The 56,906-nt window shown below is 63.6% G+C and carries 49 protein-coding genes and 7 pseudogenes (1 of these 56 running past the window's edge); 18 read left to right on the forward strand and 38 right to left on the reverse strand.

The window, feature by feature from the left end; genetic code table 11:
* The coding region (locus tag BF95_RS06385) for a FadR/GntR family transcriptional regulator (RefSeq protein ID WP_152542591.1) at positions 1-374 on the reverse strand (374 nt) is incomplete at its 3' end.
* A gap of 130 nt (positions 375-504) precedes the next feature.
* Between BF95_RS06385 and BF95_RS06390 the strand changes: the two are divergent.
* Positions 505-1,253: pseudogene (locus BF95_RS06390) on the forward strand (electron transfer flavoprotein subunit beta/FixA family protein).
* Positions 1,250-2,178 (forward strand): annotated as a pseudogene (locus tag BF95_RS06395) (electron transfer flavoprotein subunit alpha/FixB family protein). The pseudogenes BF95_RS06390 and BF95_RS06395 overlap by 4 nt, the downstream one beginning before the upstream one ends.
* Before the next feature lie 85 nt (positions 2,179-2,263).
* Here the strand turns inward: BF95_RS06395 and cofC are convergent.
* The 4 genes from cofC to BF95_RS06415 form a co-directional block, all read right to left on the reverse strand.
* Positions 2,264-2,848: a 2-phospho-L-lactate guanylyltransferase gene (gene cofC / locus BF95_RS25510; protein ID WP_051519876.1), complete on the reverse strand. Its 585-nt coding sequence runs from the start codon at positions 2,846-2,848 to the stop codon at positions 2,264-2,266.
* Positions 2,848-3,774, reverse strand: a complete 927-nt coding sequence (gene cofD, locus BF95_RS06405) for a 2-phospho-L-lactate transferase (RefSeq protein WP_043150205.1) — start codon at positions 3,772-3,774, stop codon at positions 2,848-2,850. Before cofD ends, cofC begins: the two co-directional genes overlap by 1 nt.
* Positions 3,771-4,508: a coenzyme F420-0:L-glutamate ligase gene (cofE, locus tag BF95_RS06410; protein WP_043150207.1), complete on the reverse strand. Its 738-nt coding sequence runs from the start codon at positions 4,506-4,508 to the stop codon at positions 3,771-3,773. The genes cofD and cofE overlap by 4 nt, the downstream gene beginning before the upstream one ends.
* A gap of 93 nt (positions 4,509-4,601) precedes the next feature.
* On the reverse strand, positions 4,602-5,822 hold the full coding sequence (locus BF95_RS06415; protein WP_235209592.1) for a cytochrome P450: 1,221 nt from the start codon (positions 5,820-5,822) through the stop codon (positions 4,602-4,604).
* 119 nt (positions 5,823-5,941) lie between these two features.
* On the opposite strand from BF95_RS06415, the gene BF95_RS06420 reads away from it, so the two are divergent.
* Entirely contained in the window at positions 5,942-6,307 is a 366-nt protein-coding gene (locus BF95_RS06420; protein ID WP_043150299.1) for a nuclear transport factor 2 family protein, read from the forward strand.
* Positions 6,308-6,329: 22 nt separating this feature from the next.
* Here BF95_RS06420 and BF95_RS06425 read toward each other — a convergent pair whose 3' ends face one another.
* The 3 genes from BF95_RS06425 to BF95_RS06435 all read right to left on the reverse strand — a co-directional run bounded on the left by BF95_RS06425 (position 6,330) and on the right by BF95_RS06435 (position 10,538).
* Positions 6,330-7,130 (reverse strand): SDR family NAD(P)-dependent oxidoreductase, encoded by an 801-nt coding sequence (locus BF95_RS06425; RefSeq protein WP_043150209.1) that lies wholly within the window; start codon positions 7,128-7,130, stop codon positions 6,330-6,332.
* Positions 7,131-7,198: 68 nt separating this feature from the next.
* A complete protein-coding gene (locus BF95_RS06430; protein WP_043150212.1) occupies positions 7,199-9,589 on the reverse strand; it encodes a TonB-dependent receptor in 2,391 nt (796 codons plus the stop codon).
* A gap of 148 nt (positions 9,590-9,737) precedes the next feature.
* Positions 9,738-10,538, reverse strand: a complete 801-nt coding sequence (locus BF95_RS06435) for a helix-turn-helix domain-containing protein (RefSeq protein ID WP_235209593.1) — start codon at positions 10,536-10,538, stop codon at positions 9,738-9,740.
* Positions 10,539-10,844: 306 nt separating this feature from the next.
* Here BF95_RS06435 and BF95_RS06440 point away from each other — a divergent pair, with 306 nt between their 5' ends.
* Positions 10,845-12,092 (forward strand): MFS transporter, encoded by a 1,248-nt coding sequence (locus BF95_RS06440; protein ID WP_235209594.1) that lies wholly within the window; start codon positions 10,845-10,847, stop codon positions 12,090-12,092.
* Between the two features lie 116 nt (positions 12,093-12,208).
* Here the strand turns inward: BF95_RS06440 and BF95_RS06445 are convergent, their stop codons facing one another.
* From BF95_RS06445 to BF95_RS06455, 3 genes are all read right to left on the reverse strand, one after another.
* Positions 12,209-12,604, reverse strand: a complete 396-nt coding sequence (locus BF95_RS06445; protein WP_037479741.1) for a hypothetical protein — start codon at positions 12,602-12,604, stop codon at positions 12,209-12,211.
* Positions 12,601-13,458: an NAD(P)-dependent oxidoreductase gene (locus BF95_RS06450; RefSeq protein WP_268747149.1), complete on the reverse strand. Its 858-nt coding sequence runs from the start codon at positions 13,456-13,458 to the stop codon at positions 12,601-12,603. The genes BF95_RS06445 and BF95_RS06450 overlap by 4 nt, the downstream gene beginning before the upstream one ends.
* A 118-nt stretch (positions 13,459-13,576) precedes the next feature.
* The gene (locus BF95_RS06455; RefSeq protein WP_043150216.1) at positions 13,577-14,902 is read right to left on the reverse strand and encodes a spinster family MFS transporter; all 1,326 of its coding nucleotides are present in this window, start codon (positions 14,900-14,902) and stop codon (positions 13,577-13,579) included.
* A gap of 149 nt (positions 14,903-15,051) precedes the next feature.
* Here BF95_RS06455 and BF95_RS06460 point away from each other — a divergent pair, with 149 nt between their 5' ends.
* Positions 15,052-15,324 carry a hypothetical protein gene (locus BF95_RS06460; RefSeq protein ID WP_043150217.1) on the forward strand — a complete coding sequence of 91 codons (273 nt, stop codon included), beginning with the start codon at positions 15,052-15,054 and terminating at the stop codon, positions 15,322-15,324.
* Between the two features lie 81 nt (positions 15,325-15,405).
* On the opposite strand, the gene BF95_RS06465 is transcribed toward BF95_RS06460, so the two are convergent.
* The 9 genes from BF95_RS06465 to BF95_RS06500 form a co-directional block, all read right to left on the reverse strand.
* Positions 15,406-16,536 (reverse strand): phosphotransferase family protein, encoded by a 1,131-nt coding sequence (locus BF95_RS06465; RefSeq protein ID WP_043150219.1) that lies wholly within the window; start codon positions 16,534-16,536, stop codon positions 15,406-15,408.
* Positions 16,537-16,539: 3 nt separating this feature from the next.
* Positions 16,540-17,283: a TIGR03857 family LLM class F420-dependent oxidoreductase gene (locus tag BF95_RS06470; protein WP_268747150.1), complete on the reverse strand. Its 744-nt coding sequence runs from the start codon at positions 17,281-17,283 to the stop codon at positions 16,540-16,542.
* A complete protein-coding gene (locus tag BF95_RS30300) occupies positions 17,280-17,621 on the reverse strand; it encodes an LLM class flavin-dependent oxidoreductase (protein ID WP_268747151.1) in 342 nt (113 codons plus the stop codon). The genes BF95_RS06470 and BF95_RS30300 overlap by 4 nt, the downstream gene beginning before the upstream one ends.
* Positions 17,622-17,681: 60 nt before the next feature.
* Positions 17,682-18,137, reverse strand: coding sequence for a nuclear transport factor 2 family protein (locus BF95_RS06475; protein WP_043150221.1), 456 nt, complete (start codon positions 18,135-18,137; stop codon positions 17,682-17,684).
* An 11-nt stretch (positions 18,138-18,148) separates the two neighbouring features.
* Positions 18,149-19,342 (reverse strand): DUF1214 domain-containing protein, encoded by a 1,194-nt coding sequence (locus BF95_RS06480; RefSeq protein WP_051519877.1) that lies wholly within the window; start codon positions 19,340-19,342, stop codon positions 18,149-18,151.
* 1 nt (position 19,343) lies between these two features.
* Complete coding sequence (locus BF95_RS06485) at positions 19,344-20,114, reverse strand: tyrosine-protein phosphatase (RefSeq protein WP_043150223.1); 771 nt, start codon at positions 20,112-20,114, stop codon at positions 19,344-19,346.
* A complete protein-coding gene (locus tag BF95_RS06490) occupies positions 20,111-20,629 on the reverse strand; it encodes a VOC family protein (protein ID WP_043150305.1) in 519 nt (172 codons plus the stop codon). The genes BF95_RS06485 and BF95_RS06490 overlap by 4 nt, the downstream gene beginning before the upstream one ends.
* A gap of 64 nt (positions 20,630-20,693) precedes the next feature.
* Complete coding sequence (locus tag BF95_RS06495; protein WP_043150225.1) at positions 20,694-21,479, reverse strand: SDR family NAD(P)-dependent oxidoreductase; 786 nt, start codon at positions 21,477-21,479, stop codon at positions 20,694-20,696.
* Positions 21,480-21,606: 127 nt separating this feature from the next.
* Complete coding sequence (locus BF95_RS06500; protein ID WP_043150228.1) at positions 21,607-22,470, reverse strand: helix-turn-helix transcriptional regulator; 864 nt, start codon at positions 22,468-22,470, stop codon at positions 21,607-21,609.
* 134 nt (positions 22,471-22,604) lie between these two features.
* Between BF95_RS06500 and BF95_RS06505 the strand changes: the two genes are divergently transcribed.
* Together BF95_RS06505 and BF95_RS06510 are read left to right on the forward strand one after the other, a co-directional pair.
* The gene (locus BF95_RS06505) at positions 22,605-23,894 is read left to right on the forward strand and encodes a sulfotransferase family protein (RefSeq protein WP_043150230.1); all 1,290 of its coding nucleotides are present in this window, start codon (positions 22,605-22,607) and stop codon (positions 23,892-23,894) included.
* Between the two features lie 90 nt (positions 23,895-23,984).
* A complete protein-coding gene (locus BF95_RS06510; protein ID WP_037479717.1) occupies positions 23,985-24,302 on the forward strand; it encodes a 2Fe-2S iron-sulfur cluster-binding protein in 318 nt (105 codons plus the stop codon).
* Positions 24,303-24,314: 12 nt separating this feature from the next.
* Here BF95_RS06510 and BF95_RS06515 read toward each other — a convergent pair whose 3' ends face one another.
* Complete coding sequence (locus BF95_RS06515; RefSeq protein WP_235209595.1) at positions 24,315-24,968, reverse strand: TetR/AcrR family transcriptional regulator; 654 nt, start codon at positions 24,966-24,968, stop codon at positions 24,315-24,317.
* Positions 24,969-25,046: 78 nt separating this feature from the next.
* On the opposite strand from BF95_RS06515, the gene BF95_RS06520 reads away from it, so the two are divergent.
* The 3 genes from BF95_RS06520 to BF95_RS06530 are packed head-to-tail and all read left to right on the forward strand — an operon-like array spanning position 25,047 to position 28,207.
* Entirely contained in the window at positions 25,047-25,985 is a 939-nt protein-coding gene (locus tag BF95_RS06520; RefSeq protein WP_037479713.1) for a Rieske 2Fe-2S domain-containing protein, read from the forward strand.
* A gap of 14 nt (positions 25,986-25,999) precedes the next feature.
* The gene (locus tag BF95_RS06525) at positions 26,000-27,073 is read left to right on the forward strand and encodes an aromatic ring-hydroxylating dioxygenase subunit alpha (protein WP_037479711.1); all 1,074 of its coding nucleotides are present in this window, start codon (positions 26,000-26,002) and stop codon (positions 27,071-27,073) included.
* Between the two features lie 60 nt (positions 27,074-27,133).
* Complete coding sequence (locus BF95_RS06530; protein WP_037480504.1) at positions 27,134-28,207, forward strand: LLM class flavin-dependent oxidoreductase; 1,074 nt, start codon at positions 27,134-27,136, stop codon at positions 28,205-28,207.
* Between the two features lie 4 nt (positions 28,208-28,211).
* On the opposite strand, the pseudogene BF95_RS06535 reads toward BF95_RS06530, so the two are convergent.
* From BF95_RS06535 to BF95_RS30615, 11 genes and pseudogenes are all read right to left on the reverse strand, one after another.
* Positions 28,212-29,866, reverse strand: a pseudogene (locus tag BF95_RS06535) (FAD-dependent oxidoreductase).
* Positions 29,867-29,901: 35 nt separating this feature from the next.
* Complete coding sequence (locus tag BF95_RS30610; RefSeq protein ID WP_327195418.1) at positions 29,902-30,081, reverse strand: hypothetical protein; 180 nt, start codon at positions 30,079-30,081, stop codon at positions 29,902-29,904.
* Between the two features lie 23 nt (positions 30,082-30,104).
* On the reverse strand, positions 30,105-30,821 hold the full coding sequence (locus tag BF95_RS06540; RefSeq protein WP_327195420.1) for a TIGR03619 family F420-dependent LLM class oxidoreductase: 717 nt from the start codon (positions 30,819-30,821) through the stop codon (positions 30,105-30,107).
* Positions 30,822-30,905: 84 nt separating this feature from the next.
* A pseudogene (gene npdG / locus BF95_RS06545) lies at positions 30,906-31,561 on the reverse strand (NADPH-dependent F420 reductase).
* A complete protein-coding gene (locus BF95_RS06550; RefSeq protein ID WP_037479703.1) occupies positions 31,558-32,388 on the reverse strand; it encodes an SDR family NAD(P)-dependent oxidoreductase in 831 nt (276 codons plus the stop codon). The pseudogene npdG and the gene BF95_RS06550 overlap by 4 nt, the downstream one beginning before the upstream one ends.
* Positions 32,385-34,722 (reverse strand): annotated as a pseudogene (gene cofH / locus BF95_RS06555) (5-amino-6-(D-ribitylamino)uracil--L-tyrosine 4-hydroxyphenyl transferase CofH). Before cofH ends, BF95_RS06550 begins: the two are co-directional and overlap by 4 nt.
* Before the next feature lie 71 nt (positions 34,723-34,793).
* Positions 34,794-37,175: a TonB-dependent receptor gene (locus BF95_RS06560; RefSeq protein ID WP_043150233.1), complete on the reverse strand. Its 2,382-nt coding sequence runs from the start codon at positions 37,173-37,175 to the stop codon at positions 34,794-34,796.
* Between the two features lie 177 nt (positions 37,176-37,352).
* A complete protein-coding gene (locus tag BF95_RS06565) occupies positions 37,353-38,447 on the reverse strand; it encodes a CaiB/BaiF CoA transferase family protein (RefSeq protein WP_043150235.1) in 1,095 nt (364 codons plus the stop codon).
* Positions 38,447-39,376, reverse strand: coding sequence for a 3-keto-5-aminohexanoate cleavage protein (locus BF95_RS06570; RefSeq protein ID WP_043150237.1), 930 nt, complete (start codon positions 39,374-39,376; stop codon positions 38,447-38,449). The genes BF95_RS06565 and BF95_RS06570 overlap by 1 nt, the downstream gene beginning before the upstream one ends.
* 81 nt (positions 39,377-39,457) lie before the next feature.
* Positions 39,458-40,315: a LuxR C-terminal-related transcriptional regulator gene (locus tag BF95_RS28810; RefSeq protein ID WP_235209596.1), complete on the reverse strand. Its 858-nt coding sequence runs from the start codon at positions 40,313-40,315 to the stop codon at positions 39,458-39,460.
* Between the two features lie 1,457 nt (positions 40,316-41,772).
* Positions 41,773-42,138: pseudogene (locus BF95_RS30615) on the reverse strand (AAA family ATPase); the annotation flags it as partial.
* A 223-nt stretch (positions 42,139-42,361) separates the two neighbouring features.
* Between BF95_RS30615 and BF95_RS06580 the strand changes: the two are divergent.
* From BF95_RS06580 to BF95_RS06590, 3 genes are read left to right on the forward strand one after another with little or no spacing between them, the layout of a single operon-like run.
* Positions 42,362-43,363, forward strand: coding sequence for a quinone oxidoreductase family protein (locus BF95_RS06580; RefSeq protein WP_043150308.1), 1,002 nt, complete (start codon positions 42,362-42,364; stop codon positions 43,361-43,363).
* Positions 43,360-44,136 carry an SDR family oxidoreductase gene (locus BF95_RS06585; protein WP_043150239.1) on the forward strand — a complete coding sequence of 259 codons (777 nt, stop codon included), beginning with the start codon at positions 43,360-43,362 and terminating at the stop codon, positions 44,134-44,136. The genes BF95_RS06580 and BF95_RS06585 overlap by 4 nt, the downstream gene beginning before the upstream one ends.
* Before the next feature lie 4 nt (positions 44,137-44,140).
* On the forward strand, positions 44,141-44,647 hold the full coding sequence (locus tag BF95_RS06590; protein ID WP_043150310.1) for a nuclear transport factor 2 family protein: 507 nt from the start codon (positions 44,141-44,143) through the stop codon (positions 44,645-44,647).
* Between the two features lie 33 nt (positions 44,648-44,680).
* On the opposite strand, the gene BF95_RS06595 is transcribed toward BF95_RS06590, so the two are convergent.
* Genes BF95_RS06595 through BF95_RS06615 form a run of 5 tightly spaced genes read right to left on the reverse strand, consistent with a single transcriptional unit; the run spans position 44,681 to position 50,961 of the window.
* On the reverse strand, positions 44,681-45,487 hold the full coding sequence (locus tag BF95_RS06595; protein ID WP_235209597.1) for an SDR family NAD(P)-dependent oxidoreductase: 807 nt from the start codon (positions 45,485-45,487) through the stop codon (positions 44,681-44,683).
* A 38-nt stretch (positions 45,488-45,525) separates the two neighbouring features.
* On the reverse strand, positions 45,526-46,380 hold the full coding sequence (locus tag BF95_RS06600; RefSeq protein WP_043150241.1) for a MaoC/PaaZ C-terminal domain-containing protein: 855 nt from the start codon (positions 46,378-46,380) through the stop codon (positions 45,526-45,528).
* A 21-nt stretch (positions 46,381-46,401) separates the two neighbouring features.
* A complete protein-coding gene (locus BF95_RS06605; protein ID WP_043150243.1) occupies positions 46,402-47,559 on the reverse strand; it encodes an acyl-CoA dehydrogenase family protein in 1,158 nt (385 codons plus the stop codon).
* Positions 47,556-49,724, reverse strand: a complete 2,169-nt coding sequence (locus BF95_RS06610) for a 3-hydroxyacyl-CoA dehydrogenase NAD-binding domain-containing protein (protein ID WP_200866890.1) — start codon at positions 49,722-49,724, stop codon at positions 47,556-47,558. Before BF95_RS06610 ends, BF95_RS06605 begins: the two co-directional genes overlap by 4 nt.
* Before the next feature lie 34 nt (positions 49,725-49,758).
* Positions 49,759-50,961 carry an acetyl-CoA C-acetyltransferase gene (locus BF95_RS06615; RefSeq protein ID WP_043150244.1) on the reverse strand — a complete coding sequence of 401 codons (1,203 nt, stop codon included), beginning with the start codon at positions 50,959-50,961 and terminating at the stop codon, positions 49,759-49,761.
* A 152-nt stretch (positions 50,962-51,113) separates the two neighbouring features.
* On the opposite strand from BF95_RS06615, the gene BF95_RS06620 reads away from it, so the two are divergent.
* Both BF95_RS06620 and BF95_RS06625 read left to right on the forward strand, forming a co-directional pair.
* The gene (locus tag BF95_RS06620; RefSeq protein WP_152542593.1) at positions 51,114-52,784 is read left to right on the forward strand and encodes a class I adenylate-forming enzyme family protein; all 1,671 of its coding nucleotides are present in this window, start codon (positions 51,114-51,116) and stop codon (positions 52,782-52,784) included.
* Between the two features lie 26 nt (positions 52,785-52,810).
* Positions 52,811-53,592 (forward strand): annotated as a pseudogene (locus BF95_RS06625) (SDR family NAD(P)-dependent oxidoreductase).
* Positions 53,593-53,599: 7 nt separating this feature from the next.
* On the opposite strand, the gene BF95_RS06630 reads toward BF95_RS06625, so the two are convergent.
* A complete protein-coding gene (locus BF95_RS06630) occupies positions 53,600-54,304 on the reverse strand; it encodes a GntR family transcriptional regulator (RefSeq protein ID WP_193378856.1) in 705 nt (234 codons plus the stop codon).
* 129 nt (positions 54,305-54,433) lie between these two features.
* Here BF95_RS06630 and BF95_RS06635 point away from each other — a divergent pair, with 129 nt between their 5' ends.
* The 3 genes in view from BF95_RS06635 to BF95_RS06645 are tightly spaced (at most 53 nt apart) and all read left to right on the forward strand, a layout consistent with a single transcriptional unit that may run on beyond the window.
* Positions 54,434-55,285, forward strand: a complete 852-nt coding sequence (locus BF95_RS06635) for a fumarylacetoacetate hydrolase family protein (RefSeq protein ID WP_043150246.1) — start codon at positions 54,434-54,436, stop codon at positions 55,283-55,285.
* A gap of 53 nt (positions 55,286-55,338) precedes the next feature.
* Positions 55,339-56,304: a VOC family protein gene (locus BF95_RS06640; RefSeq protein ID WP_043150248.1), complete on the forward strand. Its 966-nt coding sequence runs from the start codon at positions 55,339-55,341 to the stop codon at positions 56,302-56,304.
* Positions 56,301-56,906 carry the 5' portion of an alpha/beta fold hydrolase gene (locus BF95_RS06645; protein ID WP_081764057.1) on the forward strand. 135 nt of this gene lie beyond the right edge of the window, so only the first 606 of its 741 coding nucleotides appear in the window; it begins with the start codon at positions 56,301-56,303; its stop codon lies off the right edge, out of view. The genes BF95_RS06640 and BF95_RS06645 overlap by 4 nt, the downstream gene beginning before the upstream one ends.

Here is a 56,906-nt window from a genome sequence, read left to right on the forward strand (position 1 = left end):
CGGACGATGATATCCTGCAACGCCAGCCGCGCCTCGGTCAGTTCGCCCAGCGAAATATCGCCCAGATGGACATAATCCTGCATCGCCTGCACGATCCGGTCCGGCTCGGCGGTCTGCACGAACGCCCCGCCCTTCGCGCCCTTCACATTGCGGATGATCCCCGCAACCTCCAGACTGCGCAGCGCCTCCCGCAACGCGCTGCGACTGACCTGAAATTCGACCGCCAATTCCCGTTCGGCAGGCAGCTTGTCCCCAGCCTTGAGCGTACCCGACGCCAGCTGCTCACGGATCTGTTCACAGATCACTTCGAATGCGCGCCGCGTCTTGATAGGGGGCGAAAACTGGGGTTTTGGGGGGACGGGGGACGATGCCATAGGGTGCGCTCCGATAGGAATGCGCAAATGTATAGCCGACGCCCAGAAAGGCGCAATGGCCGGACCGAACAGGATTGACAGACGTCTACCATCCTTTAATGGTCCGACCATTATAAAGATGGAGCAAGTCATGAAGATCCTTGTGCCCGTGAAGCGGGTCATTGATTATAATGTGAAGCCGCGGGTGAAAGCGGACGGCACGGGCGTCGATCTGGCGAACGTCAAGATGAGCATGAACCCGTTTGACGAAATCGCCGTCGAAGAAGCTCATCGCTRGAAAGGAAAGGGCGTGGCGACTGAGTGATCGCGGTGTCCATTGGTGTGGCCAAAGCGCAGGAAACGCTGCGGACGTCGCTGGCGATGGGCTGCGATCGGGCGATCCTGATCCAGACCGACGATGAAGTCGAGCCGCTGGGCGTGGCGAAATTGCTCGCCAAGGTGCAGGAAGAAGAAGGCGCTGGCCTGATCATCCTGGGCAAGCAGGCGATCGACGATGACAGCAACCAGACCGGCCAGATGCTGGCGGCGCTGCTGAACCTGCCCCAAGGCACGTTTGCGTCGAAGGTCGAGGTCGAAGGCGACAGCGTGTCGGTGACGCGCGAAGTCGATGGCGGGCTGGARACGGTRAAGCTGTCGACCCCGGCRATCATCACCACCGACCTGCGCYTGAACGAGCCGCGCTAYGCRTCGCTGCCCAACATCATGAAGGCCAAGTCCAAGCCGCTCGCGCAGAAGACGCCAGCCGATTATGGCGTGGATATTGGCGCACGGCTGGAGACGTTGAAGGTGGTTGAACCGCCCAAGCGCACCGCTGGCGTCAAAGTCGCCGATGTCGATGAACTGGTTGCCAAGCTCAAGGCCATGGGAGTTGCCGCATGAAGACGCTTGTATGGGTTGAACATGAGGTCGGCGCGGTCAAGGACGCGACGCTTTCGGCCATCACCGCCGCTGCGAAGCTGGGCGAAGTGCATCTGCTGGTTGCTGGCGAAGGCGTCGATGGCGTTGCCGCCGAAGCGCCAAGATCTCCGGCGTGGGCAAGGTGCATGTCGCTGACGATGCCGCCTATGGCCATGCGCTCGCCGAGAATATCGCGCCGCTGGTTGTCGAACTGATGGGGCATCATGACGCCTTCATCGCGCCCGCCACAAGCAACGGCAAGAATATCGCGCCGCGCGTCGCGGCCCTGCTCGACGTGATGCAGATCAGCGATATCCTGTCGGTTGAAAGTGAAGACACGTTCACGCGGCCAATCTATGCGGGCAATGCGATTGCCACGGTCAAGAGCAAGGACGCCAAGAAGGTCATCACCGTCCGCGGTACGGCGTTCGAGAAGGCGGCTCGCGAAGGTGGTTCGGGGACGGTGGAAGCGGTGGCTTCGACCGGGGACAAGGCGCTGTCGTCCTTTGTCGGTGCCGAGATCGTCAAGCTGGGGCGGCCGGAACTGACCAGTGCGAAGATCATCGTGTCGGGTGGCCGGGCGCTCAAGGATGGGCCGACGTTCGAGGAAGTCATCTATCCGCTCGCCGACAAGCTGGGCGCTGCGGTCGGGGCCAGCCGGGCGGCGGTCGATGCGGGCTATGTCCCCAACGACTATCAGGTCGGGCAGACTGGCAAGATCGTTGCACCGGAAGTCTATGTCGCCGTGGGTATTTCCGGGGCGATCCAGCATTTGGCGGGGATGAAGGACAGCAAGACCATTATCGCCATCAACAAGGATGAGGATGCGCCGATCTTCCAGGTGGCGGATATCGGCCTGGTGGGCGATCTGTTCAAGATCGTGCCGGAGCTGACAGCCAAGCTCTAAGGACTGGGCAAGACACAAAAAAGGGCGCGAACCATGTGGTTCGCGCCATAATATGGCGACCATACTCCCTCTGGCCGTCATATGCCTATTGAAGGGCCAAAACCTGTTCGCAAGCCGAGTTTTGAGCCATCGCCTCTTGTAGGTCGGTCGGCAAGTCAATGTCGAACCCGAGACCTCTGTTTTCGACCACAACAGCACCGATCCGCTGCCCCCGATGCCGGATAAAACTATCCTGTCCGAACACAAACTCGAACGGGTCACTGTCCGCTAACGCCAGCGCGTTGGTTCCGCGACCATGGCGATCAGGCGCAAAAGCCGCGCCCGCTTTTTCTGCAGCTGCCAAGAGACATTCGACATCCCCTTTGGCAAGCATGGGCAGATCGGCATGGACTATGACGAAACGTTGCATCCCCAGCCGATGACGCGCTGTGGCGATGCCGTGGTTCAGTCCGCGTCTATCGTCCCGCAGCCATTGACAGGGCCAACCGGCAGCGGCTGTGGGTGCCAGAAGATATACCGATCCTATGGCATCGACTTCTGCCAAGCGATGGATGACATGCCGGGCCATCGCTGCTGCCAGTGCCATGCGTTGCGTCAGGTCCAGCACCCCCCGCAATCGCGACTTGGTATCGGGGCCTTGCTTCCATGGCACGATGGCTGTCCATTTCATCACGACCGCATCCTCGCCGCCAGATCAAGTGCCGCCTGGGCGACGCGCCGCTTATCCGCCAGTGTCGTCATTAGTGTCGGGCATTTGATAACGACGATGTCGGGCATGTCGCACTGGTCATCACTGTCGATGACCATGCCGTCGATCAATCCAGCATAATGGCGCGCGATGCTTTCATTGCTGACCACCATGCCAAGGTCGGTCATCAGCCGCACGGTTGGTCCTTTGACCGCCTTACCGCCGATCAACGGCGAAACCGCCACGATGGGCGCGCTCGTCTGCGTCAGAGCCGACCGCAGGCCAGGTATGGCCAGCAGTGGATCAATGCTGAGAAAGGGATTTGACGGGGCAAGGATCACTGCGTCAGCAGAAAGGATCGCATCGGTGACGCCCGGCGCAGGCACCGCTGCTTCCGCACCGTCGAACAGGATGGATTGTACCCTTGGGTCGCATCGCCGCTCGACAAAATATCGCTGAAATTCGAGCCGACCGCTATCCGTGTCCAAAAGAGTGGCGACAGGATCATCGCTCATGGGCAGGATGCGGGTTGCAATATCCCATCGGGCAGCGACATTAGCTGTCACCTGGCTTAGGGTTTCTCCCCGTGTCAGGCTGTAGCTCCGCAAGACGTGCAGCGCCAGGTCACCATCGCCAAGCGCAAACCAGTTCGCTCCGCCCAATTCCCGCAGCGCAGCCATAAAGGCCCAGCTTTCTCCTTCCCGTCCCCATCCCTGCGCGGCGTTGGCCTTGCCCGCCAGCGTATAGAGCAACGTATCGATGTCCGGCGAGATATGCAGGCCCAAATGGCGAAAATCGTCCCCCGTATTTACGATCGCTGTTAATGCCTCCTCGGGCAGTATCCTGGCTAGGCCAAGGACCAGCTTGGCACCGCCCACCCCGCCGGTCAGGACTACGATATTCTTCATGCAAAAAGATCTTCGTGGGCTGGTCGGACCAAATTGGCAGCGGGCCGGGCCACACCCGTCTGGGCATAGCCGCGTATTACAGCAGCAGGTATGCCCTCTGCTCCTTCCCCTGTCGCCAGGCATGCCGCTGTTGCAATGATATCGCCAAGAGCGATCTGCGTGACTTCCAACGTGCGCCCATCGCGATCTACCTCGCCTCTGCGGTCATCGAGCGCGGGCAATCCCGCCACGCCGATGGCAACGGCGACCACACCCATGCGCCATGGTCGGCCAAAACTGTCTGATATCACCACCGGCATATCCAGTTGCCGCTGCAACAAGGCGGCCGTGCCATCCGGGTCGACCGGCAGAAGCAACGCGCGATCACCTGCGCCGGCGCCGATATTGGACCGGTCGATGCCCGCATTGGCCATGACGTGGCCCAGCCGGTGCCGGGCGATCAGGACATGGGGTACCGCGCGCAGGATGGCGCTCGATTCGTCGAGCACCAGTTGCACCAGCCGGGCATCCTTGCGGGTGATACCCGCCAGCCTGATCGCTTCATCGCACGGCGCGACATCGTCCAAGGCGACGAAGCGCCCCTGCGCCTTCGACACGATCTTTTGCGTCACGACCAATATGTCGTCGGGGCGGGGTTCGATGCCGCACCGATGCAGCGCCGCACGGAGAATGTCCGCCAGCTCGTCGCCCGGCTGGACCTCCCCGATCCCCGTCAGGGGCACGATTTCTATCATTGCGTTACGTCTTCTCCCGGCGGTATCCTCCTCCTGCGATGCCGCCGCCCCTCGCGTCAACCCTGCCGTTCTGGACGGACGCTTTGGCCGCGCTCAGCCCCATTGCAGGTGCAGGTCGGGGACGTGGAGGATGTTGCCGACGAAATAGGGGATCTGGAACCCGTCCTTGACCCGAAATTCGGGCAAGGTTGTGACAAATTCCTCCACCGCGATCTGCAATTCCAGCCGCGCCAGATGCATCCCCAGGCATTTGTGGATACCACTGCCCAGCGACATATGGGGCGCCTTGCGGTCGAAACGGATCGCTTGTGGGTCTTCGTAGAAGGCAGGGTCACGGCCGATGACGGGCGTGCTGAACGCAACATAGTCACCCGGCATGATCGTCTGCCCTTGAATCTCGATCACCTTGGTCGCGATGCGGAAGGCGGTGACGGGGGCGAAGGCGCGCAGAAATTCCTCCACCGCCAGCACGATCAGCGAAGGATTAGCGCGGAGTTCATTCTGCTTGTCGGGGTGGGTGGCGAGATAGGCGAAGATGTTGCCCAGCAGCGACGTCACCGTATCCAGCCCGCCTATATAGAGGTTGAAACAATGGCCGAGCACTTCGTCGTCATTCCACAGGCGACCATCGACCTCGAACGTCAGAATCTTGCTGATATAATCGTCGCGCGACGCAACCCGGCGGGCCTCGATCTCCTCCAGCAGATAGTTTTTGACGCAGCGCACGGCATTGCCGCGCACCTCCCAGTCATTGCTGTGGAGCAGTTCCTTTTCCCATTTCAGAAATTCGGCCATTCGCTCCTGCGGCAGGCCCAGCAGGTCGAGCACGATGAAGATCGGGAATTTTTCGGAGAAGTCGGCGATGAAATCGCACGCGCCTTGTCCTTGAACTGGTCGATCAGGGTGCGGGCGCGCTCGCGCACCTGGTCCTTCATCGCGAACATTTTTTTGCGGGGCGAAATGGCTGTTGAGCGCCTTGCGGTAGGCGGTGTGGACCGGCGGATCGGCCTCTGTCGGGATCACCAGCCAGTTTTCACCGATATTCTGGGCCCATTTGCCCATGCCGTTTTTCGTGAAATTGTCGGCGTCGCGCAGCATCGCCTGCACGTCTTCGGCATTTTTGAGCAGCCAGCCGGGCTGGTCGCCGGGAAAGATGTTGGTGACATAGGTGACCGCCGGCAGGTCCGCGTGCATTTGCGGGATCAGCACTTCGTGCGGATTGTCATAGGTCACCTTGCGCGCGAACAGCGGCAGGGCCATCGCCAGTTCGGCAGGGACATGAGCTGGCAGGGGCTTTTGAGCGAGTGCGGTCATGGAAATCTCCGAGGGGTGAAAGGGCAAGGGTTCCCCTTGCCAAAGACAGGTGCGGCCGTGGCCGCCCGCCACATGATGGCGGCGACGCGGATCAACCGCGAGACAAGGAGGCGATGGATATGAACGAGGCAGCTACGCTGGATCTGGAACAGGCGATCCGCGACAATTACCGGTTGTGGAACGAGGGCAAGCGCGAGGAGCTGGACCGGCTGTTCGCAGCGATGGGGCCGGACGGCTTCACCATCGAATATGTGGGCGCACCGTCGATCGACGGTCCGACCGCGATGGCCGACATGTGGACGAAGTATGGCGGCCAGTGCATCACCGAACCGGTCGAGGTGATCGTCAACGGCAGCGAAGGCGCGGCCTATGTCGCCAATCGGCTCCAGACCCCTGATGGCGTCGTTACGCTGCCAAGCCTGGAAACCTACAAAGTCGAGGACGGACGGCTTACCATCCGCTATTTTCACCGGACTGCGGATTAAGGATCGGCAGGCGGCGGGCATGTCAGTTCGCTGCCTGCATGAAGGCCAGGAGGTCGGCATAATGGGGCTGGTGGATCAGCCCGCCGCCAGAGATGGAGATATTCTCGCCGGTGATGTAGCGCGATTCGTCGGACGCGAGGAAGGCGACCAGCGCAGCGATATCGTCGGGCGTCCCAAACTCAGGCGTCAATATGTGACGCTGGATGATTTCCTTCAAGCCTGGCACCGTCTTTTCCAGCGCCTCGGTCAGCACCACGCCGGGCGCGATGCTGTTGCAGCGGATATTCTGCCGCCCATGCTGGGTGGCGACATATTTGGTGAGGCCGATGATCGCGGCCTTCGACGATCCATAGGCGATGCGGGCCAGGTCGCCCGCACTGCCCGAATTGGACGCAGTGTTGATGATCGACCCGCCACCGCCCGCGACCATGTGGGGAATCGCATATTTGCACCCCAGCAAATAGCCGGTCAGGTTGACGTCCAATATCTCGCGCCAGATGGCGATGGGGATGTCGACGGCGGTGGTGTCCTGCGGGCTTTTGGTCGGGTCGGTCATGGCTGCATTGTTGTGCAAGATGTGCAGGCCGCCGAAATGATCGACGCAGCGGTCCACCAGCGCCTTGACCGAGGCGGGATCGGCCGCGTCGAACTGGACCGCCAGCGCCTTGTCGCCCCAGGGCTGCGCCGCGCGGACGGCCGCATCCTCGAACAGGTCGGCGATCACAACGCACGCGCCTTCGGCCACGAAGCGCTGGGCGACGGCGGACCCGATGCCCCCCCCGCCGCCGGTGATGATCGCAACCCTGTTTTCCAACCGCATCATGCCAGTCTATTCTCCATGTTCAGCTTTGGGGAGAAAGCAGGTCGGCCCTCCCCCCATGTCCCGTTCGGTCAGAATTTGAACGTCGTTTCCACGCCATAGGTGGCGGGCTGACCGACATAAGCCACCGCGATCCCCAGCGTCCGGTAGAGGTCGGGGAAGCGGCGCAGCAGGTATTTCTTGTTGGTGATGTTGCGGCCGTACAGCGCGATTTCGATGTTGGGATTGTCGAGTTTGAAGGCGATGCGGCCGTTGAAGATGCCGTAGCCGGGTACCTTGCCCAGCGCGTTTTCGACATCATAGGCGGCCTTGGTCGCCGCCGAAGCCTGATCCGCCGCCTTGACCGCGTCGAAATGCTGCGACCCGACATAGGCATAGGCGCCTGTAACGGCCAGCGTGCCGCCACCCACATCCAGCTTCTGCGTGGCGCTGATGTTGAGCTGCCTCTTGGGCAATTGCAGCAGCGGGAGGCCGCTTAAATCGACGACGCAGCCATTGACGACGCCGGCGGGGTTGGTGCAGCCGCTGCCCGCGACAACCTGCGTCTCGCTGAAGCTGCCCTTGACATATTTGCCGTTCTGCAAGCTGCCATTGGCGCTGAACGTCATCCCTTCCCACGGGATTACGGTGATTTCATTTTCGATGCCCCAGATGCGGACCTTGCCGTTATTCTGGATATATTGGGTGACGCCGATGCCGGGGACGAAGCTGTTGACGATCGCCTGATTATCATCCTTCCAGGTGTGGAAGATCGCGGTGTTGAAGCGCACGCGCCGGTCGAACAGGTCGACCTTCAGGCCCGCCTCAACATCCTTGACCTTTTCCGGCGAGAAGGCGGGAAGACCGCCGGCGCGCAGGTTCCAGCCGCCAGCCTTGGCGGCGCCGCGGGTGGCGAGATAGAGGAAGATATTGTCGGCCGCCTGCCAGTCGATGCCCAGGTTCCAGGCGGGATAATTGAACTTGGCGTTCTGGACCTGGTTGCAGGTCGTGGGGGTCACCGGTTCCGACGGGGTGACCGTGCAGTTGATGCCGGTGGGCGTGCCAGCGACGGCGACATCATAGGGGCGGCCCAGAACCTGCGCATTGTGCAGCACGCTGTTGCGCGTGTCCCAGGTGTAGCGGAAGCCACCGACCGCGCGGATCGTAGGCGTGATCTCATAATAGGCCTGGGCGAACAGGCCGAACGTCTTGTTGGTGACATCCGCGTTGGAGTCGCGGATCAGCCCGCCAAAAATCTGCGAACGGCTAAATTCATAGCCGCTTTCCTTGCCCGCATAAGCGCCGGTAATGAAGCTCAAACTATCGGTGATGTCGCCTGATAGCTGGAGTTCCTGCGAGACATAATAGGAGCCAGACCCGGCGAAAGTGCCCAGCAGCGGGACGGCGGTGCCGTCCGTATCGCTGAGGCCATAGTTCATCGAGTGGCGATAGCCGGTAATCGATTTGAGGTTCAGGCCGCCCAGTTCGACATTGAGCGTGCCGGAAAAGCCATAGACTTCGAGCGTGTTGAACGGCTGCACGCCGTACAGCGCCTGCGCTTCGGGCGTCAGCGTACCGATGCCCGCCGCGAGCGACGTGCCGGTGGCTGTATTATCCCACCAGTCGGCCTTCCTGAGCAGCCCCGCGGTCAGGCCGGGCTGGAAGGGGGCGGGAACGATGGCGGGGTTGAAGGCCCAGAGTGCGGTCTGCTGGCCATGATTGGACTGGCGGTTCCAGTCGCCCGACAGGGTGAAATCCCAGCCTTCGCCATCATATTTCAGCTTGCCGCGCAGGAATTTCGACCTGTTGTCGGCGAAATCGCGATTGTTGAGCGGGTTGGTGCCATAGCCTTCACGTTCGTTGATCGCGCCGCTGACCCGTATGGCCAGACCCTGCGCCAGCGGCACGTTGACGCTCGCCGACACGCCCAGATTGTCGTAATTGCCATATTCGGCCCTGAACGTGCCGCTCAACTGATCGTCGGGATCGCTGGTGATGATGTTGATCGCCCCGCCGGTGGTGTTGCGGCCGAACAGCGTGCCTTGCGGCCCGCGCAGCACTTCCAGGCGCTGAATGTCCTGCAGATCGGTCATGCCGGTGGAGGGACGGGGAATATAGATGCCGTCGATATAGGTGGCGACGGCGGGATCATTGGCCAGGATCGGCTGGAGATTGCCCTGGCCGCGAATGGCGACGAAGACGATGCCGTCGCCGCCGGCCGAGCCGCGGCCGATGACCAGGCCCGGTGCGGTGCGTTGCAGATCGACGACATTTTCGACCTTGGCCGTGGTCAGCGCTTCCGGGCTGAGCGCGGTGACGGCGATCGGCGTCGTCTGAAGGCTTTCTTCAGTACGGCGGGCGGTGACGACGATGTCCTGAATGCCTTCCGCGCCGGACTGCGGCTGTTGAGCATAAGCAGGCTGGGCTATGGCGGCGATGAACGCGCCTGTGGCGATGGTTCCCAGAGTGACGGCCTTGGTCATAAATCCTCCCTGTTTATTTTTATGTTGGTGCCTAGTCGGGCACGTCATTGCGGGATGATGCTAACGGAGCGGCGGTGGACCCTAAAGGGAGCGCGCCCTGATTGACTGTATCCCGACAGGTTTTGGCCGCTGTCCGACAGTTTGCGCGTCAATGCAGCTGGATCGGCAGGCAGCGATATTCCCTGGGCGTCTGGCCGGTTGCCGCGCGAAAGGCGGCAGAAAAGGCGGATGTGCTGCTGAAACCGCAGCGCCAGCTGACTTCCTTGATCCGGGCGGTGTCGCCGCGTAGTAATTCCTTGGCCAAAGCGATGCGGCTGGTCGCGACAAATTCGCCCAGGCTGACGCCGGTGCCATCTTTGAACACGCGCGCGACATGCCGCACGCTCATATTGCAGCCGCGGGCGATGTCCGCGACGCCCAGTGGGCCCGACAGATTGTCCATCACATAATCGACGATATGGCGCATCTGCCGCCCGCAGCGCGACATCCCCCCGCTCAGATCCTGCGGCCCCAGATGGCGAACGAGTTCGACCGCCAGGCCCATCAGCATGGACTGGATCAGCGTCTGGCTGGCGAAACCGGGGTTACGCAGTTCGGCCGCGAGCCCTTCAAACATGCGGCGCATAGCGATATTCTGGACGTCGGCGCACGGCTCCATCCCCTGGAGCGGGCGTTCGCCATCGAACAATTCGTCCAGAAAGCTGTCGCCCAACACGACGCAGACCAGATGGCGTTCCTGCAAAGCGGGTTCGCCGACATATTGGCGGTGCGGCGGCATGTAGAGGATGTCGCCTGCCGCTGCACGCCGGTTCGGCCCGCCCATGCTGACGATGCTGCGGCGTGGCTGGCTGTCCAGCGAATAGTCGAGATAATGTTTTTCCGGGCTGAAGACGCCGCTGCAAGGCAAGACCCAGTCGAAGTGGCGTACATCGACCCGTGCATCGCACATGGTCGCATGCGCCTCTATATAGAAGTTTTTAACTCCGAACCTTTCCTGGCCGGTCCAATCGCTCTCCGGTCGAAACATCCTGTCCTCCGCCCGTTTCTATTCTGTCTTTGCGCCTGCATAGCCGGACTCGTGCCGCCTGGCACTATCTTCGGGTAGGTATTCGTGTGGCTCTATTGCGACAGGTTCTGGCCGAGTGGCGGCATAGCCCGACGATGGTGCGCGCGCGCCCGACGGCTAGGCTGCGCCATCCTGATAATCGGAGAGGCCCAGCATGTATCATCCCCAAGCGCCAAGAAGGCCCGCCCCATGAGAGCGCCCGGCGATGCTCGCCCCGACGCCCGCCCAGATATGGGTCGCTACCCCTGGTATGTGCTGGGGATATTGACGCTGGCGCAGACCTGCCACGGCATCGATCGCGCCGTCATCGGCCTGGTGCTGGCGCCGGTCGGGCGGGAATTCGCGTTGTCGGACGGGCAGCTGGGGGTATTGGCAGGCTTTGCCTATGGCATCTTCTTCGCGCTGGCCGCCCTGCCCTTCGGCATTGCGGTCGATAGCTGGAACCGGCGCAACCTGATGGCCGCCGCGCTGACGTTGTGGAGCGGGGCGACCGCTCTATGCGGGCTGGCCACCGGCTTCTGGACGCTGGTGATCGGCCGCGCGGCGGTGGGCACGGCGGAAGCGGGTGGTTCCCCCACCGGCATGTCGCTGCTGAGCGATTATTTCGGCGAGGATCGGCGTGCGACCGCGATCGGCATCTGGTATCTAAGTTCGGGCATTGGCCTGGCCATCGCCTTCCTGGTGGGCGGCGCGATCGTTCAGAGCGCGGGCTGGCGCTGGGCATTCGTCGCGGCAGGCGTGCCGGGGCTCCTGCTGGCGCCGATCCTGCTGCTGACGGTGCGCGAGCCGCGGCGCGGCGGGCTGGACGGCCCCGCCAAGCCCCAGCATAGCGAGCGCGGGGGCCTGATCCAGCGTATCGGCCTGCTCGCGGCGCGACCGGGGCTGCTTTACTGCATCGGTGCGATCGTGCTGATCGCGGCGGGGATTTACGGGATGAGCACTTGGCTCACCACCTTCCTGATCCGCGTCCATGTCATGCCGATCGGGCGGGCGGGCATGATTATCGCCATCGCCTATGGCGGACTGGGGTCGCTGGGCGGTTTCCTGGCGGGCTGGGTGATCGATGCGATCAATCGGCGACGCGGCGGGTTCGATCCGGCCCGGACCGCCTTGTTCGGGGCGATCATCCCACTGCTGACCGCCATCACCGGGATCGGCACGATGTTGGTCCACGACCTGCAACCGATGCTGGTGCTGCTGATGGCGTGCGGTTTTCTGAGCGCATCCTATAACGGGCCGATCTATGCTGTGATCGTCACGATCGCGGGGCCGCGCCTGCGCGGTCTGGCTGTATCGATGGTGCAACTGGGCGCGAACCTGATCGGCGTTGGGGCGGGCACCTATCTGATCGGCGCGGTCAGCGATTATGTGGGTGGGAATGAGGCATCGCCTGGGGCATCGGCATCGCGATGCTGTTCACCTTTGCCGGTGGGTTGATGTTGCTGATGGCGTCGAGCGCGATCCGGCGGGCGGCGGTGCAGGACGTGGCATGAAAAAAGGGGCGGGCCGGTCGATTATGACCGGGCCGCCCCTTTTGCTTCAGGATCGTTCGTTCATTCCGCAGCGGCGGCGCGTTCCTTGCGGCGGGCCTTGGCCGCTTCTATCCCACGGAACACGGCCGTCGTATTGCCAGCACCGGCGTAGAAGAGGAGGAACAGGGGCAGGAAATCCAGTTCCTCATCCGTGAATTCATCGTTGGTCAGGGCGCCGTTCATCTGGATTTCGACCAGGTCGGGCCGCCCCAGCATTGCCGTGGCTCCCAACACCAGCAGGCGCTTTTCGCGCATCGAGAAGATGTCGCTACCCCACAGATTAGCAAATTGATTGCCGACGATTTCCTGGTTGAAGGACGAGTCGCGGAACGGCAGCGTCATCGCAGACGTGCCCGGCCCATAGACCTTGTCGAAAACTTCCAGACCCTTTTGCCACTGGGCTTCGTCGATGCTCATGCTTTCTCTCCCATCACATCAGCTAGGCCAACGACGGCCTGGTCCGTCCGGCGCGCCAATTCGACCAGCGGCAGCGTAATGCCGTAGCTGCGCGCCAGATCGATCGCGGCGTCCAGATCCTTTATCATCAGCGCGCGGGTATATTCGCGGATCGCCGCCTCCTGATCGCTCGATGCCGGATCGTCGCGTATGGCCAGCATCAACGGGCCGCCCACGCTGTCGGAGCTGGCCTCGATCACGTCGCTCAGCTGGCGGACGTCGACACCGGCGTTGCGGCAAAGGATCGCCGCCTCATAGCCTGCGCGCAGGCCGCCGAAGACGATGACGTTGCGCGCGATCTTCGCCGCCATGCCAGCGCCGGGACCGCCCATATGCGCGACCAGCTTGGCAAAGCCTTCCAGCACCGGGCGCACCCTTGCGACACCCTCGTCCGAGCCGCCGACCAAGCAGACCAAGCCGTTTTCGCGCGACTTGGGACCGCCGGTCACGCCGCTGTCGATCAGGTCGACGCCGGCCGCGTCGGTCAGCGCCCGGATTTCGTTCAGATCCTCGATCGATACGGTGGCGACCAGCACGATGCTCATGCCCGGTCGCGCCTGCGACAGCACGCCGTCCGGGCCGGACAGGACGTCGATCGTCTGCCTGGCATTCACCACCGCGATGATGACCACATCGGCCTGCCGCGCCAGTTCGGCCGGGCTGGCGACCACTGGCGGCACGCCGTCCAGCGTATCGGCCGCGTCCGCGCGAACGTCATAGACCGCCGCCAACTGGCTGCTGCGCGCCAGGCAGATGGCCACCCCCGCCCCGATCTGCCCCAGTCCAATTACGCCTGCGTTTCCCATCCTCAACATCCTTTCCGCCGCCTGTTCGCGGTCCTGTGGTCACAATGGCGGCAGCGTGGCATAGCCATGGCCCCCACGTCATCCCGATCATCGCGGCGTGGCCGAACATCGACAGCTTTGCGGCCCGTCACGACGCATTTGCCTCCCCCGGCAGGTCTTTGGTGGCGAGCATATAGTGGATCACCGCCAGCACCAGGACGGAGGCGGCGACCTGCATACTCAGTTGCAGGCCGTCCGCCGAGGCGGCAAGACAGGCGGGTGTGGGCCGCGCGGAGGCCGAGGCCAGGCAGTCGGCGGCATAATCGCCTGCATAGAGGAAAGCGGCGAGTCGGTCGCTGAGATAGCCCAGCACCACCGACCCCAGGCCTAGACCCGCGACCGTCTGGCCAAAGCTGTGCAGCGCGGCGGCCGAGGCGCGCATCCGCGGTTCGACCAGCGACTGGGTGATGGTCATGATCGCGGGAATGAAGGCGTAGAGCAATGTGGTGGCCAGGAACAGGAAGCCCACTAGCCAGCGCCAGTCGCTCTGGTGGATGGCCAGCAGATAGAGCGGCAGCGCAAGGCCCACTGCGATGGCGGGAGCCCAGCCGCCCCAGCGCATGTCGCGCCGGATCAGGCCGCCGATCAGATAACCTCCGCTGACCTGCCCTACCATCGTAGCCAGGCTGAAGGAAAGCGCGAAGACCATGCCCGCCTGCGCCAGGGGCAGGTCGTAGCGGCGCACCAGCAGGGGAATGAGGAACAGGTTGGTGCCGAACCCGACCATGCCGACAAAGCCGCTGCCGAAGGTCAGGTGCAGGAAGGCGGGGGAGCGCCCCAGCCGCCGCAGCACCGCGCCGAAAGGGGGAGTATCCGCCCGGTCGCCCGCATCGGTGCGGACGGGTTCGGGGATAGTCAGGAACAGCAAGAGCGCCAGCAGCAACCCCGGCGCGCCGACCGCCAGCAAGGCCAGCCGCCAGCCGAAATGCTGGGCAATGGCGCCGCCGCCGATCGCGGCGATGGCGCCGCCCAAGGGCACGCCAAGCGCGATCAGGGAAAAGACGACAGCGCGGCGCGCCGGATCGAAACGGTCGGAGATCATCGACACTAGCGCGGGGGTGAAGCCGGCCTCTCCCACGCCCACACCCATGCGGCAGAGCAGCAGCTGAAGATAGCTGCCCGCCGCGCCCGACAGCGCGGTCATGAAGGACCAGAGCACGGTCACGGCGGCGATGATGCGCACCCGGCTATAGCGTTCGGCCAGCCGCGCTAGCGGGATGCCGAGCGCGGCGTAGAAGAGCGAGAAGGCGAGGCCGCCGAGCATCCCCAATTGCAGGTCGCTGAGTTGCAGGTCGTGGCGAATCGCTTCGCCCACCACCGCGATGATCGTGCGATCGATGAAGTTGAACATGTAGATCGCGCCCAGCAGCAGCAGGAACCAGCGGTCGCGCGCGCCAAAACCGGTCTTCCCCATCCGCAGCCCCTTTTAGCCTCTTCTTCGGCTTTGCACCGGTAGCACGATACAGATAGAACAGATTCTTTTCTATGTGTATCAGTTTGCTCTTGAAACTAACCCGTCGCTGCGGCAACAGATCGGCATTATCGACAGAAGGATTTTTGCATATGAAGACGATCATCATCGCGATCGCGGCGCTGGGTTTGGCGACGCCTGCACTGGCCCAGGCCCCCGCGATCGACCGTAACGAAGCAATCTTTTCCGCCGAGGGCACCAAGATAGGCAAGGTCGAAAAAGTGGTGACAGGCGATGACGGCGCGGTAGCCGCCGTGCGCATCATCTATCGCGGCAAGTTCATCACTATTCCCGCCGCCACGCTGACCGCGACCGACAAGGGCGTCACCACCAGCCTTTCGAACGCCGACCTCAAGAAGCTCTGAACCTTTGTGGCGGGGGGGGGGCAGGCCATGGCCCCCGTCCCCCCGCTTATGGGCAGGCATGGGGGCCCCACGGAACCCGCGTCAGGCCGCCTTGTCTTCGAGCGGGACGAGATTTTGCATGAACGCGGCGAAGTCCGGGCCAAGCTCTGGAATGGGCAGGCCCAGCTTTTCGGCCAGATAGAGCGTCATGAAATTATCCTGCAGCGACCGGTTGGTGACAGGAATATTGCCGATGCCGACTTGCCGGTCGAACGCGCCGACCGCGACCAGCGCCATGCGCAGCGCGGCGACGATGTCGTAATAATCGAGATGCTGGGCCTTTTGCCCGGACGCGGCTTCCCAGATGGCGATCGTCTCGTCGCGGCTCGGCAGCCCCTCTAACCGGGTGACGCCGAAGCGGCGGCCGAACAGGTCGTCGAAATAGAGCCACCAAGCCAGATCCAGCTCCGCCGGTCCCAAAGCGGCGAGTTCCCAGTCGATCAGCGCGTTGACGCTGCCGTCGGACGCGAACATGACGTTGGACGGCGTTGGGTCGCCCCACAGCACATTGACGCCCGCGTCCGCAGGCATGTTCGCGCGGACATAGGCCATGGCGGCGTCGACGATCGGCATCGGCCGGCCGCGACCCGCCGCCCGGTGCCAGGCTTCGAGCGCTCCGACATATTGGTCGAGGCCGGGCGCGCCATTTTCGGGCTGGGCGAGAAATTCAAAGCCATCGCGCCAGTCGATCGTCGCCAGGGTGGCAAAGGCGGCGATGGCGTTGGTGAAGCTGGCGCGGCGCTGGTCGGGGGTCATGTCGACCAGCCAGCCGTCAAGATTATAATTGGGTTTCTGCTTTGCGCATTCGCCCTCCACCTTGCCCATGACCAGGAAGGGCAAGCCCAATATGTCGGGATCGAGATGCATACCGATCCATGGCGGCACGGGCACGTCGCCGCGCGCGTAGAGCGCCGCCATCATCTTGCCCTGTAGCGCCAGGCTGCTGCCGAACACGACTTCCAGGTCCATCGGCTGGCGACGCACCACCAAAGTCTGGTTCTGAGGCCCCGCCGGATCGACATAATCGACATCGACGAAGAAGATGTCGGCCGAAAAGCCCGCGCCCAGCGTCACGTCGAGCGGGCGGACGACGATGTCGCGCCAGTCGGGCTTTTCGCTGGCCAGCCAAAGTTGCAACTGGGTGGTGATGCGGTCGGGCGTCAGATAGTCCATCGCTTACAGCCCCTTTGCCGCCAGCGCGCGTTTCAGTTCGGTGGTGAGCGGCCCCATATCCTTGGGCGAGGCACCGTGGAGCAGGATTTCGTCCGCCCCTGCATCCAGAAAGTCCATCAACTGATCGGCGCATTGCGCCGCGGTGCCGACGGCGGCGCCCTCGTCCAGCCAATGTTGCGGGATCAGCTTGCTGACATCGACCAGTTCCTGGCGGGTATAGGCCTGGTCGGCGGGCTTGCCGTTCAGGCTGGCGATCTTGGGATGGGCGCGGATCTGGTCCAGCACGCCCTTGTCCCAGCCGTTGATATCGACGATCAGGTCGCCGAAACCGGGCAGTTCGAAATAGGTGATGGCGCGGCCGCCGACGACGGCCTCCTCCTCATCCTTGGGCAGGTCGGGAGCGACGATGATATTGTGATAGATGCGCACCGCCATGGGATCACGCCCCGCCTTTTCGGCGGCATCGCGCACGATCTTCGTGCTGTTCTTCACCCCCTGCGCCGACACGAAGGGATGCAGCAGCACGCCGTCGCAATGTTCGCCGGCAAATTCCAGGCTCTTGGGACCGATGGCGGTGAAGATGATCGGCGGCGGGGTGCCGCCATGGCGATCGGTCAGGCTGATCGCGGGGAATTTGCCCAGCACGCCTTCATAATCGACCTTCTCCCCTGCCCACAGGCGGCGGCAGATGGAAATGAGGTCGGCCAGCCGTTCCATCGTGATCGGCGGCGATCCCAGCATCTTCATATAGGCCGGGACGCGCGCGCAAACATCAGGCGGAACCGGTCGCCGCTCAACGCCTGCATCAGGTCGGCGACGCTGGCGGTGACGAGCGGGTGCCGCATCGTCGCGTACATGGTGCCGGTAATGCGGATCTTCGACGTCGCCTGCGACACCGCACCCGCAAGGACGGCGGGTTCCTTGAGCGCATAGCGTTCGGAAATCCACACGCAGCCCAGGCCGATACGTTCGGCCTCCTGCGCTTCCTCGATACCCCGGCGCGGATCGCTGACCCGTCCAGGCAGGATATAGGTGCCGAACTTGTCGAACAGCGCCTGCGCGCCGGGTTCCATTGCTGCCGTCATATCCTGTCCTCTCAAATCTATAGGGAGAGGATTGCCCGGCGGTCGACGCTGCGCAACCTGTCAAAGGACAGGCGCGGGATGCACTTCGACAGTGAGGCGGGTGAGTTTGAGGAAGGCGATCTTCCATGCGCCGTCCACCCGCACATAGCGTTCGGTATAATGGCCAAAGCCGGTGATCGACTGCCCGCCGGGGATCGGGCACTTGCCCGGCGCCCAGACCACCCGGTCCTGCATGGCGGTGACGACATCGGCGCTGTCGCCTTGCAGGGTGATTTCGGACGAATGGACCTGATGCGCGGTTTGCGCGTCGATGACGGCGGATCGGACCTGCTCAAGGATCGCGGCATGGCTAGTGATTGACGGGTTTCCGGTATCTTCATGCACGTCCATCACCGCGTCGGGCGTGAACAGGGCGATGAAGCCGTCCCAATCCTTGGTATCGAGCAGGCGGCAATAGCGCGCCTTCACCTGGCGGATTGCCTCATAGTCCAGCAACATGGCCAGTGCGTCGCTCATGATCGTTCCCCCTACCAGATGACGCGCATATGGGCGCGCAATGTGCGTTCGCGGATGGCGGCGTCGCGTGCTTCCGGCGTCACCAGCAGCGTGTCGGCGGGCAGATGGCTGCGCACCTCGGCCAGCTTGACCTTGCGCATCGTCGGCGTGGGTCGGGCGTCGCTGTTGAACCAGCGGCCCTGGATCGCGCCGCTGGCATAGCCGGCCGTATCGAGCCAGTTGTGGACGCCGGGATCGCGCGCGGCAATGACCGCGCGGAACACGCCGTCGCCATCGACCACCGCCTGGGCGTCGTTCAGGCTGGACTGGTTATGATACCAGTCGGTCGTTTCATAGAGGTCATTGGTCAGGATCAGCGACCAATAGGCGACATCGGCCGGGATCGGCACTTCGGTAATCAGCGCTTCATCTTCGGCCAGATCATAGGCGCCCTCATAATAGGATTGGCGGGCCAAGCCGGTCATCTGCGAGAAGTCCACGACTTTCAGCGTGTTGATGAGGCCTTCGTCGCGCAGCTTCTGCACCTTGTCGGGGAAGGCCAGCGCGCAGACCGCCGCCGTTTTCGGTATCTCGGCAAAGCGATGCGCCAGTTGCGCCAGCTTCGGGCGGCCCTTGGCCGCTTTGTCCGCGTCCAGCCGGACGATGCCCAGGCGCGGTTCGCGCTCAACGCCCCAGTCGCAACCTACGATGCGGATCATCAGCTTTTCGGTGTCGGGTCTCAGTTCCCACCAGTCGCCACTGTGCCCGGCGGGGCAGGTCGGCGCGAGGATGACGTCGAACGCGCCGTCCGGGCCGATCGTCAGATCGTCGAAATCATTGGCGTCCTGCGCGGGGTGATGCTGGCCGGTGCGGAGCGTGTCGGGGCCAAGTTGCGCCAGGATCAGCATCCGCACGGTGCCGCGATCGCCCCGGATGCGGTAGGTGCCGCCCTTCTCGATCAACGCCGCCTTGTAGATGGTGTCGGCATTGGGCTGAAAGATATTCTGGCAGATGTTGAGTTCGGGCACGAAGATCGGATGGCTGCGATCGTGCAGGATCGCGTCGTTGGTGGTGCGCAAAACGCCCGACAGCAGCAGGCGCATCGCTTCCTGCATCACCTGCGGGTCATCATGCAGCCGCGCCGGGATGCGATTGCGCATCTGCTGGCCCAGCGGGCGCAGCTGGTCGAGCAACTGTTCCCATTCATAAATGGCTCTGTCCGTCATCTCATTCTCCGCCAGTAACGAGAGTCTGCCGTAGCGCGTCGCGTCGGGCGGCATCGACGCCTGCCGCGTGAAAATAGCCTTCGATGTCGCCCCATTGCGACGCCACGACGTCCAGCGCGCGGCTCAGGAAATCGGCGTGGACGCCGATCAGCACCGCGACCATGTCGTCAGGAGGCACGAAGCCGAACGTCTTTTCCAGATCGCCCTTCAAATGGCCTGACATCACCAGATTCTGGCCGAAGACGTCGGACTTACGATAGTCCGCCGCGATCACGTCGCGCGGGACGCCGAGCAGATCAAGGATCAGGGCGATGACGACGCCCGTGCGGTCCTTGCCCGCGGTGCAATGAACCAGCATCGGCGTTTCGCCGGCTAGCAACGCGTCGACCATCGGCGCGACGTGGGGCAGGAACGCCTGGGGCATCAGGCCGTAATTGTGGGTCATCACCGCGATGGCGCGCGCCTCCGTTGGGTCGCGCGCCAACGTCATCCACATATCCTCCCCCTGCGCGCGCAGGTCGGTGTTCATGTCGAGATCAAGGATGCGGCAATCGGCCCCGCACCAGTCATGGGGCGCCTTTTCGCGTTCCATGTCGGAGCGCAGGTCGGCGACGGTGCGAATGCCCAGGTCGGCCAGTTCGGCATGATGGTCGGTAAGGAAACTGGCCGGGCCTTCGGACCGGTACAAGATGCCGGATCGCACCTGCCCGCCATCGCGGGTCGGCAGTCCGCCGATGTCGCGGAAGTTGAGGCGGGACAGGGCAAGGGTCATGACGGGCTTTCCAATGGAGGGTAGGCGGGAACGATGCCGCGCATCTGGGCCAGCAGGTCCGGCGACATCCAGACATGTTCGACATAATGGCCCAGCGTCGCGCGCTCGTCAGTATAGATGTAGCGCAGCATGTCGCCGATCGCGCCTTCGAACATGACGGGATGCGCCGCCAGGTCGAGCGAGGCGACATGCGCGTCCCAGTTGGCGATCGGCCCATCAATCCGGCTGGCGATATGGTGGAAGCGGATGGCCAGATCGTCGCCGCCGGGCAGGACGTCGCTGAACAGCGGCGCGGTGTCGCCGACCGGTTCGATCAACTCCACCTCCACGCCGCCGACCAGCGCCAGCGCGATCTTTAGCACCGGCTTGCCCGCCGGGTCTTCGCCCGGCTGGATGTTGGACATTTCGAAAAAGCCCGGCGTGCCATATTCGGCGGTCAGCCGCGCCATGGCGGCGGCCAGATCGTTGGTCACATAGGCGATCTGGCTATGATGGCTGTTGGGCCGGGCAAACATGCGCTTCTCCTGTAGGATGTGCCCGATCAGCCGCATTGCGGCCGGCCCGGCACCTGCCGGACGATCAGTTGGCGAACAGCTTGCCGCCGTCGATGACCAGCGTGTCGCCGGTGTGATAAGCGGCCATGTCGCTGGCGAGATAGACGACGGCGCCCTCCAGATCGGCGGGCTTGCCGGCGCGGCCGAGTGGTGCTTTGGCGGCTACCATATCCGAGAGCATTTGGCCGATAGCCGGGTCAGCGAACGTCATTTCGGTTTCGATGAAGCCCGGCGCGATGACGTTGCAGCGCACTCCGATCGGACCCAGTTCGGCGGCCAGCGCCTTCGCCAGAGAATTAAGGGCGCCCTTGGCGATACCGTAGTGGGCCATGGTAGGTACGCCCTGAAAGATAGACCCGCTGCCGCAGATGATGAGTGACCCGCCCGGATCACCGGCCTCCGCCCTTACCTTCATATGCCGAGCGGTTTCCCGCAGCGCAAAGACTGCACCATCGAGATTGACGTCGATCAGTTTGCGATATGTTCCTACGTCCATGTCCGTGAAGGCAATCTGGGTGGCGATACCCGCATTGGCGACCAATGTATCGACCCGGCCCATTGCGTCGAGGGCGCGAGCAAAACCAGCCACGATTGCTGGTTCGCTGGCCACATCGACGCTGTCGGCAAACACTCGGACGCCATATTGACGCAGCGCATGCGTTGCTTCTTCATTTCGATCCGCGCGACGACCCCACAGGATTATGTCGCTACCTGCACGGGCCAGCCCCCTGGCATAGCCGAACCCTAGTCCCGAATTGGCACCAGTGATCAGTGCCACTTTGCCGCTCAGGTCGAACAGATTTTCCGGCATGGCGTGTCTCCTGATAGCCGCCCGTCATGAGGCAGCGCTTTAGCGTAACAGTGTTGTGGAAATCACTCGGCGACAAGCATGCGGACTTTCGCAGTCACGCCAAAGGCATCGTGAAAACGCCTTGCTCTCAATATAGCATCGCTTTCCGAAACTGCCGGGGGGTGATCCCGGTAGCTCTACGAAAAGCAGACGAAAAAGCTGCTGCGCTATCGAATCCACACTCCCAGGCAACAACCTTAATTGCTGGCCCCACTTGGCGCAGCAACTGTCTGGCCCGATTGATCTTGCGATCGGTGACATAATGGGTGAGTGTCTGACCGGTGGCGGCGCGGAACTGGCGGAAGAAATGGCGGTTGGACAGGCCGCAGTCGGCCGCCAGTTCCGCCACCGACGGGGGCTTGCCCGGCTGTTCGATGCGATCGGCGATCCGCCGCAGTTGCACGCGGGACAGGCCGGTGCGCGAGCCGTCTTCCTTCACTGACAGGCGCAGATAGCGTTGCAGATCGACCCAGGCCTGCACCCATATCGCCTGCGCCAGCATGTCGCTGCAAAAGCCGGGAGCCGCGATTTCGCACGCGATCCGTTGCAGCGCGTGGCGCACCAGCGGACTGCGTACGTCGAGCGACGCCTGCAACGCCGCGTCCGACAAGGGGAGGTCGTCGCCGTCGAATGCTGCGCCGTCGAAGCCGCAGCAGATCGACGTCTGTTCCCCCGCCCCCCAGGCGGTGTGCAGCGGGGTGCCCGCCGGGATGTAGAGGATGTCGCCCAGGGCGCTGCTGGGCGCTTCATAGCCGCCGCAGGGCTGGCCGGGACGCGGCGACAACGCCAGATCGAGAAAGCTGCGGGGCGAGGAGAAGACGCCCGCCTGCGCCCCGCGAAAGCGGTAATGATGCAGTTCCAGGACGACGCCAGGCAAGGCGATCCGTCCGTTGACCGTGCAATCCATGGCCGACGTGACGGGCAGGTCATAGACTTGGGAAGCAGCGTCCATCCATCATCTCCACTTGAGCCTGGCCCGACCCTTTGGCGCGATGGCGTAGCAATTGGCGCAGCGGCGATAGCCCCGCACCTTGCCGACGACAGGGTCGGCACGATTAGATGCGCCAACAAAGACAGGAGAGCGACATGGGCAGTCCCGCGCACGAAGTGGCCGCGCGCCGCAACATCATCGACATCACCGACCTGCATCATCCGGTCCTGACCGACATACAGAAGCAGGTGGTGGCGGGTGCCGAGGCGGCGGCGGACCAGATCGTCTTCCAGCCCGCGTTCATATTGGGCGCGGCGCAGGCGCAGACCGGGCTGGCGGATTTCGGCGCGGCGGATTTTCGCGAAAGGCTGGCGGTGTGGTGCCAGGCGATCGACGAGGATGCCAACGCGTCCGCCGTCACCCGCGCCAACCTGTTCCAGATGATGATCCGCTACGCCGCGACGCGGTTGCGGATCGAGGATATCGTCAAGCTGCACCCGGAGATAATGGACATCCCGATCGAGCGGCCGATCATCGTCGCGGGCCTGCCGCGATCGGGCACGACGCACCTGCTGGGGCTGTTGTCGGCCGATCGTCGCTTGCGATCACTGCCCTGGTGGGAGGCGATTGCACCGGTGCCTGCGCCTGAAGAGATGCCTACGACTGACGACGCCAATCCGCGTTGGACCAAGGCGGAACAGGGATGGCGCATGATGGAGAGCATATTGCCGCACATGGCGATCATGCATGAATTTTCGCCCGACCATATCAGCGAGGATATCGAGCTGCAGGCGCCTAATTTCTCCTCCTACCTGATCGAATGGCTGGCGATGGTGCCGCGCTGGCGCGACTATTATTTGAGCCATGACCAGTCGGGCACCTATGCCTATCTGAAGAAGGCGTTGCAGGTGCTGACATTCCTGAACGGCCCCAATCGCTGGGTCATCAAATGCCCGCAGCATATGGAGCAATTGCCCACGCTGTATAAGACCTTCCCTGACGCGACCTTCGTGATCACCCATCGCGATCCGGTGGGGTCGATCCGGTCGCAACTGACCATGTACAGCTATGCCGCGCGGATATTTCGCAAGTCCGTGGATATACAGGAGCCGCTCGGCTATTGGCCCGATCGTTATGAAAAGCTGCTGCGCGCCTGCGTGCGGGACCGCGACATATTGCCGCCGGAGCAGACGATCGACGTCTATTTCCACGATTGGATAAAAAATCCCGATCCGATCCTGAAGGAAATTTACCGCATCGCCGACATCCCCCTGACCGATGAGGCGCTGGCCGACCTGCATCTCTATCTGGTCGAGCATGGCGAGCAGACGAGGGGCAAGATCGTCTATGACCTGGAACGCGATTTCCATGTCACCGCCGAAGAGTTGCGGCGGCCCTTCACCTTCTATTTCGATCGGTTTCCGGTTGCGATCGAAGTGAAATAGAGCGCGTCCCGCCCTGTCTTCCGGCAGGCAGGGCGGCGTGTCCGTGTGCATAAAGCTGGTCGACCATTCCGATTCCAGACGAGGAATATCATGCCCGAACTGAACGTCATCACCCGCGACGGCACCTGCAAGACGATCGATGCGCCCGCCGACATTTCTGTGATGGAAGCCATCCGCGATGCCGGCTTCGACGAATTGCTGGCGCTGTGTGGCGGCTGCTGTTCGTGCGCGACCTGCCATGTCTATGTCGACCCCGCGGTCGCCGCGAGCCTGCCGCCGGTCACGGACGATGAAAGCGACCTGCTCGACGGATCGTCGCATCGCAACGACCTTTCGCGCCTGTCGTGCCAGATCATGTTGACGCAGGCCCTGTCGGGCATGACCGTCACGATCGCGCCCGAAGATTGACGGCAGCGCGGGTCAGGCGACGGGCGGCAGCAGCGCGGCGAGCAGGAAACCGGCCAGCCGGTCGGCCTGCGCGGCGGCATGGGCGTCATCGACTTCGCCCCCTGCCCCCAGCCGCTGTTGCATCGGCACGGCGGAGAAGTAGAAGCCCACCCCCTGTACCAGCAATGCCATCAGCGCGGGGGTGGACAGATCGTGCACCGGCCGTTGCCGCCGCACCGCGTCCAGCAGATCGTCCAGTCGCCGCTGGAACGGCAGCACGAAATGTTCGACGATATGGTCGAGCCGCCAGGTCGAGCGGCATCCTTCGACATTGGTGAGCGAGACGATGTCGCCATTGCGGGTCGCCCAGAGGCAGAAGCGCTGGATCAGGTGGCGCAGGCGGACTTCGGCGTCTGCGGGTTCGTCGAACGCGGCTTCGACGAAGGGCGATGCCTGCGCCATGCGCCAATCGACTGCGCGGACCCACAAATCCTCCTTCCGCCCGAAGCGGACGTTGAGCAGATTATGGCTGACGCCCAGCCGCTTGGACAGGTCGCGCAGCGTCGTCCCTTCATAGCCGCGTTCGGCGAAGGTCGCGAAGGCAAGCCCAAGCAACTGGTCCTCATCCAAGGCCTGGACGGCATTGAGGGCGGGGCGGCCACGGGCGCGCTGGGGTCGATCGAGCATCTGCTGATCCATAGTGAAAAGACGTTGACATATAAATTGTCATACGTCAATTTAATCGCAGGAGTAAGGATAACCGCTATGAGTCTCGATACCGATCTTTGGTGGGCCGTCGCCCGGTCTGAGGAAGTCACGTCCAAAAAGCCGCTGTCGGTGGACATTGGCGACCAGCCGGTGGTGCTGTGGCGCGACCATCAGGGCATTGCCCGCGCGCTGGAGGATCGCTGTCCCCACCGCCGCGCGCCGCTGTCGCTGGGCTGTATCCGCGACAACGGGCTGATCCAGTGCGGCTATCATGGCTGGAGCTATGATGGCGAGACGGGGCGGCTGAAAGAGATCCCAAACATGAAGGATCAACAGAAATTTCCGCCGCTTTACAAGGCCAATGCCTTCGGCGTCAGCGAACAGGCCGGCTTCGTGCGCGTCTGCCTGAACCCCAAGGCAGAGGCGCCACTGAGCGCTGACCCTAAATATGGCTATATCGGCACGGTCAACGTCAGTTGCGGCCATCAGGAATATCTCGATGCCCTGTATGACGATCCCGCGCTGATCCTGGCGATCCGGGGCGTGCGGTTCAGCCCCTATATCATGTCCGAACTGCATGAAGAGGGCGAAATGCTGGTGATGGAGCGCAGTTGCCAATGGCACCCGCTGCATTGGCCATCGCATTTCGTCGCCGAATTTCCGCTGACGCTGCTGACCCGCACCCATCCGCTGACCGGCGAGACGCGTCTGACGCTGCGCGACGACGCCTTCAACGACCTGCTCCATGCCGTGCTGTCCCCCGTCCCTGCAGCGCGCGGCGTGACCGCCGTGCGCTGGCGCGCGGAACTGGGCGTGCGTCGGCCGGGGCTGCGTGGCGCGATGCTGCGCGGGATCAATCCGCTGACCGTCCTGTCGTCCATCGACGGATCGAAGCTGCGGACCACCAAGCCGACCGTATCGCTGCATGGCGAGGATTTGCGCAACGCCCTGCTCGACGCGCCGCAGGACACCCACGACCAGACCGTAGCGGCCTGAAGGAGGATTTGACCATGTTAGACATCGCCGATCACCCCGCATCCCATGACGACAATAGCGCGCCGCCATCCGGTGGCAGCCCGATCGCCATGAATGTCGTCAACCGCTGGGTTCCGCACAATATCGTGATGCGCGACAGCTGGTTCCCGGTCGCCCACGACTATTCGGTGACGGGCAAGCCGGTGCGCCGTGCCGTCTATTCCAACCCGATTTTCCTGTGGCGCGACAATGGCGTGGTCGTGGCCAGCGAGTTCCACCCCAATGAGCGCGTGGTGCGTGACAAGAGCGACTATACCGACGCACGTGGCCACTATCCGGTGATGGAACATTATGGGGTGGTCTGGATCTGGCTGGGCAATCCGCTGGCGGCCGATCCGCGCCATTTGCCCAGCCTGCCCTTCCTGCCGCCCAAGGGTGGCCTGCCCCGGCACATGACGGCGACGGTGCGCTTCGAAAGCGCCGCGCCGATCAGCCTCGAGAATCTGATCGACCTGACCCATGCCGATTTCCTGCACGCCGACGTCGTGGGCGACGAACGGTCGGACAGCGAGACGATCGAGACCTATTATGACAGCGAGACCGTCACCATGGTCCGCACCTGCGTCAATAAATCGGTCGCGCCCGTGATGAAATTCTTCAGCGGCATCAAGCAGCCGACCCAGAATGTGCGGCAGGTGATCCGCATCTATCTGCGGTCGCATTGCGCGATCGCCTATGGCCGGTTCAGCCCCGGCGACGACGTGCCGCTGTTCCACCCCTGCACCCCTGAAACGCGGGATCGTACGCGGATGGAAATGGTCATGAACACCAGCAATGCCGGGCGCATGTTCAGCTATGTCATGCCCAAGGCGGGCTACAAGGTGTCGCGGCAGGACAGCTATATGACCTCCCCGCAAAGCCCGCGTTACATGCGCCATACCGACCGCAAGGATTTGCACAGCAAGTTCGACCAGGCCGGGCAGCGTTATCGCATGGCGATGATGGAACTGGCCGATCGCCAGGCAAAGGGCGACTTCGCCTATCGCGATAATGTGAGCGCCGATTGCAGCGACATCATCGGCCTGCGCAAGGAACTGTTCCAGTTCTGATCTCCCCCTCCCCCTGAAGGGCGGACCACTATGGTCCGCCCGGTTTTTTCGGGATGCTTCATGCCAAAGCTCGTCAACGCCGTCGGCGGCGAACGCCGCTGGTGGGGGGTCATGCCGACCCTGCCCGCCCCCATGATGGGCGGGATCGGCCAGAAGATGGAGCAGGTCGGCTTCGAGGGTTGCTTTTCGCTCCAGATTTACGGCCCGCCCTTCGTGCCGATGGCGGCGACGGCTGCGCTGACCAGCAGCCTGAAGGTGGGCACCGGCGTCGCGATCGCGGGCACGCGCAGCCCGGTCGAAACCGCCTATGCGGCGATGGACGTGGACCGGATTTCGGGCGGGCGCTTCGTGCTGGGGCTGGGGTCCAGCATCAAGAGTTGTGTCACCGGCATGTATGGCGAACCGGAACGCAAATTGCTGACCCATTTGCGCGAGAGCGTGAAGGTGATCCGCTATGTCATTGCCAACGCGCATACCGGGCTGGACCCGATCGAGGGCGAGTACTTCACCGCCGATTTTGGCGAGATGATGCTGACGGCGCCGCCAGTTCGTGTGGAAATCCCGATCTGGATCGCTGCGTTGCAGGACAAGATGACCGCGCTGGCGCTGGAGGTTGGCGACGGGCTGATGGTCCATGCGCTCTGGTCGGCGGCCTATGCGCGCAGCAAGCTGCCCTTCATCGAAGCGACGCTGGCCAAATATGGCCGCGCGCGCAGCGACATAGAGATTAACGCCTGGCCTTGGATCGCGGTCAACGACGACAAGCAGAAGGCGATCGACGACAGCCGCGCGACGGTGGCCGCCTATTCGGGCTATAAGGAATATGAGCCGTTCTTCGAAGCGATCGGCTTTGGCGACCAGGCGCGGGCCTGCCAACTGAGCCTGGGCGAACATGGCGACATCGCCAAGGTGATCGGCAATGTGTCCGATGATATGGTAGAGGCGTTCGTGACCTGCGGCCCGGTGGACGAGGTGCTGGAGAAGATCGAGCCCTTCTGGGACGTGGTGGATTCGCTCTGCCCGATGACGCCCTATCGCCACCTGACGATGGCGCAGATGACCGACTATAATGCGGGTCTGTACGCACTGGTCGCCACCGCGAAGGCGCGGGCCGGGGTCAGCGAACCCGCCTGAACGGTCAGACGGGCACCAGCGCTTCCGCCATCGCCTGCCCCGCAATATAGCCCGTCACCATCGCCGGACCAACATTGCAGCCATGGGCGGGCGACTTGCCGCGCCAGATGGAATTGGCGTCCAGCCCCGCGGCATAGAGGCCCGCGACCGGCGCACCACCGGTGCCGATGACCCGACAATGCGCGTCGATCTTCAAGCCCACCGTGGTCGATCCGTCGCCCGGATGGATCTTGATCGCGTAGAAAGGCGCCTTTTCGACGCGGCCGAGGCAGGGGTTGGGTTTGTGCTTCGGGTCGCCGATCTCGATGTCGATCTGGGTATCGCCCTTGCCGAAATCGGGGTCTCTGCCGGTTTCGGCGTAACGATTCATCTTGGCCACGGTCGCGAGCAGGCCGTCGCCATCGACGCCGATCTTGTCGGCGAGTGCCCGCAGAGTCGGCGCTTCGATCACATAGCCAGCCGCGATCAGCTTTTTCAGCCCGCCGCCGCCGGGCAGCACCATGCCCATGCCGTAGGTCTTGACGCAATGGGCGTCGCCGATGATATGGGCGGGCACCGTACCGGTGGCGTGCATCGCCTCAACGAAATGCACCGACGCTTCGTTGCCGAACCGCTCGCCCTTCCCGTTGACGGCGATGCAGCCGGGTTTCGACATGTCGATCAGATGCGCGTAGCGGGCGACATAGCCGTCGGGCCGGGTCATGGTGGATACCACGGCCCAAACGGCGTTGACCAGATTGTCGCCGTCCAGCGATGCGCCAGCCTCCAGACCCATATTCATGCCGTCGCCGGTATTTTCGTAGGGGAGGATAGAGACATGGTCCTCCGCATAAGGGATATAGGCTTTGCGCAATTGCTCGCTGGCGGAAAAGCCGCCCGCCGCCAGCAGCACGCCGACGTTGGCGGCGATATCCTCGCCACCCACGCGCACGCCGGTCACGCGGCCGTCGGCGACCAGCAGGCGATCGACCGCCGCGTACTTGCGCAGGGTTATGCCCGCGTCGAGCGCGGACCGCAGCAGCCGCGCGACAAGGGCGTTGCCCATCGTCAGACGGGTGCCACGCGGGTAGCGGCGCAGCTTGTCCGCGCCGAATTTCGCGGCAAGCTTGCCGAAGTGGAACAGGGATTTGGGCGAAGGCATCTCCGCCAAATAGGGCAGATCGAACAGGTCGATCATGAAGCCGCCGGGTGCGTTGAATTCCTCGCGCGCGGGGCGCAGGTCGGCGAAATGCGCGCCGAGCTTCTTGCCGTCATATTCCTGGGGCGACAGCAGGCGGCCATGGTCGGCGGACCCGGCGATGTCGGGATACCAGTCGCTGCTGGGCGGCGAGAGGAGGAAGCGGACGGCGCTGTTGTTTTCCAGCCAGGCGACCATGGCGGCGCGGCGTCAAGATAGGCGTCGATCAGCGCCGGGTCGGCGCTTGGCCCGATGACGTCCAGCACATATTGGCGCGCGACCGCGGCGCTGTCATCGACCCCGGCGGCCTGCGCCTGCGGACTGCCCGGCACCCAGATGCCGCCCCCCGATATAGCGGTGGTGCCGCCGAAATGCGCGGCCTTTTCCAGCACCAGCACCGACAGGCCTGCCGCAGCGGCCCGCAGCGCCGCCGTCAAGCCCGCCGCGCCCGATCCGACGACGACCACATCATATTGGGTCATGATCTACTCCGATTCACTATGCGGGTGGGCAATGCTCACACCCTGGGCATGATTTCTTCGGCTACCCAGTGCAGGCGCTCAATATATTCGGTCAGGCCCGTCATGCCCGGTGGCAGCGGCACGATCGTTTCGTTGACGCCCAAATCCTTCAGCCAGCCGATCTGGTCGATGATTTTCTGCGCATTGCGGGTGCCGGGCGCGCGGGGATCATCCATAATTTCGTGATGGGCGCCGACATTTAGCATTTCCAGCGCGAAGAACAGGTCGATCGGGCGACCGTCATAGGTCGCTGCGCGCGGATAAGGTCGAGACATGCGGGGAATTTTTCGGGCGGGGTGCGGAAGGGCGACCAGCCGTCGCCGAATTTCGCGACGCGCTTGAGCACCGGTTCCGCGTCACCGCCGAACCAGATCGGCAGGCGCGGCTGCTGCACCGGCTTGGGCGCGAAGCCGACATTCTTGAAGGAGACAAATTCCCCTTCGAACGTCGGCGTGTCGGACGTCCATAGTTCGATGATTGCGGCGACATATTCGTCCGCCATGCGCCCGCGATTGTGGAAATCGACGCCCAGCATGTCGAATTCCTCCTTCAGCCAGCCGACGCCGAACAGCGCGGTCGCGCGGCCGCCGCTCAGCCAGTCGAGCGTGGACCAGGCCTTGGCCTGTACGATCGGGCTTTGCAGCGGCAGGATGGAGACGGACGAGCTGACCCGCATTTTCGATGTCCGCCCGGCGAGGAAAGCGAGCGCCACCGTGCCATGGACATAATGGTCGCCAGACAGGGCGATATGTTCCTGCGGGATGATGAAATGTTCGCCCAACATGCATTTGTTGAAGCCCAGATCGTCAGCGACCTTAAGCGCGCGACCGATATCGTCGCCGGTCAGCGCATGTTCCCATGGCTGGGTCATCGCCGCCACATGCATCGAATTGGGCACGCCGATGTTGAGCTTCATTCCTCTATCCCCTGTATCGTTTATGCCCGGCAGGATGGCGCGCCCGGTGGCCGGGTCGCACCTTCCGCCCGGAAGGGGTTGCGCTCAATCCGTCGGCGGGATCAGGTCGCCGGTGATGCGGATGCCCGCGCCGTCAACCTTGTAGGTCTTGTTGAGGAAGATGAGGATCGAGGTCAGGGCTTCGGCCGCCGCCGAATTGCACAGCGCGCCACCGTGCAGGCCGCGCAGGCCCATCGCGTCGGCCAACGCGACGACCTGGCCCCGCGCCGCCTTGTCATCGCCGAACACCAGCACGTCGCAGCCGACATCGACATCCTTGGCCAGCTTGTGCGCGGCGACATTGTGGAAGGCAGACACGACAGTCATCCCTTCGCCCAGCGCGGCCTGCGCGCGGAGCGCGGCCGATCCCTCGGCGGGGAGTTGCACGCGCATCACCTTGGGCGGGACCAGCGGGACGGTGGTGTCCACCACGATCTTGCCCGCGACATGGGGCGCGATGTCGCGCAGCGTCGCGTCCTGCGCCGCGAAGGGCACGGTGACGATGACGATGTCCGCGCCGGCCGCCGCGTCGATATTGGTGGCGCCGGAGAGGCCGTGGCCGAGTTCCGCCGCGTCTTTTGCGCGCCGTCCGCGCTGCGCGATCCGATAACGACGGGATAGCCCGCACGGGCGAGGCGCCAGGCGATCGCCGCGCCCAGATTGCCGGTGCCGCCGACGACGGCGATGGATGGAAAGTTCATGCGCTGGTTCCTGATTGCATGGCAGCGAAGCGCATCATGTCCGCATAGACCGCCGAATGGGATGTAAAGCCGCCATCGGCGACGATCGATGCGCCCGTAACATAACGGGCCTGGTCGGACGCGAGGAAGGCGACGACTTCGGCGATATCCTCCGGCCGGCCCAGATAATCGACCAGATTATGTTCGGTCATCAGCTTCTGGGCCTCTGGCGGCATATTGTCGTCCAGCGCCTCTGTCATCACCAGGCCGACCACGACCACGTTGGAGCGGATGCCCTGCTTGCCATATTGGGTGGCGATATATTTGGAGAGGCCCAGCATCCCTGCCTTGGTCGTGCCATAGGCAGGATAGTCGACATCGCCCGCCAGCCCCTTGCCGGAACCTGTGAAGACGATCGACCCGCCGCCTGCCGACAGCAGATGGGGGATGGCGTGCTTGGCGCACAGCATCGACCCGCGCAGGTTGGTGGCAAAAGTGCGATCCCAGAAGGCGACGTCCATGTCGGCGATCAGCGCGTCTTCGTGCATCAGGCCGGTCTGGGCGGCGTTGCTGTGGAGGATATGGAGGCCGCCGAAATGATCGACCACCTTGGTTATGCCCGCCGCGATCGAGGCTTCCTCCATCACGTCCATGGCGACGGCGAGCGCCTGCCCGCCCTGCGCCGTGATTTCGTCGACCACATGGGACAGGCGCGATTCGGTGCGGCCGGTGATCGCGACCTTCGCGCCGCGCTGCGCCATCATCAGCGCGGTGGCGCGGCCGATGCCGCTGCCGCCGCCGGTGATGATCGCGACCTTGTCCTTCAGAGGGTGCAAGAGATCGGTCATAGGGACTCCGTGATGTGGGTTTGCCGGGGCGATACCGGATCATAAAGGGTAGTGCGCTGGCGGACGGGACGTCCGACCGATGCGGCGAGCGCACGCATTTGCGTGGGGCCAAATTCCTGGCCGTTAACGCCACCCGCCGCGCGGGTGATCGATTCGTCCATGAGCGTGCCGCCCATGTCGTTGGCGCCCGCGTTCAGGATTGCCGCCGCCCCCTCCGGTCCCATCTTGACCCAGGACACCTGGATATTGGGGATCAGCGGATGCAGGACGATGCGGGCGATGGCGTGCATCAGCACCGCCTCGCGATAGCTTGGTCCCGACCGGGCCAGCCCCTTGCGCCAGATCGGCGCTTCCATATGGACGAAGGGCAAGGGGACAAATTCGGTGAAGCCGCCGGTCTGTTCCTGCAAGGCGCGGATGCGCAGCAGGTGGCGCGCCCAGTGGCGATAGCCTCGACATGGCCGAACATGATCGTCGCGGTGCTGCGCAGGCCGATGCCATGGGCCACGCGCATCACTTCGATCCATTCGTCTGCGCTGACCTTGTCCGGGCATATCAGCGCGCGGATTTCGGGGTCGAGTATCTCGGCCGCGGTGCCGGGCAAGGTGGAGAGGCCCGCCGCCTTCAACTGCGCCAGATAATCCTCCAGCGGCAGGCCCAGCGTATGCGCGCCATGGGTAACTTCCAGCGGGGAGAAAGCGTGGATATGGATGTCCGGCGCGGCTTTGCGCACGGCCTTCAGAACGGAGAGATAGGTGTTGCCGTCATAGTCGGGATGGATGCCCCCTTGCAGGCAGACTTCGGTGGCGCCGCGATCCCATGCTTCGGCCGCGCGCCGTCCAACCTCGGCATAGTCGAGCCGGTAGGCGGGGCCGCGCATCGCCTTCGTACTGCCCTTCGAAAAGGCGCAGAAGCCGCATTTGTAGAGGCAGATATTGGTGTAGTTGATGTTGCGATTGACGGCATAGGTCAGCGTGTCGCCGATAGTCTCCTGCCGCAGCCGGTCGGCCTGGGCGACGATGGCAGCAAGGTCGTGGCCATCGGCATCGAACAGGGTGACGATGTCACGCTCGCTCAGGCGCGCACCAGCTTCGGCGTGGCGCAGGAGCGCCTGCACCGATGCCGATGCCTGGCCGACATCGCCGCCGATCAGCGCGGGCGCGTCGTCGCCATGCCCGGCGGCCCAATCGTCGGGCTTGGGCAGGCCGCGTCCGTCGATCGCGCGCAGGATAAGGGTTGCGACCGCAGGCGCGGCCCAATCCTGCGCCGCCAGCGCGTAACGTGGCCCGATGGCAAGGCGTTGGGAAAGCGTGCGGCCAGCGGCGCGGGTGGCCTGCGCCAATGTCTCCAGATGGGGCCATGGGGCTTCGGGGTTCACATGGTCGGGCGTCACCGGCGACACCCCGCCCCAGTCGTTTACCCCGGCCCGGATCAGCGGAGCAAGATCGACTTGGTCGTGGAGGTTGGGCGGCGCCTGGATCGTCATGTCCGGTCCCAGGATCAGCCGCGCGGCGGCGATCGTCCAGAGATGATCGTCGAGCGCCGGTTCGGCATGTTCGGCCATCCGCGTGCCCGGCTTGGCCCGGAAATTCTGGATGATGACTTCCTGAATATGGCCATATTGGCGATGCAGGTCGCGGATGGCGACCAGCGCGTCGACCTGTTCGTCGCGGGTTTCGCCGATGCCGATCAGCAGCCCGGTGGTGAAAGGCACTTTGGTGCGGCCCGCCTCCGCGATCGTGGCCAGACGACGCGCAGGCTGCTTGTCGGGCGAGCCGAAATGCGGGCCGCCACGCGCGCACAGCCGATCTGCGCTGCTTTCCAGCATGATGCCCATCGACGCGGCATGGGGGCGCAGCAGGGCATAGTCGGCCGCGTCCATCAGGCCGGGGTTGAGGTGGGGCAACAGGCCGGTTTCGCGCAGGACCAGTTCCGCCATTTCGGCGAGGTAGGAAAGCGTGGAATCATGGCCCAGCCGGGCCAGCGCGTCGCGCGCCGCGGCATAGCGGTCCTCGGGCCGGTCGCCCAGGGTGAACAGCGCCTCCCGGCACCCGGCCTCAGCGCCCGCGCGCGCGATCGCCAGGACTTCTTCGCGGCTGAGATAGGCGTCGACCGCCGGCGCGGTGTGGTGGCAAAGGTGCAGTAATGGCAGACGTCGCGGCATAATTTGGTGAGCGGAATGAACACTTTGCGCGAATAGGTGACGCGGGCGCCATGCCCCTCCAGCGTCAGCGCTTCCGCCTGCGTCATCATCGCGGCCAGCGTGCTGGCGCGCAGCAGGGCCGCAATCTCGCCAGCGGCCGCGTCCATGCGATGCAGATCGTCCAAAGTCACATCCTACTCCGCAGTTATCCCGGCCCGAGGCGCAGGCGGGGCAGATGCTATCTGCCCCGCCTGCCTTCTCATCAGAAGCTGTATTTCGCGCTGACGCCCCAGGTCCGTGGCTCCCCGGCATAGACCGAGCTGAGCGGGAAGGAGGACAGCAATACGCTGGACGCCGAGAAATATTCTTCCTTGAAGACATTCTTCACGAACACGCCCAGATCCAGGCCCGTGCCGCCAATGCCGCGCCAGTCGAGGCGGGCGTTGACCAGCTTGTAGCCGGGCAGCTTTTCGCCGTTCTGGCCACCGAAATCATCGGTCATGAACAGGTCCGAGTTGAAGGCGAGATCGCCGTCGGCCGGCTTGATCGGCAGGATCCAGCTCACGCTCGCCGTGCCGGAGAATTTGGGCGAGTAGGTGTTGATTTGCGCCTTGCCCAGCGTGACCGAGGCGGGCAGCCCGTTCGGTACGTTGACGCTTTCCACCTTCACGTCGGTATAGGCGGCGTTGAAGGACACGGTGAAGTTGCGGGTGGGGCTGATCGAGGCTTCCAGTTCCACGCCCCATATCCGCAGGTTGGCGACATTGGCCGCCAGCGATCCGTTGGTCGGCGAATCCGGCGTGCCATTGGGGATGATGGTCTGCGTGTTGAGGAATTGCAGCGCGTTTTTATACTTGCTGTAATAGGCCGCGATGTTCAATCGGCCGCGTGCCTCCCCCACATGATAGTCATATTTCGACCCCAGTTCGACGTCGGTGATCCGCTCCTCGCCGGTCTTCTGGAAGGCGCGCAGGTCGGGGCAGACGCCGCCGGTTGCGACGCAGGACGGATCGACGCCGCCGGTGGTGAAGGGCGTTTCGAACAGCGGGGTGTTGATGTTCACGCCGCGATAGCCGCGCCGCGACGAAATGTAGAGCAGCCAGTCGGGCGTCGCCTTGTAATCCAGGCCGATGGTCCAGCTCGGCTCCTCCCCCTTGTTGGAGACGGTGCCGACGCCATCGGCCAAGCCAAGCGCTGCCGTGGCCAGGCAGGTATCCTCATCGACGTAGCTGGTGCCGATCGTGCCGCCGCAGGCCGATACCTTGTCCCAGCTGTAACGCGCGCCGAGGTTCAGTTTCAGCTTATCCGTGATTTCATAACCGATCTGGCCATAGACCGCGAAATTCTTGTTGCGGACATGCGCGCTAACCGCAGGCGCTGGCACTCCACCGACCGAGAAGGCCGTGAATTGCGATCCGGTGGGACCGGCGGACTTGTCGTTATTGTAGAAGACGCCGGTGATGAAGTTGAACGACCCGAAATCGCCCAGCAACTGGGTTTCGTTGGTCAGATACTGGCGATCCAGCACCGACGCGGCGTGGAACAGGGTGAAGGGCACAGCAGCGGGGAGTGGCGCGGGCAGGCCGGTGGGGATCGACAGATTTTGCAGCGCGCCGGTGTTGATCAGCTGATTGCTGAAATTCTTGCGGAAACCGAAGATGTTGCGCAGCGTCAGGTCGCCAAAGCTGAACGAGGTGTCGTTGGTGATCGACGTCATCTTGCGCGACGAACGGCCGCCATTGATGCCGCCGTCGAACGAACCGCGCCGGTTGGCGCGCTGCGTTTCGAGCGCCTGCTGTGCCTGCGGGTCCAGCACGCCGAGGCCGAAGGCGGCGAGCGAGAAATTCTGGCGCAGCAGATAGAGGCCACCGGCCAGTTCGTCGCTCTTGAAATATTCGTAGATGGTGGTGCTTTTCAGACCCTCGACCGGCTCCAGCAGCAAGGACAGGCGAAAGGCATCCTGCTTTATATTGTCAAAGCCCGGCCCGCCGTCAAAGGCGATCGTGCGGGGATCCTGCCGCCGGACCTGGCCGGCCGCGCGGAACGCTACCTTGTCGGCAACGATGGGGACGTTGATCGCACCTTCCAGTTCGCGATAGTCGAAGCTGCCATATGTGCCCTCGACATAGCCTTCAAATTCATAGGAGGGGCGCTGGCTGCCGATGACCACGGCGCCGCCCAGCGTGTTGCGACCGAACAAGGTGCCCTGCGGCCCTTTGAGCACCTGGATGCTGCCAATGTCGTAGGTCGGCACGTTCGAGCCGACGGCAGGCAGCGGGGTGTCGTTCAGGTAGATGACCACGCCTGGCGTGACTTCGCCCAACGGCAACTGGCCGATGCCGCGCAGGGTGAGCGCGACATTGTCCTTGCCGCCTTCGGACGAGAAGGTGAAGCCCGGTGCGATCGTCTTGACGTCGCTGACCGTCTGGACGGTGCTGCGCTCCAGCGAGGCGGCCGAGAAGGCGGAGATGGAGACGGACACGTCCTGCAACCGTTCTTCGCGACGGCGGGCGGTGACGACGATGTCGCCGCTGCTGGAACTTTCAGCCTGGGGCGCCACGCTGGTCGCGTCCTGCGCCCAGAGCGGGGTCGCCAAGGTCGCACCGGTCGACAGCAACGCCAGTTTCAAAATGCCGAATTTCATTCTCTCTCTCCCTTGGCCGATCTGGATCGCCTATTCTTTTCGCAGGCATCGTCCTTACCGGCGCATAGAGGCGGTCATAGCCGCCATTCTCCACCTACCTTCCGGCAGGAATCGTTGCACAGATGGAAACTAATCTGTCTATCGTGGTAATTATGCCGCAGGCTTTTGGCGTGGCGATCAGGACCATTGGCGGATGATGTCCGCCACGTCCGCGCTGGCGGCTTCGGTGATGGCGCCTTCCGTGAGATCCAGCCTGGGCGCGGGCGCGGGGTGGGCGATGCCGTCCCGCTGGACAAAGGTTCCGCGCGCCTGATTATGCGGATGCCCCGGCGCTTCGGCCATCGCCAGAACCGGGGTGACGCACGCATCGGTATGCGCGAAATGATCGGCCCATGCGTCGCGCGTCCTGGTCGCGAAGGCGGCGGTAAAATCGGCCTGCATCATGGGCCAGGCCGCGCGGTCGTTCTGGTCGTAGCGACGATCAGACAGGCCCAGCCCATCGACCATCTGGGCAAAGAATTTGGGTTCCAGGCAGCCGACCGCGACGTGGCGACCATCCGCGCACATATAGCAGCGATAGAAAGGCGCGGCCCCGTCCAGCAGGTTGGAGGCGGGCGCATCGGTCCATAGCCCCTTGGGCTGCCAGGCGTAGAAAAGGCTCATCAGCGACGCGACGCCGTCGGTGATGCAGGCGTCGACAACCTGCCCCCGTCCCGTTCGTTGCGCCGACAACAGGGCGCTCAATAGGCCGAAGATCAGGAACATGGCGCCGCCGCCATAATCGCCCACCAGATTGAGCGGCACTGAGGGGGGCTGCCCCGGTTCGCCCATCGCGTGCAGCGCGCCGGTGATCGAGAGATAGTTGATGTCATGCCCGGCGCGCATCGCCAGCGGACCGGATTGGCCCCACCCGGTCATGCGGCCGAACACCAGGCGCGGATTGCGCGCCAGACAGATGTCCGGGCCGATGCCCAGCCGCTCCATCACACCAGGGCGATAGCCCTCTATCAGGCCGTCCGCCCGATCAATCAGGTCGAGCAGCTGGGCGCGGTCATCATCGCGCTTGAGGTCGAGATGGATCACCGTCCGGCTGCGGTGGAGAATGTCGCCGCCGACATCGTCCCAGTCGCCCGCGCCCGCCGATGGTGGTCGCGCGACGCGGATGATCTCCGCCCCCATATCCGCCAACAGCATCGCCGCCAGCGGCACCGGGCCGATAGCGTCGATCTCGACGATGCGGATACCGGCCAGCGGCCCCGATAGCTTGGTCATCAGATGTTGGTCCGGTCCGCGCCCTTGAGGTCCAGAATAGCGCGAGCCTCATCCGGCGTAGCCACTTCCAGCCCCATACCCTCGATGATCTGGCGCGCGGTCGCGACCTGTTCGGCGTTGGTCTGCGCCAGGCGGCCGGGGCCGCCCCAGAGCGAATCCTCCAGCCCCACCCGCACATTGCCGCCCATCGACGCGGCCATGGCGACGATACTCATCTGACGCGCGCCTGCGCCTAGCACCGACCATTGATATTGATCGCCGAACAGTCGGTCGGCGGTGCGTTTCATATGCATGATGTCGTCGGGATGGCTGCCGATGCCGCCCAATATGCCAAAGCAGGTCTGGATGAACAAAGGCACCTTCACCAGCCCGCGATCGAGGAAATATTTTAGGTTATATAGGTGGCTGGTGTCGTAACATTCAAATTCGAAGCGGGTGCCGAGCGGCGACAGGGTGGCCAGCAGATATTCGATATCCGCATAGGTGTTCTTGAACACCAGGTCGCGCGATGCCTCCAGCGCGGCCGGTTCCCAGGCATGTTTGAAGTCCTTAAACCGGTCCAGCATCGGGAACAGGCCAAAGCCCATCGTCCCCATGTTCAGGCTGGCGACTTCGGGTGCGAAGGTCTGGGCCGGGCGCATCCGTTCCTGCACGGTCATGGAGGGATGACCGCCGGTGGTCAGGTTCAGCACCGCGTCGCTGCGCTGCCTGATGACCTTCAGGAAGGGCATGAACAGATCGGGATTCTGGTCGGGTCGCCCGTCGACGGGATTGCGGGCGTGCAGGTGGATGATCGCCGCGCCCGCTTCCGCCGCGCCGATCGCCGACTCTGCGATCTCCTCTGCCGTGATCGGCAGATAGGGCGACATGGACGGGGTATGGATGGCGCCGGTGATGGCGCAGCTGATGATCACTTTACGTTTGGCCATGATGGTTCCTTTCGCCCGGCTGGGCGATGGCAGGCGCGTGAGGACGCGCAATCTATCCTTGGGTAGGCGGAAGCGGGAGCGTCAGGGCAGTATGCCAAGCTGGCGCGCGCGCAACACCGCCTGCGGCCGCCGCCGAACGCCCAGCTTGTCGTAGATCTGCTGCATATACCATTTGACCGTGCCTTCGGTCAGGCCAAGCCGGTCGCCGATTTCGCGGTTGCGCAGGCCCCCGCTCACCATCATCAAGATATCGACTTCCCGGTTGGCAAGGCGACCAGTCAGGCCGAAATCATCGTCATCCTCCTCGTCGCTTTCGATCTGCGGGCCGCTGCGCATCAGCGACACCAGCCGCACGGCGAAGCGGTCGGCCGGGGTTTCCAGTTCCGGCCCCTGTGCATAGGCTTCGGTCAGCAGCGAGGCGATGACTTCGCCTTCATCGACGAAGGTGCGGACCCAGCCCGCCGGTTCGGCCATTTCGACCGCGGTCCGCACGGCGCGACGAGCTTCGGACCGATTGCCCTGTAACACGGCGATTTCCGCCAGCAACAGTTCGAACGTCACGGCTGAGCGGACGGCCCCGGCGCGACGGACGAATTCCAGCCAGCGATGCGCAACCTTGCGCGCGCGGCTGAGCCGATGGCGCTGCATCTCGATCCGTAGCCAAGCGATGGCGATGCTTTCGTTGCGGCGCGTGGGATGCAGCGTGGGGATCGGTTCGCCGTCCAGTTGCGAATCGCCCGCGGCAAAATGCCGTTCGGCTTCCTCGATCTGGCCGGCCTTGATGAGCAGGCGGACCTCTTCCGCCACGATGAAGGCGCGCATCCGGTCCAGCCCACATTCGATCGCGACCAGATGCGCGTCGTTGAGCGTCGACAGCGCGCCCGGCAGATCGCCGCGCGCGGCGCGCAGCCGGGCGTTGACGATGTAGCCCGACGCCATCTGGTCCGCGAATCCCCATTGCCGCACCACGGCAGGTGGCGTTCGACCAGCGCCGCCGCGCCATCCAGATCGCCCGCGTCATAAAGGAGTTCCGCCAGTGGCAAGGCGGGCAGCGCCGCAAGGCCCGACCCCTCGCCATGAATGTCGCGGGCCAGGGTAAGGGCCTCGTCCAGGAAACGATGCGCCAGCTGCGTCTTGCCCTGCGCCATCAGCGTCGGCGCGACCGAGGCCTTGAGCGCGATCGACGCGAAGTCCGATCCGGGGCGAGACAAAGCGCGCCGGGTTTCCGCCTCAAGCTTGAGCATGTCCTGGAAATGATAGAGTTCGCGCCGCGCCGACATCAATTGCGCGAGCAGGGTGCAGCTGAGATAGGCGTGGCTTTCGGCCATTTCCGCAAGCAGGGGTTCGGCTTCCGCCTCCACCTCCACCATATCGTCGCGCGCCGCCGCCAGCATGACGAGGCGATGGCGGATCATCAGATCCAGTTGTTCATTATCATGCGCCGACACGTCGTCGCTCTGGTTGCGCGCTTCGTGGATCGACCGCGCGGTGGCGATCAGCCTGTCGGCGGCGGCGAACGACAATTGCCGTATCCGCCGCCAAGCCAAAGCCAGCAGCAGATAGGGGTGTTGTGCCAATACGGCCCAGGGGAGTTCCGCGCCCAACTCGTCGATCCGATACAGATAACCCGAATAGGTGAGTTGTTCGGCCAGCCGATCCAACTGTCCGGCCAGGAAAGCCTGATCCCCGCTCAGTCGGGCATGTTCGACCGCCTTGAGGATGTCGCCCGTCGCGGCGAAATGATCGCTCGCGCGGCAATGCATCATGGCGGCGCGCGCGGGGGCCCGGTCCATCAGGCGGCCCAGCACCATGTCGCGGAACAGGCGGTGATAGGCGTAGCGGCCATGTTCCTGATCGATCGGATTGAGGAACAGCCCTTCGCGAAAGACGCGATCCAGCATGGCGCGCGCATCGTCATTGCCCGTCACCGCCGCACAGGCGGAAGGGGTGAGTTCATCCAGAATTGATGTGTCGACCAGGAAACGGCGCACGTCGTCGGGCTGCTGGCCAAGCACCTCTTCATGGAAATATTCAGCAAATTCCGGACGCAGGCCGGTCAGCCGCATCTGGCCCGCCCCCTGCGCGCCGCGCCGGTAGAGATCGCAAGCGATGACGACGCCCGATACCCAGCCCTGGGTATCGCGCACGATATCCTGCAAATTTTGCGCATCGATCGGCGCGCCCACGCTCATCGTTACCAGTTGCGTGGCTTCAGCCAGCGTCAGAGAGAGGTCGGCATTACCCACCTCGACCAGGAAACCGAGCGCCCGCATCCGCGCCAGCGGCAGTCCTACCGAGCCGCGCGCCGCCACGATCATGGTCAGGCCGTCGCGCGCGCTGGACGACAGCTGGGCGATGAAGGCCAGGGTCGCTTCGTCCAGCAGTTGCGCGTCGTCGATGACGATGACCGGCTTGGGTTCGACCACCGTCGACAGCGCCTCGAGCCACACGGCATCACCCGCGTCGGCGTCGAGATCGGCCCAATCCAGCCGGGCCGCGACGCCGGCAGCCTTGAGCGCGAGCAGGAAGGACGCCTTGTTGCCGATGCCCGCGCGCGCCGCCAGCCACAGCAGCGGTCGCCCCTCCGCCCGCAGACGTTCGGCCCAGAACAGCATGGCCGTGGTCTTGCCGCTGCCTGCCGGCGCGGACACCACCGTCATGCGGGATAGGGCAACCTTTGGGATCAGCGCCAGCAGCGCCGGACGCTCGATCAGCGTCGGAGTGATGCGGGGCGGCAGGACGATTGTCGGGACAACGGCCATTCAGTCTCTCCTGTTCGTGCTGCGTGGCACGATTCGTTTTATTGTTGCAAATATATTCTGACCGTTGAAATCTGAAATGCAATCCCCTTTTCCTATCCACAGATAGGTCATGAGCGCGCCAGAACATTGTCCTGATGGCATGACAGGCTGCGTCGCGGGCGCGCCATCCAGAAAAAGGCAGGCGATCCCAACGGCCGCGCCGACGCATCAGGAAAGGTTCACCATGAAGGCCCTGTATCTCGAAAAGATCGACGGACCCGATTCCGTTATCATGGCGGATGTCGAAACGCCCGTGCCCGGCCCCGGCGAAGTCCGGGTCGCTATCAAAGCCGCGTCGATCAATCACCGCGAACTGTTCATCACCCATGGCCAATATCCCGGCATGACCGTGCCCACGACGCTGGGTTGCGACGGCGCGGGCGTGGTGGACATGATCGGCGAGGGCGTGAGCGGGGCCAGCGAAGGCGACGAGGTCGTCCTCTACCCCGCCCGCAACTGGGGGCCGAACCGTCATGCCCCCGCCGCCGATTTCGGCCTGCTGGGGATGCCCTTTGCCGGGACGATCGCCGAATATATCTGCGTGCCGGTCGAAAATCTGGCGCCCAAGCCTGCCTTCATGAGCTTCGAGGAAGCCGGCGCGATGCCGCTGACGGCGCTGACATCCTGGCGAGCGCTGATGTTCAAGGGGCGGTTGCAGGCGGGCGAGACGCTGCTGATCAGCGGCGTGGGCGGCGGTGTTGCCACCTTCGGCCTGGCCTTTGCCGTCGCCAAAGGCGCCGATGTCTATGTCACCGGCGAGAACCAGGAGGTGATCGACCGCGCGATCGCCATGGGGGCCAAGGGCGGCCTGCTCTACACCGACCCCGACTGGCGCAAGCAGGTCGGCAAGCTGACCGGCGGCGTCGACGTCGTGTTGGACGGCGCGCCCGCGCCCAGCTTCGCCAATTATGTCCGCGCGATCAATCCGGGCGCGCGCATCGTCATCTACGGGTCGACCGCGGGCAACGAGATCAAGTTCAACGCGACCGACATCTTCCTGAAAAGCGCCAGCATCGTCGGCAGCCAAGTGGGCGATCCGCAGGATTTCCAAGAGATGCTGGCATTTGCGAGTGATCATCAAATCAGGCCGGTGATCGAAGCCACCTACCCGCTGGCGCAGGCGAAGGAAGCGCTGCTGCATCTGCGCGACAGTCACAAATTCGGCAAAGTCGTGGTGACGATGTGAGCTACCTGTTCAGCCTAGCGGGCAAGAAGGCGATCGTCACCGGCGGCGCGCAGGGGCTGGGCCGGATGATCGCCGAAGGGCTGTTGCGCGCGGGCGCGACGGTGGCGATCACGTCGCGCAAGGCCGATATCTGCGAGGCTGCGGCGAGCGAGATGGGGGCATTGGGTACTTGCATCCCCCTGCCCGCCGATCTTTCGACGCCGGAGGCCGCAGTCGATCTGGTCGCGCGCTACCGCGATGCCGTGGGGGCGTGCCATATCCTGGTCAATAATGCGGGCAAGACCTGGGGCGGAGAGATAGACAGTTTCCCCGACAAGGCGTGGCCCGGCGTGATGGCGGTGAATGTCCAGACTCCCTTCACCATGGTGCGCGAATTGCTGCCCGAACTGGGCGCGGCAGGAACCGACGACGATCCGGCGCGGATCATCAATATCGGCTCGGTCGCGGGCATGAAGACCGAGCGGCTGAGCGCATATAGCTATGCCGCCAGCAAGGCGGCGGTCCATATGATGACGCGCGACCTGGCGGGCGATCTGGCCGCGCGCAACATCACGGTGAATGCGGTCATCCCCGGCTTCTTCCCGACCAAGATGACCGCGCACATGCGCGACGAAGACAGTGTCGATGCGGGGCTGCTGGCTCATATTCCGCTGGGTCGCCTGGGCAAGCCGGACGACATCGCCGGGATTGTCGTATTTCTATGTTCGCGGGCGGGCGCTTATGTGACGGGCGCGCAAATTCCGGTCGATGGCGGCGTGGTCGGTTGCGGCTGATATCATGACCCACAGTCTCCACATTCTGGCCGACCGGATCGCGATAGAGGCATGCCTGTATCGCTACGCCCATCTGATCGATGCAATGCAGTATCACCGGATTGCGGACGAGGTGTTCACGCCCGACGGCATCATCGATTTTGGCGGGGCGAAGGCGGTGGGACGGGACGCCATCCATGCGCAATGCATGACCTATCAGGGGGCGCTACTGGGCTGCTGCCACAATGTCACCAATGTCGTGATCGAGGTGGATGGCGACGAAGCGCGGGCGGCCAGCCGCATCCTGGCCTGGCATTGGTTCGCGATTCCCGATGCCGATCCGCTGCGTGCCACCGATCTGCTGGCGGTGGGCGGATATGAGGACCGGCTGCGGCGCACGCCTGACGGGTGGCGCATCCATGAACGGCGTGGTTTGAATTTCGGTACGGGTGTCGGTGCCGGGCAAGTGCCCGAACCTATGCGGCCGATCTTTGCGGGGATGCAGGGGCGCGCGCCGACCTGGCCCGCTTGACTGGCAGGCGAGGCCGCGGCCCCGCCGCCTCGCCTATAGCTGCCAGCCGCCGCCCGCGACGATGACCTGGCCGGTGATGTAGTCCGCTTCGGGCAAGCACAAAAGATAGACCGCGCCGGCGGCTTCCTCCGGCGTGCCCGCGCGGCCCAGCGGTATGCCCTTTTCCATCGCTTCCAAGATTTCGTCGCTGACACCGGCCTTGATGTCCTTGCCCTTCACATTGATGGTCGAACTGCCCGCCTCCCCCGCGGTCATCCGCGTCATGATCGCGCCGAAGGCGACAGCGTTGACGGTGACATTATAGCGGCCCCATTCCTTCATCACGGTCTTGGTCAGGCCCACGATCCCGGCCTTGCCAGCGGCATAGCCCGCCTGCCCAGGATTGCCGCCCAGCCCCGCGACCGAGGAGATGTTGACGACGGTGCGGCGTGTGGCGCGGCCATGTGCGGCGATCTCCGCCTTGGCCGCCGCCGCGATGACCGGTTGGGCGGCGCGCAGGATGCGGAACGGGGCGCTTAGATGCACGTCCAGCATCGCCATCCATTGTTCGTCGCTGGTCTTTTGTAGCACCGAATCCCAAGCATAGCCGGCATTGTTGACGATGATGTCGATCGTGCCGAAGGCGTCGGCCGCTGCGGCGATGAATTGCTCGCCGAAATCCAGCGCAGTTACGTCGCCCACGCATACCACTGCGCGGACACCCAGCGCCTCAATCTCTGCGGCCGTTGCATGGGCGACGTCATCGTCCAGGTCGTTGACGACGATATGCGCGCCATTGCGCGCCAGTTTGAGCGCGATCGCCTTGCCAATGCCGCGACCCGACCCGGATACCAGGGCCACCTTACCATCCAATATCTTCACGTTACTTCCCGTTCCCTTCAAAATCCGGCGACGCAAGCCCGTCCACCATCCATGACCACTATGCCCCGATCGGGGACGCTGGCGCGAAACAGCACATCAACGCCATCGCGCCAGATTTCCGTTCGCACCGTTTCACCCGGCCAGACCGGGGCGGTGAAACGCGAACTAATCGCCGTAAGAAGAGCGGGGTTGCCACCACAGCATGAATGAACCAGCGCCCGGCTGACCAGCCCCATCGTCGCCAGCCCATGCAGGATCGGTCGATCGAACCCGGCCGACGCGGCGGTTCCGGCATCCACATGCAGCGGGTTGCGATCCCCGGTCAGGCGATAGAGCAGCGCCTGGTTGATCGCGGTCGGCAGGTCGAGCAGGGCATGGGCCGGCTCATCGGGCATGGCGACGGCTGCCGCACCGGGCAGATCGCGCGGCCCGCCAAAGCCACCCGTGCCGCGCAACACCCAGGTCTCTTCCATCTCCGCGATCACCAGGTCGGTCGGCGTCATCAGGGTCCGCTTGGCACGCACCAGCGCAGGCTTGCCCGGTCCCTTATCGGCGATATCGCCAATCTCGATCCGGCCGTGCACCAGTTGGCCCAGCTCCAGCGGGCGGAACAGACGCAAACTCTGTTCGCCATGCAGGATGTTGGCCCAGTCCCAGCCCAGTTCCGCCGCCATCGGCCAGAAACCGGGCGTACCTAGCACCAGCGCCATGGTCGGCAGCACCGCCAAGTCACGCTCGAACACCAGATTCTGTTCATCGATCGGCGCGAGACCCGCGCCCACGCCCAGTGCGTAGAGGATGGCGCTGCGCGGATCGCACATATCCTCCGCCGCGGGAATGGAGTAGTCCCGCAAGCGATCCAGGTTCAACATCGGCACTCTCCCGGCAGCAACTTAGGACAGCTTGCGTTCGTCCAGCCCCAGCCCCCGCCCGATGATTTCGCGCATAATTTCGCTGGTGCCTGCAAAGATACGGCTGATCCGCGCGTCGGTATACATGCGGCTGATGCGATATTCTTCCATATAGCCTGCGCCGCCATGCAACTGGACACATTCGTCCATGACCCGGCCCTCAAGTTCGCTGCTCAGCAGCTTGGCCGCCGATGCATCCTCCGCCGTCAATTCGCCCGCGTTCAGCAGCAGGACGCATTGGTCCACATAGGTCTGGAGCGCGTCCAATTCGGCGCGCATCGACGCCATCTTGAAGCGTGTATTCTGGAAAGCGCCGATCGGTTTGCCGAACGCCTTGCGCTCCTTCACATAATCCAGTGTGATGTCGAAGGCGGTCTGCGCCGTCGCCATGAAGCCGATCGCGGCTACCAGCCGCTCCTGCGCCAGGAAACGGGCGAGATATTTGAAGCCCTGGGTCGGATCGCCCAGCACATTGGCCTTGGGCACCTTCACATCGTTAAAGAAGAGTTCGGCGGTGTCCTGCGCCTTCAGGCCCATCTTGGCGAGTTTGCGGCCGCGTTCGAACCCGTCCATGCCACGTTCAACCACGAACAGGCCAAGGCCATGGCGGCTGTTGGGATCGGTCCGCGCGGCAACCACGATCAGGTCGCCCAATATGCCGTTGGAGATATAGGTTTTCGCGCCGTTCAAAAGCCAATGGCCGCCCTGATCGGTGGCGCTGGTTCGCATCCCGGCCAGGTCGCTGCCCGTCGAAGGTTCCGTCATCGCGACGGCCAGGATCTTTTCGCCGTTAACGATGCCGGGCATCCAGCGATCCTTCTGTTCATCATTGCCCAGTTTGGCGAAGTAGGGCGCGACGAGATCATTATGCAGGTTGATGTAGAAACCCACATCGCCATGGCGCATATTTTCTTCGATGATGATCTGTTCGAAGCGGAAATCGTCGATCCCCGCGCCGCCATATTTTTCGTCCGCCCAGGTGCAGAGCAGACCCTGCGCCCCGGCTTTGAGATACAGCTCGCGGTCGACAATGCCCTGTTCGCGAAACCGCTCGGCATGGGCGCCGACTTCGGTGCTCATGAATTTGACGACGCTGTCGCGAAACTGTTCATGTTCCGGTTCGAAGATGAGGCGTCTCATGCCGGGACCGGCTCCTTGACCGTGGTTTCGCTGGCGGGGGTGTAGAAATCTTCACCCCGCGCCGCCTTGTCGCGCAGCCAGGCGGACGGCAGGAAGCGCGGCCCGTAAAGCTGCGCCAGACGGTCAGATTCCTGTACGAATGTTTTGATGCCGATGGTGTCGATATAGCTGATCGTGCCGCCGGTCCACGCTGGGAATCCCCAGCCATAGATCGCGCCAAGATCGGCATCCTGCGGCGTTTCCAGGACATTTTCTTCCAGGCACCGGGCGGTTTCCATAGCCTGCGCATAGAGATAGCGCTGCTTGAGTTCCTCGATGTCCCAGTCCGCTTTGGTGGGGAAATGATCGGCCAGCCCTTTCCACAGATGCTTCTTGCCGCCTTCGGGATAGTCGTAGAAGGCCCCGCCTGCTTTGCGGCTGGAGCGGCCGATCTCGTCCTTCATACGGCGCATGACGGCAACGCCGGCGGGCGGCGTATAGGCGTCGCCTTCCTCGGCGATCGCCTGATCGACGATCTTGAGCGGCAGGTCGAGCGTCAGTTCGTCCAGCAGCGCCAACGGGCCAACGGGCATCCCTACCGCCTTGGCCGCATTCTCGATCACCGCAGGCGGCACGCCTTCAGCCAGCATCGCCGCGCCTTCGTGGATCAGCATCTGGAACACGCGGCTGGTGTAGAAGCCGCGGCTGTCGTTGACGACGATCGGCGTTTTGCGCAGTTGGGCGATATAATCGAGGCCCTTGGCCAGCGTCGCCTTGCTGGTCTGCTTGCCCATGATGACTTCGACCAGGCCCATGCGCTCGACCGGCGAGAAGAAGTGCAGGCCGATAAACTGGTCGGGGCGCTGTGATGCCTGCGCCAGTTGAGATATCGGCAGGGTCGAGGTGTTGGAGGCGAACACTGCATGGTCGGGCAACACCGCTTCGGCTTTGCGCGTCGTTTCCGCCTTGATCCCGGTGTCCTCGAACACCGCCTCTACCACGAGGTCGCAGCCGTCGAGCAGGGCGAAATCGTCGGTAGGGGTTATGCGGGCGAGGACGGCGTCGGCCTTGTCCTGTTTCGTCTTGCCCTTTTCGATCAGCTTGCCCAGCACCCTGGCCGCATAATCCTTGCCCTTTTGTGCGGTCGCGGTGTCGCGGTCGATCAGGATCACCTCGATCCCCGCATTAGCGGAGACATAGGCAATGCCCGCGCCCATCATGCCCGCGCCCAGCACGCCGACCTTCTTCGCCGCGAATTTCTCAAAGCCTTCGGGACGGCGCGCGCCCTTTTCAGCGGCCTGCTTGGAAATGAAGGTGGTGCGAATGATGTTGCGCGCGACCGGATCGGTCAGCAGCTTGGCGAAATATTTGCCCTCGACGGTCAGCGCCTTGTCGAAGGGCAGTTGCAGACCCTGGAACACGCAATTGAGGATCGCCAGCGGAGCTGGCTGATTATAGCCCACTTTGGCGATGCCACCCGTCGCCATCATATAAGCCGTCGAGTCTTCAGGGACGGTCAGCCCTTTCTTCTGCGGTGGGGTCCAGCCCTTGACGTCCCATGGCTTGACCGGGTCGGGCGCGGTCGCAAGCCAGGCTTTGGCCGCGTCGATCAGCGTGTCGGCGGAAACCACCTCGTCCACGATCTTCAGCTTAAGGGCTTCGGCGGGGCCGACCGAACGGCCCGACAGCAGCAGGTCGAACGCGGTTTTCATCCCCGCGATCAGGCCCAGCCGCACCGTGCCGCCCGATCCAGGAAGCAGGCCGACATTGACTTCTGGCAGGCCAACCTGCACCTTTGCGTCGTCCACCAATATGCGCCGATGGCAGGCAAGCGTGAGTTCGAACCCACCGCCCAGCGCCAGCCCGTTGATCGCCGCGACCCAGGGCTTGCCCGACTGTTCGATCGCCCGGTGCATGTCGGTCGCGCGCTTGGAGAAAGCGTAGGCTTGGCTTGCCGTCAGCGTGCCGAAGCCGTTGACCAGTTGCTTAAGGTCGGCACCCGCCATGAAGCTGGCCTTGGCCGATGTCAGGATGACACCCGTGATGCTGTCATCTTCCGCGATCTGCTTCGTCACCGCTTCCATATCGGCTAAAAAAGCGTCGTTGACGACGTTCATCGATTCTTCCGCGTCGAGGGTCAGGATCGCGAAGCCGTCATCGGCCTTTTGCAGTTGCATGGTCTTCATGGAATGTCCCGCTCTATAGTTCGCAAGGGCGCGTTCAGACGCGCTCGATGATGGCGGCCGTGCCCAGGCCGTTGGCGGCGCACAGCGTGATGAGGCCAGTTGCTGCGTCGCGCCGTTCCAGTTCGTCCAGAACGGTGCCCAGGATCATCGCGCCGGTCGCGCCGAGCGGATGGCCCATAGCGATCGCACCGCCATTCACGTTGATCTGGTCATCGGGGATGTCGAGGTCACGCTGGAAGCGCATCACGACGCTGGCGAAGGCTTCGTTCAGTTCCCACAAGTCAATGTCCTTTTCGGTCATCCCGCCTGCCTTCAACGCCTTGCGCGACACGGCGGTGGGCGCGGTCAGCATGATCGTGGGTTCAGAGCCGATATTGGCATAGGAGCGGATACGCCCGCGCGGCTTCAATCCCGCTTTCTCGCCGAATGCCTTCGATCCCACCAGCACCAATCCAGAACCATCGACGATGCCGGAGCTGTTGCCGCCGTGGTGGACATAGTTGATTTCTTCCAGCTCGGGATATTTCGCTTTGCCCACTGCCTCGAACCCTGCCTTGCCATAGCCTTCGAACGCCGGCTTGAGCTTGGCGAGGCTTTCGACCGTGGTGCCGGGGCGCATATGTTCGTCGCGTTCGAGGATGACTTCACCCAGCACATCTGTCACCGGGACGATCGAGCGCTTGAAATAGCCCTGGTCCCAGGCATGGGCGGCCTTGCGCTGGCTTTCGACGGCGAAGCCGTCGACATCCTCGCGGGTATATCCGTCGAGCGTGGCGATAATGTCCGCGCCGATGCCTTGGGGGGCGTAATAATTGCTGAAAGCCACGGCGGGGTCTGACGTCCAGGCGCCGGAGTCATAGCCCATCACCGTGCGACTCATCGACTCAACGCCGCCGCCGATACCCGCGTCGATCATCCCGGCATGAACCTGCGCAGCGATCAAGCTGACCGCGTCAAGGCCGGTGGCGCAGAAGCGATGAATCTGCTGCCCCGCGACGGTCTGGGCATAGCCTGCCTGCAACACCGCCGCGCGCGCCAATACTCCGCCCTGTTCGCCGACCGGCTGTGCCATGCCAATGATCACATCGTCGAGCAGCGCGGTATCGAGATTGTTGCGCGACTGAAGCGCCTTGAGCAACTGCGTCGCCAATTCGACCGAGCTTATCTCATGCAGCGCGCCATCCGGGCGGCCCTTGCCGCGCGGCGTGCGAACATGATCGTAGATATAGGCTTCCATCGTAAATTCCCGATCCGTGATCCGATATTTTGCTGTGTCCGCTCTTGGCGTGGGCGGCCCTGTCCGCACCTATCCAACGAAAGGCGCATGGACGGACGCACGCTGCAATCTGAAGGCCAATCGGGATCTACGGGTATTAGGAGCGGGCTTTCGTGGGCATCAAGGGCGAGAACAGCGCCGCAATTCGCATCTCTGCGACAACCCTGGGCGACCTGCTGATGAAGGGGTGGGACAAGGGCGGCGGCAAGGAGGCGCTGGTATTTCCGGGCGAACGCAAAAGCTATGATGATGTGGTGGCTGGCGTAATTAACCGCGCGCGCGGACTGAAGGCGCTGGGCATCGGGCGCGGCGACCATGTCGGCATCTTGCTGCCGTCCAGCATAGAATTTGTCGAGGCGCTGTTCGCCAACGCGATGTGTGGCGCGGTGTCGGTGCTGATGAACGCGCGCTACAAGGCGCCGGAAATGGCCTATGTCGCGCAAAATGCCGATCTGCGCGCGATCGTGACCAATGATTTGGTAACCGAGCATGTCGATTTCGGCGCGCGGCTGGTGGAGGCCTTTCCCGACCTACCGACAGCGGCCGATCCCGCTGCCCTGACCCTTGCAGGCACGCCGCTGCTGACGCAGATCATCATGCTGGGCGGGCGTTCCGCGCCCGGCTTCGTCGACCAGGCCCGGTTCGATGCGGCGGTACAAAGCGTCAGCGAAAGCGACATCCACGACACGCGCCTGACCGTGCGGGTGCGCGATACCGCGATGATCCTCTACACTTCCGGCACATCGGCCAATCCCAAGGGGTGCCTGCTCAGCCATGAGGCAGTGACGCGCGAGGCGAACAATCTGGCGCGCTATCGCTGGGGCTTCCAGCCTGACGAGCGGGCCTGGTCGCCGCTGCCACTGTTCCATATCGCGGCGATGCTGTGCATGTTGGGAGCGATGGATGTAGGCGGCACCTTTATCGGCCAGCCGCATTTCGACGCCGGGGAAAGCCTGCGCCAGATCGAGGCGGAGCAGGTGACGATGATGTTCCTGCCCTTCGTCACTTTCCATCAGGCGATGATTGCTCACCCCGATTGGGACAAGACGGATATGTCATCCGTCCGTCTGCAAAATAGCTGCTTTGCGTTCATGCCGGACCGGGTTGGGCAGGCCTATCGCGACAAGGCCCCAAATATGCTGCAAGTGGGCACCATGGGCATGACCGAGGCGACCGGCATCGTCACCACTGGCGGCCCAGCTATGGACCCGGAAATGGGTTTCAGAAAACTGGGCTACCCGCTCGCCGGGATCGAGATGAAGATCGTCGACCCCGATACCGGCGCGGAACGGGGCGTGGACGAGCGGGGCGAGATTTTGATCCGGGGCTATAATCTGTTCGACGGCTACTATCGCGACGCGGAAAAGACCGCCGAAGCGATCGACGTGGACGGATGGTATCATAGCGCCGACATCGGATCGATCGATGCGGACGGCCATATGATGTTCCATGGCCGGTTCAAGGATATGCTGAAAGTCGGTGGCGAGAATGTCGCAGCGGCCGAGGTCGAGGCGGTGCTGGCCAGCCACCCAGCCGTGCGGCTGGCGCAGGTCATCGGCTTGCCCGACGATCGGCTGGCCGAGATTCCGGCGGCCTATATCGAGCGCGATGGCTACGTCGCGGTGGAGCCGGACGAACTGATCGCCTACACCAAATCGCGCCTGGCGTCGTTCAAGGTGCCGCGCCACATAAGATTTATCGACGAATGGCCGATGTCGGCGTCGAAGATCCAGAAGTTCAAACTGCGCGCGGCGCTGATGGCCGAACTAGGCCTGAGCGACTGACAAGGCAGAAAAATAGGAGAGGTTGAATGCGGGTCATCATCACAGGCGCGGCGAGCGGCATCGGGCGGGCCTGCGCGCAATTGCTGGCCGCAGGCAGCGTAATCGCGGGCGAGCATCAGTTGCTGTTGGCCGATCGGGATGCCGCCAATCTTGAGAGCGTAGCCGATGCGATCGGACCGGCGGCGGCGACCTGCGTGGTCGACCTAGCCGAGCTGGATTGCGGCGACCGGATCGTCGCGGCGGCAATGGCGCATATGGACGGGATCGACGCAGTCATCAGCAATGCCGGAATCATCATGGGCGGGGCGCTGATTGATCTGCCCGCCAGCGACTTCGACCGTATATTCGCGATTAACACACGGTCCGCCTGGCTGCTGGCCAAGGCGGCGCATCCGCATCTCAAGGCCAGCGGCGGGGCGTTCGTGGCCACCGCATCCATGTCCGCCACCGCGCCGACGCCTGCGCTAGGTTTCTACTCGTGCAGCAAGGCCGCGTTACTGATGATGATCCGGCAGCTCAGCATCGAATGGGGACCGGACGCATTCGGTGCAACACCGTGTCCCCTGGCCCGACCTATACGCCGATGACGGCAGCAGGCTATGACGACCCGGCGAGGCGCGACCAGCGCGAGGCGACCATACCGCTGCGCAAGCTGGGCGTGGCGGAGGATGTTGCCAACGCCATCCTATTCCTGATCGGGCCCCATGCGGGGCACATCAGCGGCATCGACATATTGGTCGATGGCGGGATGAGCAACATGCTGATGCCCGCCAGTGGTGGCGGCACCGGGCAGAAGCGGCAGAATTAGGATGGGGTCAGGCCGCCCGCACCTGTGTTTTCTGGCCCGGCAGGCGCATCGCGCCGTCCTGTGCATCAACCAGCAGGCGGGCGGTCGCCACCAAGTGATCGCCCAGCAGCGCGACCGCCCGATCGGCGTCGCGGCGCAACGTCGCGGTGACGATATCGCTATGTTCATGGACCAAGTCGCGCTCGCCGGTCGCCAGCGGGACGGTCAGGTAGCGATAGCGTTCCGATTGCGCGTAGAGCCAGTCGCGCATCCGCAGCAGCCAGGGGCTGTCGCAGGCGGCCACCAAAGCATGGTGGAATGCGCCATGGGCGTCGGCATAATCCTCGTTCAGGCGGGCAGGATCAGTGGGATCGCGGGTCGGCGTCTTGCTGAGGCGATGGGCGGCGCTGACGATCGCGGATTCCCAGTCCAGCCCGCCGCGTGCGATGGCGCGTCGCAGGCATTGCCCCTCTATATCGCTGCGCACTGTCACCAGATCCATCAGGTCGCCGATCGAAATCGGCGTCGCGCGAAAGCCCCGCGCATCGTCTTGCGTCACGAAACCTTCGGACGTCAGGCGCGACAGGGCTTCGCGCACAGCGCCCAGGCTGAAGCCGCGATTGTCGGACACGTCTTTGATATTGATCCGATCGCCCGGCACCAGCCGGCACGTCAGGAGATCGTCCCGCAACTGGCGATAGGCCCGCTCGGTCAGGCTCAGCTTCTTCATCATCGCCAAAGCCATAGCAGTTTTGAAGCCAGAGGCAAATACGAATAGTATATTTCAGTTATCGGAATATATTTCATGTTGACCCGGAGGGCGGCGCCCCTCACGGTGGCAGGGTATCAGGAGGATAGAATCATGCGTTTGGCTAAAGTTGCGAAAAATGGGCAGACCGGTTTGGCAGTCGATACCGGCGCGGGCGTCAAGGCGCTGTTCGGCGATGCCGGGCTCTATGATCTCGACGCGCTGATCGCGCAGGGCGGCGACGCGCTGACGCAGGCGGGCGACGCGGTCGTGGCAGGCGGCGAGGATGTCGCGATTGACGATCTGACGTTCCTGCCGCCGCTGATCAAGGCGCCCAAGATCCTGTGCCTGGGCCTGAACTATAAGGACCATGCGGCGGAGGGCGGTTTCCAGGTGCCGGAATTCCCGACCGTGTTTGGCCGGTTCAACTCTAGCCTAATCGGCCATGGCGCGCCCATCATCAAGCCGCCCTGCTCCGACCAGCTCGACTATGAGGCGGAAATGGTCGCAGTCGTGGGCAAGGGCGGCAAGGACATCGCCAAGGATGACGCGTTGTCGCACATCGCCGCCTATTCAGTGTTCAACGACGGGTCGATCCGCGATTATCAGCTAAAGACCCCACAATGGACCGTCGGCAAGAATTTCGACGATACCGGCGCATTCGGACCATGGCTGGTGACGGCGGACGAACTGCCCGCAGGCGGCGCGGGCCTGAAGATCGAGACGCGCCTGAACGGCCAGACCGTACAGAGTGCCAACACGTCCGACATGGTGTTCGATGTGGTCGATACCGTCGCCCTACTGTCGACCTGCTTCACGCTGGAGGCGGGCGACGTGCTGGTGATGGGGACGCCGTCGGGCATCGGCCTGGCGCGCAATCCCCCGCTGTTCATGAAGGATGGCGATGTGTGCGAAGTGGAGATCGAGAAAATCGGCCTGCTGGTCAACCCGATTAAGGCGGCCTGAGCAGCGAAAGGGCGGCGGCACGATCCGCCGCCCGACATGCCAAGGAGGACAGGATGAACGACAAGAGCATCGCCGGGCGGCGCGCCAATGTACTGGGCGTCCATTCGATTGACCATTTCGCGCTGGCCGTCCCGGATCTGGAGGACGCGCGCCGCTTCTACAGCCTCTTTGGTCTGGACGTGCGCGAGAGCGACGGCGGGCTGCATCTTTTCACACAGGGCAATCTTCATCGCTGGGGCGTCATCACGCAGGGCGCGGGCGCCAAGCAACTGCGCTATCTGAGCTTTGGCGTCTATGCCGACGAGATGGATGCGTTTGCCGCGCATCTCGATGCCTGTGGCGTCACCTATATCGACGCGCCTACGAGTGCGGACACGCAGGGCATCTGGTTCAGCGGCTTTGATGGCCTGCCGATCAATATCCGCCCGGCGGACAAGGCGACGCCGGCGGAAAAAAGCCATTTCTCCTTTGCTAGCGCCCCGCCCGGTCAGTCCGGCGCGATCCTCAACAGCCAGGCACCCAAGGTCCATCCGCGTCGCCTGTCGCACTTCGCGATCTTCACGACCGATGTGAACGCGGCCATCACTTATTATGAAAAGACGCTGGGCCTGCGCCTGTCTGACAAGAGCGAGCCGGGCGTCGCCTTTCTGCACGGCGTGCATGGCAGCGACCATCATCTGCTCGCACTCGTCCTGTCGGACCGACGCGGGATGCATCATAATAGCTGGGACGTAGGCTCCGTTATGGAAGTGGGCCTTGGCGGATCGACTATGGCGCGGGCGGGCTATGGTCCCAACTGGGGCGTGGGCCAGCATGTGCTGGGGGCCAATTATTTCTATTATGTCCGCGACCCATGGGGCAGTTTCAGCGAATATTCGGCCGACATCGACTTCATTCCCCATGACGTCGAATGGCCATCAGCCAATCATGCGCCCGAAGACAGCATGTTCCTGTGGGGGCCAGACCCCTTCCCCGAATTCATCCAGAACACAGAACCTACGGAGGCTGACCTGCCATGACCACATTTGTTTTACTCCACGGCGGCGGCATGGGCGGCTGGACCTGGAAATATGTCCGCGAGCTGCTCGAAGCGCGGGGGCACAGGGTTTATACGCCGACCTTCACCGGCTTTGGCGAGCGCGCGCACCTGACCGGCCGGCATGTCGGCAACACGGTCCATGTGCAGGATATCGTCAACGTCCTGCATTATGAGGATCTGCATGATGTCGTGCTGGTCGCGCACAGCTATGCCGGGACGGTGGCGCCGGGCGTGATCGCGCAAGCGGGCGACCGCATCGCCAGCGTCATTTATCTGGACGCCATCGTGCCCCATTCAGGCGAGCGCATAGCGTCGCTGATGGGCTATGTACCCGAAGACCAACTCGCTGGCCTGGACGCGATGCTGGAGGCAGGCGAAGGGCCGATAGGCTCTGGCGTAGATGTGATGCAGCGGGACGCGGCCAAGACGCACCCGCATCTGATGGACGCTGACCGGCAGCAATGGCTGCTCGATAATCTGACCGACCAGCCGATGCGGGCGACATCCTGTGTCATTCCTATAGGGGCTGAAACGATCACCAAGCCTGTCGATTATATTGCGGCGGCCATCACCGTCATGACC

The sequence above is a fragment of the Sphingobium sp. Ant17 genome (genome assembly GCF_000588875.1).
In the GTDB taxonomy this organism is placed as follows: domain Bacteria; phylum Pseudomonadota; class Alphaproteobacteria; order Sphingomonadales; family Sphingomonadaceae; genus Sphingobium.

Bases quoted from the DNA above. Each gene is read 5' to 3' on its own strand.
- BF95_RS06565 (WP_043150235.1), bottom strand. From the start codon at position 38,447: ATGACCAAGCTATCGGGGCCGCTGGCCGGTATCCGCATCGTCGAGATC.
- BF95_RS06525 (WP_037479711.1), top strand. From the start codon at position 26,000: ATGTTAGACATCGCCGATCACCCCGCATCCCATGACGACAATAGCGCG.
- BF95_RS06415 (WP_235209592.1), bottom strand. From the start codon at position 5,822: ATGACCGCACTCGCTCAAAAGCCCCTGCCAGCTCATGTCCCTGCCGAA.
- cofD (WP_043150205.1), bottom strand. From the start codon at position 3,774: ATGAAGAATATCGTAGTCCTGACCGGCGGGGTGGGCGGTGCCAAGCTG.
- BF95_RS06505 (WP_043150230.1), top strand. From the start codon at position 22,605: ATGGGCAGTCCCGCGCACGAAGTGGCCGCGCGCCGCAACATCATCGAC.
- BF95_RS06450 (WP_268747149.1), bottom strand. From the start codon at position 13,458: ATGTTGAGGATGGGAAACGCAGGCGTAATTGGACTGGGGCAGATCGGG.
- BF95_RS06630 (WP_193378856.1), bottom strand. From the start codon at position 54,304: ATGATGAAGAAGCTGAGCCTGACCGAGCGGGCCTATCGCCAGTTGCGG.
- BF95_RS06640 (WP_043150248.1), top strand. From the start codon at position 55,339: ATGAACGACAAGAGCATCGCCGGGCGGCGCGCCAATGTACTGGGCGTC.
- BF95_RS06515 (WP_235209595.1), bottom strand. From the start codon at position 24,968: ATGCTCGATCGACCCCAGCGCGCCCGTGGCCGCCCCGCCCTCAATGCC.
- BF95_RS06560 (WP_043150233.1), bottom strand. From the start codon at position 37,175: ATGAAATTCGGCATTTTGAAACTGGCGTTGCTGTCGACCGGTGCGACC.
- BF95_RS06455 (WP_043150216.1), bottom strand. From the start codon at position 14,902: ATGGGGAAGACCGGTTTTGGCGCGCGCGACCGCTGGTTCCTGCTGCTG.
- BF95_RS06495 (WP_043150225.1), bottom strand. From the start codon at position 21,479: ATGCCGGAAAATCTGTTCGACCTGAGCGGCAAAGTGGCACTGATCACT.
- BF95_RS06590 (WP_043150310.1), top strand. From the start codon at position 44,141: ATGACCCACAGTCTCCACATTCTGGCCGACCGGATCGCGATAGAGGCA.
- cofC (WP_051519876.1), bottom strand. From the start codon at position 2,848: ATGAAATGGACAGCCATCGTGCCATGGAAGCAAGGCCCCGATACCAAG.
- BF95_RS06580 (WP_043150308.1), top strand. From the start codon at position 42,362: ATGAAGGCCCTGTATCTCGAAAAGATCGACGGACCCGATTCCGTTATC.
- BF95_RS06440 (WP_235209594.1), top strand. From the start codon at position 10,845: ATGAGAGCGCCCGGCGATGCTCGCCCCGACGCCCGCCCAGATATGGGT.
- BF95_RS06490 (WP_043150305.1), bottom strand. From the start codon at position 20,629: ATGTTTGCCCGGCCCAACAGCCATCATAGCCAGATCGCCTATGTGACC.
- BF95_RS06510 (WP_037479717.1), top strand. From the start codon at position 23,985: ATGCCCGAACTGAACGTCATCACCCGCGACGGCACCTGCAAGACGATC.
- BF95_RS06540 (WP_327195420.1), bottom strand. From the start codon at position 30,821: ATGAAGCTCAACATCGGCGTGCCCAATTCGATGCATGTGGCGGCGATG.
- BF95_RS06435 (WP_235209593.1), bottom strand. From the start codon at position 10,538: ATGTGCGATGCACGGGTCGATGTACGCCACTTCGACTGGGTCTTGCCT.
- BF95_RS06550 (WP_037479703.1), bottom strand. From the start codon at position 32,388: ATGACCGATCTCTTGCACCCTCTGAAGGACAAGGTCGCGATCATCACC.
- BF95_RS06615 (WP_043150244.1), bottom strand. From the start codon at position 50,961: ATGGAAGCCTATATCTACGATCATGTTCGCACGCCGCGCGGCAAGGGC.
- cofE (WP_043150207.1), bottom strand. From the start codon at position 4,508: ATGATAGAAATCGTGCCCCTGACGGGGATCGGGGAGGTCCAGCCGGGC.
- BF95_RS06425 (WP_043150209.1), bottom strand. From the start codon at position 7,130: ATGATGCGGTTGGAAAACAGGGTTGCGATCATCACCGGCGGCGGGGGG.
- BF95_RS06610 (WP_200866890.1), bottom strand. From the start codon at position 49,724: ATGAAGACCATGCAACTGCAAAAGGCCGATGACGGCTTCGCGATCCTG.
- BF95_RS06605 (WP_043150243.1), bottom strand. From the start codon at position 47,559: ATGAGACGCCTCATCTTCGAACCGGAACATGAACAGTTTCGCGACAGC.
- BF95_RS06475 (WP_043150221.1), bottom strand. From the start codon at position 18,137: ATGAGCGACGCACTGGCCATGTTGCTGGACTATGAGGCAATCCGCCAG.
- BF95_RS30610 (WP_327195418.1), bottom strand. From the start codon at position 30,081: ATGGATGATCCCCGCGCGCCCGGCACCCGCAATGCGCAGAAAATCATC.
- BF95_RS06570 (WP_043150237.1), bottom strand. From the start codon at position 39,376: ATGGCCAAACGTAAAGTGATCATCAGCTGCGCCATCACCGGCGCCATC.
- BF95_RS06500 (WP_043150228.1), bottom strand. From the start codon at position 22,470: ATGGACGCTGCTTCCCAAGTCTATGACCTGCCCGTCACGTCGGCCATG.
- BF95_RS06520 (WP_037479713.1), top strand. From the start codon at position 25,047: ATGAGTCTCGATACCGATCTTTGGTGGGCCGTCGCCCGGTCTGAGGAA.
- BF95_RS06600 (WP_043150241.1), bottom strand. From the start codon at position 46,380: ATGTTGAACCTGGATCGCTTGCGGGACTACTCCATTCCCGCGGCGGAG.
- BF95_RS06445 (WP_037479741.1), bottom strand. From the start codon at position 12,604: ATGAGCATCGACGAAGCCCAGTGGCAAAAGGGTCTGGAAGTTTTCGAC.
- BF95_RS06430 (WP_043150212.1), bottom strand. From the start codon at position 9,589: ATGACCAAGGCCGTCACTCTGGGAACCATCGCCACAGGCGCGTTCATC.
- BF95_RS28810 (WP_235209596.1), bottom strand. From the start codon at position 40,315: ATGGCGTCGGGCTACATCGTCAACGCCCGGCTGCGCGCCGCGCGCGGC.
- BF95_RS06485 (WP_043150223.1), bottom strand. From the start codon at position 20,114: ATGACCCTTGCCCTGTCCCGCCTCAACTTCCGCGACATCGGCGGACTG.
- BF95_RS06635 (WP_043150246.1), top strand. From the start codon at position 54,434: ATGCGTTTGGCTAAAGTTGCGAAAAATGGGCAGACCGGTTTGGCAGTC.
- BF95_RS30300 (WP_268747151.1), bottom strand. From the start codon at position 17,621: ATGACGGCAGCAATGGAACCCGGCGCGCAGGCGCTGTTCGACAAGTTC.
- BF95_RS06465 (WP_043150219.1), bottom strand. From the start codon at position 16,536: ATGGACTATCTGACGCCCGACCGCATCACCACCCAGTTGCAACTTTGG.
- BF95_RS06480 (WP_051519877.1), bottom strand. From the start codon at position 19,342: ATGACGGACAGAGCCATTTATGAATGGGAACAGTTGCTCGACCAGCTG.
- BF95_RS06470 (WP_268747150.1), bottom strand. From the start codon at position 17,283: ATGAAGATGCTGGGATCGCCGCCGATCACGATGGAACGGCTGGCCGAC.
- BF95_RS06420 (WP_043150299.1), top strand. From the start codon at position 5,942: ATGAACGAGGCAGCTACGCTGGATCTGGAACAGGCGATCCGCGACAAT.
- BF95_RS06460 (WP_043150217.1), top strand. From the start codon at position 15,052: ATGAAGACGATCATCATCGCGATCGCGGCGCTGGGTTTGGCGACGCCT.
- BF95_RS06530 (WP_037480504.1), top strand. From the start codon at position 27,134: ATGCCAAAGCTCGTCAACGCCGTCGGCGGCGAACGCCGCTGGTGGGGG.